This window comes from Streptomyces sp. NPDC058653, assembly GCF_042716895.1.
Taxonomy (GTDB): domain Bacteria; phylum Actinomycetota; class Actinomycetes; order Streptomycetales; family Streptomycetaceae; genus Streptomyces.
This window is the reverse complement of record NZ_JBHXRM010000050.1, coordinates 1-57671: the sequence shown is the minus strand read 5'-3', so window position 1 is coordinate 57671 and position 57671 is coordinate 1. Positions and strand designations below refer to the sequence as shown.

Genomic DNA, 57671 nt, shown 5'->3' with positions numbered 1-57671 from the left:
TGGAGACGCGCGCGGCCCACAGGACGTCGGAGTCGCCCGCGCTGTGCTTCACCAGGTCGACAGTCATGTCGCTCCGGAAGCTGGGCTTGGTCTCGGCGGGAATCTCGCTCACCGGCGGGGTCCTTCCTGTCGCGTCGCTGGGGCGGCGCCCACTCTACGAGCAGGGCTTTATCCCCCACGGGGCGGGCTCCGGGTGGGCGCGCCACCGTTCGAGTGGTCCTCGGCGACGGGCGTGCGCACGTCGTGCTGTTGTTCGCCGATCTGACGGAAACGGGCACCGAACGGTCACCTCGCGCGACCGGCCCAGTGGTCCGGGATGTCCCGGGGGCGATGCCCCGTCCGGCCCCCCTGAGTGGTCCTTCGGGGGTACTCCTCGATAACCTCAGCCAGCACCGCCGTTCGAGCGTGCTTGTGAGTGAGGATCAGTCGTGCCCCTGCCCTTCCTGACGGCCGACCGTGCGTTTGACGCGACAGGCGACGATGTCGCCCTCCCGTTCGACGACCACGACAGCTGGCGTCGCCCCTACCGCCCGGGACCGTGGCGGGTGGGCGCTTCGGCACTGCTTCTGCTGCTCGCCTCGTTCGTGCTCCTCGCGACCATGATCATCGCGTTCGCCGGGGCGGCGTCCGGCGCCGTCGTGTGTCTGGGTATCTCGCTGGTGATGATCGCCGTCGCCCTGCGGCTGCTGCGGATGGGCGCGTGGGTCAGCCGGCACGGCGTACGGTGCGTGGGAATGCTCATGACCCGCACCGTGCCGTGGACGCAGGCCGTGGAGGTCCGCACCGTGCAGCAGCCGGTGCGCTGGCTGGGGCTGCCGCGGACGGTGCAGGGGCAGGCGCTTCTTCTCGTCCTGCGAGACGGTGAGAAGCGGCAGTTGCTCACCGATCACAACGCGGACTTCCTGTCGCGCTCGGACGCATTCGACCGGGCCGCGGACTCGGTCGAGGCGTGGGGCGACGAGTACCGCCAGGCGTGAACTCGGGCACCGTAGTCCCGAGTTGAGCGGTCGGGACGGCTGAGAGGTCGGACGGCCGAGCCGCCGGACGGCTGGGCGCGGCGTGGGTGAGCGCGTGCCGCAGCGGCGGGGCGCGGCCTCGGCGGCGGGGCGCCGGTGAGTGGCGCGGGGCGTCAGTGGGCGGCCGGTGCCGGGTTCGCCTCGTGGAGCGTGATGGCGTGCTGCATCGCCTTGCGGGCCCTCGGAGTGTCGCCCGCGTCGCGGTAGGCCACCGCCAGGCGGAACCAGCAGCGCCAGTCCCCCGGGGTGTCCTCGGTCTCCGCGCGGCGGGCGGCGAAGACTGCGTCCGCCGACGCCCGGTCGACACGGCCGCCGGCGGTGCGTACCAGCTCGTCGACCGGCAGCCCGCCCTCGGCGTCCAGTTCGGCGGCGAGCCGGTTGGCCCGCCGGACGAACCGGGTGTTCTGCCAGAGGAACCAGGCCCCGATGCAGGGAAGCACCAGCACCGCTGTCCCGAAGGTGATCGTCAGCGGCGTACCGATCCCGATGAGCGCGACGCCGCGCCCGCCCGCCAGGACGAAGTATCCGACGAGCAGGGCGGCCATCACGAAATACATGATCCTGGCGCGCACGGGGGTCAGCCCGGCAGGTTCAGATCGAGGAAGTGCTCCAGACCGTAGGTGAGACCCGGCGTACCCACCACGCGGCGGACGCCGAGGAGGATCCCCGGCATGAAGCTGCTGTGGTGCAGTGAGTCGTGGCGGATGGTGAGGGTCTCCCCCTCGGCGCCGAGCAGGACCTCCTGGTGCGCGAGCAGTCCTCGGAGCCGTACGGAGTGCACACGCACCCCTTCGACGTCCGCGCCGCGCGCCCCGTCCAGCTCGGTGGTCGTGGCGTCGGGCTGCGGCGCGCAACCCGCCTCGGCTCGGGCTGCGGCGATCAGCTGCGCGGTGCGGGTGGCGGTGCCCGACGGGGCGTCGACCTTGTTCGGATGGTGCAGCTCGACGACCTCGGCGGACTCGAAGTAGCGGGCCGCGGCCTGGGAGAACTTCATCGTGAGGACCGCCCCGATGGAGAAGTTGGGCGCGACGAGCACGCCCGTCTCCGGGTGGTCCGCCAGCAGCGCCCTCAGCTGCGCCAAGCGCTCGTCGGTCCAGCCGGTGGTGCCGACGACGGCGTGGATGCCGTTCCGTACGCAGAAGTCCAGGTTGCCCATCACCGCGGAGGGGGCGGTCAGTTCGACGACGACCTGGGCCCCCGAGTCGGCGAGGGCGCGCAGGTCGTCGTCCCGGTCCAGGGCCGCGACCAGGTCCATGTCGTCGGCGGCGTCGACCGCCCGGGCGGCCTCGGAGCCGATCCGGCCCTTGGCGCCGAGAACGGCCACGCGCAGTTTGGTGCTCATCGCTTGCTTCCTTCTGCTTCCTTAGGAGGCTGGTGAGGACGCCGGTCAGGCGACCGCTTCGTCGAGACGGTCGGCCTGCTTGTCCTTGAGGGGGCCGATGACCGCGAGGGAGGGGCGCTGCCCCAGTACGTCGCGGGCGACGGCGCGCACGTCGTCGGGGGTGACGGCCGCTATCCGCGCCAGCATGTCGTCCACGGACATCTGGGTGCCCCAGCACAGCTCGCTCTTGCCGATACGGTTCATCAGCGCGCCGGTGTCCTCCAGGCCGAGGACGGTGGAGCCGGAGAGCTGGCCGACGGCGCGGCCGATCTCCTCGTCGCCGAGTCCTTCGGACGCGACCTGGTCGAGCCCGTCGCGGCAGATCTTCAGGACGTCGTGGACCTGGCTGGGGCGGCAGCCCGCGTAGACGCCGAAGAGTCCGCAGTCGGCGAAGCCCGAGGTGTACGAGTACACGCTGTAGGCGAGGCCGCGCTTCTCCCGGACCTCCTGGAAGAGCCGGGAGCTCATACCGCCGCCGAGCGCCGTGCTGAGCACCCCGAGCGCCCAGCGGCGCTCGTCGGTGCGGGAGAGGCCCGGCATGCCGAGGACGATGTGTGCCTGCTCCGTCTTGCGGTTGAGCAGGCCGACGCGTCCCGCCGTACGCAGATCGCGGCGGCCCTCGCGCGGGGTGACGGGAACGGCGTCCGTACGGGAGAGGGCGCCGGCCTTCTCGAAGGCGCGGCGGACCTGCCGTACGACGGTGGCGTGGTCGACGTTGCCCGCCGCGGCGACGATCAGATGCGTCGGGTCGTAGTGCTTCTTGTAGAAGCGGGCGATCCGGTCCCGGTCGAGGGCGTTGACGGTGTCGACGGTGCCGAGGACGGGGCGGCCGAGGGGGGTGTCGCCGAGCATCGTGTGCGAGAAGAGGTCGTGCACACAGTCGCCCGGGTCGTCCTCCGTCATCGCGATCTCTTCGAGGATGACGCCCCGTTCCGCGTCGACGTCCTCGGCCTCGATCAGCGAGCCCGTGAGCATGTCGCACACGACGTCGATGGCGAGGGGGAGGTCGGTGTCGAGCACGCGCGCGTAATAGCAGGTGTACTCCTTCGCCGTGAAGGCGTTCATCTCGCCGCCGACCGCGTCTATGGCGGAGGAGATGTCCAGGGCGCTGCGCTTCTTGGTGCCCTTGAAGAGGAGGTGTTCCAGGTAGTGCGTGGCGCCGTTGAGCGTGGGTGTCTCGTCGCGCGAGCCGACCTGTACCCAGATGCCGAAGGTCGCGGACCGTACCGACGGCAGGGTCTCGGTGACGACGCGCAGGCCGCCGGGGAGGGTGGTGCGCCGGACGGTGCCGATGCCGTTCTGCCCCGCCAGCAGGGTTTGGGTACGGGCGACGGCCCGTACCTCCGAGGAGGTGCGGGCCGTCGTCGTGGAACTACGAAACGTCACTGGGAGGCTTCGTCCTTCTGGTCGTCCTGCTTGTCGTCGTTCTTCTCTTCGTCCTCGCCCTCGATCACGGGGATCAGGGAGAGCTTGCCGCGCTGGTCGATCTCGGCGATCTCGACCTGGACCTTCTGGCCGACGCCGAGGACGTCCTCGACGTTCTCCACGCGCTTGCCGCCGGCGAGCTTGCGGATCTGCGAGATGTGCAGCAGACCGTCCTTGCCCGGGAGCAGCGACACGAACGCGCCGAAGGTGGTGGTCTTGACGACCGTACCCAGGTAGCGCTCGCCGACCTCCGGCATGGTCGGGTTGGCGATGCCGTTGATCGTGGCGCGGGCGGCCTCGGCGGCCGGTCCGTCGGCGGCACCGATGTAGATGGTGCCGTCGTCCTCGATCGTGATGTCGGCGCCGGTGTCCTCCTGGATCTGGTTGATCATCTTGCCCTTGGGGCCGATGACCTCACCGATCTTGTCCACCGGGATCTTGACGGTGATGATCCGCGGGGCGTTCGGGGACATCTCGTCCGGGACGTCGATGGCCTCGTTCATCACATCGAGGATGTGGAGGCGGGCGTCACGGGCCTGCTTCAGCGCGGCGGCCAGGACCGAGGCGGGGATGCCGTCGAGCTTGGTGTCGAGCTGGAGCGCGGTGACGAACGTCTTCGTACCGGCGACCTTGAAGTCCATGTCGCCGAAGGCGTCCTCCGCACCGAGGATGTCGGTGAGCGCGACGTAGTGCGTCTTGCCGTCGATCTCCTGGGAGATCAGGCCCATGGCGATACCGGCGACGGGGGCCTTGAGGGGCACACCGGCGTTCAGCAGCGACATGGTGGAGGCGCAGACCGAGCCCATGGACGTCGAGCCGTTGGAGCCCAGCGCCTCGGAGACCTGGCGGATCGCGTAGGGGAACTCCTCGCGCGTCGGCAGCACCGGCATGATGGCGCGCTCGGCGAGCGCCCCGTGGCCGATCTCGCGGCGCTTCGGCGAACCGACGCGGCCGGTCTCGCCGACGGAGTACGGCGGGAAGTTGTAGTTGTGCATGTAGCGCTTGCGGGTCACCGGCGACAGGGTGTCCAACTGCTGCTCCATGCGCAGCATGTTGAGGGTGGTGACGCCCAGGATCTGGGTCTCGCCACGCTCGAACAGCGCGGAGCCGTGCACCCGCGGGATGGCCTCGACCTCGGCGGCGAGCGTACGGATGTCCGTGACGCCGCGGCCGTCGATGCGGACCTTGTCCTTGATGACGCGCTCGCGGACCAGGGACTTCGTCAGCGCGCGGTACGCGCCGGAGATCTCCTTCTCGCGGCCCTCGAACTGCGGGAGCAGCTTCTCGGCGGCGAGCTCCTTGACGCGGTCCAGCTCGGCCTCGCGGTCCTGCTTGCCCGCGATGGTGAGCGCCTGCGACAGCTCGCTCTTCACGGCGGCCGTGAGGGCCTCCAGGACGTCGTCCTGGTAGTCGAGGAAGACCGGGAACTCACCGGTGGGCTTGGCGGCCTTGGCGGCGAGGTCGGCCTGCGCCTTGCAGAGCGCCTTGATGAAGGGCTTCGCGGCTTCCAGACCGGCGGCGACGATCTCCTCGGTGGGAGCCTCCGCGCCGTCGGCGACGAGCTGGATGGTCTTCGTGGTGGCCTCGGCCTCGACCATCATGATCGCGACGTCGCCGTCCTCCAGGACGCGGCCGGCGACCACCATGTCGAAGACGGCGTCCTCGAGCTCGGTGTGCGTCGGGAACGCGACCCACTGGCCCTTGATCAGGGCGACACGGGTGCCGCCGATCGGGCCGGAGAAGGGCAGGCCGGCCAGCTGCGTGGAGCAGGAGGCGGCGTTGATCGCGACCACGTCGTACAGGTGGTCGGGGTTGAGAGCCATGATCGTCTCGACGATCTGGATCTCGTTGCGCAGGCCCTTCTTGAAGGAGGGGCGCAGCGGGCGGTCGATCAGGCGGCAGGTGAGGATCGCGTCCTCGGAGGGGCGGCCCTCGCGGCGGAAGAAGGAGCCGGGGATCTTGCCGGCCGCGTACTGCCGCTCCTCGACGTCCACCGTGAGGGGGAAGAAGTCGAGGTTGTCCTTGGGCTTCTTGGAGGCTGTGGTGGCCGACAGCACCATGGTGTCGTCGTCCAGGTACGCGACGGCGGAGCCGGCGGCCTGCTTGGCCAGGCGGCCCGTCTCGAAGCGGATGGTGCGGGTGCCGAACGTGCCGTTGTCGATAACGGCCTCGGCGTAGTGGGTCTCGTTCTCCACCAGTGGTTCTCCGATACTTGTCGTCTTTCGTCCCGCGCCCGTGTGGCGGGGGACAGTCGGAGAAGCGCTCCTTGGTGCTGGCCGGTCTTCGATCGAAGCTCCCGGGGCGGCGGCGTGGGCCGCAGGCGGCGTTCGCCGCGCCGTTCCGGGGGCCACTACCGAGGACCGGCGGCGGCGGAGGGGCGCTTCCCCTCGTCAGTGGGTGATGCCTTCTGTACTACGGCTGTGCTACGGGGTGGTGCTGGTCGTGCGGGGTGGTGCTGGTCGTACGAGGTGGTACTCAGTCGTACGGGGTTGGTACTGGGTCGTACGGGTCAGGCCGGTCGTGCCGGTCTTCGGTCGTGCCGCTCGGCCGTGCCGGGGAGCTGTGCTCCTGCGAACAGGTTACTGAGCTTCACGCGCATACGGCGAAGGGAGCGGTTCCCGGTGTGTGGGAACCGCTCCCTTTCACGGCGTACTACTTGGCGCCGCCGGCCGCACCGCGGCGGATGCCCAGGCGGTCGACCAGCGCACGGAAGCGCTGGATGTCCTTCTTCGCCAGGTACTGCAGCAGGCGCCGGCGCTGGCCGACCAGGATGAGCAGACCGCGACGCGAGTGGTGGTCGTGCTTGTGCGTCTTCAGGTGCTCGGTCAGGTCCGAGATACGGCGCGAGAGCATCGCGACCTGGACCTCGGGGGAGCCGGTGTCGCCTTCCTTGGTGGCGAACTCCGACATGATCTGCTTCTTCGTAGCGGCGGCAAGCGGCACGCGTACTCCTCGTAGGTCTTCTTGCCATCGAGTGCCCCAGGTCGAATTCGCTGGGGATCTTCGGTTACTCGAGTGGCGGGGTGATCGGCCGGTGTTGTCGGTCGCTGGTCCCGGACAGACCGGAACGCGTACACAAACGGCCGTCACACAGCGTACCAGCCAGTCAAGACGTCATCGCACGGATGGAGTGGTAGACGTCGAACACCGCCAGACAGAGCGGGACGACCGTCAGTAGTACGAAGGACTCGGCGATCTCCAGGAAACGGCCCCAGAAGGGGGTGACGCCCATGCGCGGCACGATCAGCCCCAGGGTGATGATCAGTGCGGCGGTCCCGGCGACGGCGGCCGTCAGCCAGACCGTACGGACGTCGAGGCCCGTGCTGTCTCCGCGCAGCGCGTCGCGGATCAGCCCCTCCGGGGGGTTGAGGCAAAGGCCGAGTCCCAGCAGGACGAGTGCGCCGAGGCCGGCGGCGAGGGTGCAGCCGACCTGCGCCGTGTAGCTGAAGAGATGGGCGCGCATCAGCATGGCGACGCCGGTGGCGAGGGCGAGGAGCTGGCCCCACAGCCCGTCTGAGAAGCCGAGCACACCCGCTGAGCCGACGGCCAGCAGCGCGCAGCCGCCGACCATGCCGACGAGGAGCTCGTGGCCGCGCCGGGCCTGGGCGGCGATGCGTTCGGGGTCGACGGGGGCGGGCGGCGCAGGGTCGCTTCCGTAGGAGGCGACGCCGGTACGAGGCGGCTCGAACCCGATGGGGAGGCGGGCGAAGCGGGTGGAGAGACCGGGCAGGAAGGCCAGTGCTCCTACGGAGAGCGCCGCGCAGACGGCGGCCGTCTCGGCGGGTGCCATGCCGGTGGTGACGGCGATGAACGTCACCAGGAGGCCGACGGCGGAGGCGAGGACGAACGCGACGAAGGGGCTGTCGCCGCCGGGCGCGACGATCACCAGGATCACGGAGGCGATCAGGACGGCGGCGCACGCGAGGAGGAACTGGAGCCGGCCGATGCCCTGTCCGTCCGCGAAGGGCAGCAGGCCGGAGCCGGCGACGGCGGCGTTGGCCATCGAGCCGAGACCGAGCGCGACGGACGAGCCGCGGTCGTCGTAGACCCTCGCCCTCACACCTGCGAGGGAGACCAGCATCACGGCGGTGACGCCGGCCAGGATGCCCGGCAGGCCGTGTGTGTCGTGCCGGGGGTCCGCGGTCCAGAGCACGAACGCGAGCAGCGTCAGCAGGACGGAGCCGCCGACGAGGCCGGCGCCGCGCATCGCGCCGTCGGTCCACAGGGTGCGGTCGCGGGCGACCGCGGAGGCGACGGCGTCGGAGACGTCGTCGAAGACCGCGGGCGGCAGGGATTCGGCGAAGGGGCGCAGCGACAGCAGTTCGCCGTCGAGGATGCGCTGGGTGGCCAGGGAGCGGGCGCTGTCGAGGACGGTGCCGTCGCGGCGTACCAGGTGATATCCGACCGGGGCGCCGGCCTCGGGGCTCTGGCCGGAGAGCCGCAGGATCTCCGGGTGGAGGTCGGCGAGGGGGAGGTCCTCCGGCAGCGCCACGTCGATCCGGCCGTCCGGGGCGACAACGGTGATCCGGCAGAAGCCGGTGCCGCTGCCCGACGGGGCCGGAGCGCTCGGCTGACGGGTTCCGGTGGGCGGCGCTTGGGCCGTCGTACTCACGTGCCGCATCTCCTCTCTCCTCGTGGTTTTCCCTGTGCCCGACGGCCACTGTTGCGCTGCGGCGCGTCGCGTGGCGTCTTGGTGCGGCGCGGCGCGTCTTGGTGCGTGGGAGCTGCGGCGTGCCGCGGCGTGTCGTGGTACACCGTGGTGCGTTCGCGCTCCGTCGCGTGGCGTGGCGCTGGGGTTCGTGCTGCGTCGCGTCCCGTGGCGCTGCTTCGAGCTGCGTGGCGTGGCGCTGCGTCGCCCTCCGGATGCCCCTGATTTTTGCGGAAGTTCATCCGTGCGCAAAGGTGCCCGGTCACCTTACCGCCGTGGCGGTGGGCGCCCGCGCAAGTAGGATCCTTGCCCGCGAACGGAGGCCCGTCGCCACGGGGCGCCCCCGAGAACTCCTCCGTCCGGCAAGGGAATCGGTGAGCCGTGAGTCAGATCGTCGTCAAGCGCCCGCCGCGGGCACTGCCCGCCGACGTGCCAGGCGAACAGGTACAGGTGCGACCCCCTCCGCCGCTGCCCAGAGGGCAGCAGGAGGGGGCCCTCATGCAGCTGCTTCCCATGCTGGGCATGGGCGGTTCGGTCGTCTTCTTCTTCATGACCCCGAACCCGATCATGCGCATCATGGGCATGGTGATGATCGCCTCGACGATCGCCATGGCCATCGCGATGCTGGTGCGCCACCGGCGCGGAACGCAGGGCGAACTCGCCGACATGCGGCGCGACTACCTCAAGTACCTGACGCAGACGCGGCGTACGGTGCTGAGAACTGCGCATCTGCAACGGGACGCGCAGTACTACCTGCACCCGTCGCCCGAGCAGCTGTGGGCGCTGGTCGCCGAGGGCAGCCGGCTGTGGGAGCGCCGGGTCGCCGACGAGGATTTCGGGCAGGTACGGATCGGTCTGGGGAGCCAGCGGCTCGCGACGGCCCTCATCGAGCCCGAGACTGCGCCCGTGGACGAACTGGAGCCGCTCACCGCCGGGGCGATGCGGCAGTTCCTCGGCGCGCACAGTGTGGTGGACGGTCTGCCGATGGCCGTGTCGCTGCGGGCCTTCTACCACCTGACGATCACCGGTGAGGCGGAGTCGGTACGCTCGACGGCGCGCGCGATGGTCGCCTCGCTGGCCTCGCTGCACTCCCCCGAGGACATGGTCGTCGCCGTCGTCGCAGGACGGGGCGCGGTGCCGGGATGGGAGTGGGCGAAGTGGTTGCCGCACGTGCAGGCGCAGGGCCCCGGGGACGGGGCGGGCAGCCGCCGGCTCATCACGTCCGACGTAGGGGAGCTGGAGGAGATCCTCGCGGGGCGGCTGGAGGGCCGTCCGCGCTTCCAGCCCGGCGGGCAGCCGCTGCTGGACCGGCCGCACCTCGTCGTCGTCCTGGACGGCATGTCGCTGCCCCCCGTGTCGGCGCTCGCGTCGGCCGAGGGCCTGCAGGGCGTGACGGTCGTCGAGGTCGTACCGGGCGAGGTCACCGCCGCGCGGGGCGGCCTGGCCGTGGTGGTGCGGCCCGACTCGCTGCGCCTGGAGTCGGGGCAGGGCATGGTGTACGACGGTGAGCCCGACCGGCTGAGCATGGAGGCCGCGGAGGCGCTGGCCCGTCAGCTCGCGCCGCTGCGGGTCGCGACGGGTGGCGACGACGACGAACCGCTGCTCGCCAACCTCGACTTCACCGATCTGCTGAATCTCGGGGACGCGGCGTCCGTCGACGTCACCCGTACGTGGCGGCCCCGTTCGCAGGCGGAACGGCTGCGCGTGCCCATCGGAGTCGGCGAGGACGGGGCGCCCGTCATGCTGGATCTGAAGGAGGCCGCGCAGGAGGGTATGGGGCCGCACGGCCTGTGCGTCGGCGCGACCGGCTCCGGCAAGTCGGAGCTGCTGCGTACGCTCGTGCTGGGCCTCGCCGTCACCCACTCCTCGGAAACGCTGAACTTCGTCCTCGCGGACTTCAAGGGCGGCGCGACGTTCGCCGGGATGTCCCAGATGCCGCACGTCGCGGCGGTGATCACGAACCTCGCGGACAACCTCACGCTGGTCGACCGTATGGGTGACTCGATCCGCGGTGAGCTCAACCGCCGCCAGGAGATGCTGCGCGACGCGGGCAACTACGCGAACATCCACGACTACGAGAAGGCTCGCGCCGCCGGCTCACCGTTGCAGCCGATTCCCTCACTCGTCCTGGTCATCGACGAATTCAGTGAACTCCTGACAGCAATGCCGGACTTCATCGAGATGTTCGTCCAGATCGGGCGCATCGGTCGCTCGCTGGGCGTCCATCTGCTGCTGGCGTCGCAGCGGTTGGAGGAGGGCCGACTGCGCGGGCTGGAGACGTACCTCTCGTACCGGGTGGGGCTGCGTACCTTCTCCGCCGCGGAGTCGCGTGCGGCGCTGGGGGTGCCGGACGCGTACCAGCTGCCCAACGTGCCCGGTTCCGGGTATCTGAAATACGGCACCGGCGAGATGGTGCGGTTCAAGGCCGCGTACGTCTCCGGGGTGTACCGCGCGAACGCGGGGCCCGTCGCGGGCACCGGGGGGCCGCTGCCGGTCGACCGCCGGCCGGTGGCGTTCACCGCGGCGCCGGTGCCGGTGCACTACGTGCGGCCGACCGCCCGGCCCGGCGTACCGGACGCGCGCACGACGCCCGAGGACGGGGCGCTGGCGGACACCGTGCTCGATGTGATCGTGCGGCGGCTCGAAGGGCGGGGCGCGGAGGCTCACCAGGTGTGGCTGCCGCCTCTGGACAACCCACCGTCGCTGGACGAGCTGCTGCCGGGGCTGTCGAACGTGGAGGGCCGCGGGCTCACCCAGCCCGGCTTCGAGGGCGCGGGCCGCCTCGTCGTACCGCTGGGCGTGGTCGACAAGCCGTACGAGCAGCGCCGCGACACCCTGTACCGGGACTTCTCCGGGGCGGCGGGCCATATGCAGATCGTGGGCGGCCCGCAGTCCGGCAAGTCCACGCTGCTGCGCACGCTGATCGCGGGGTTCGCGCTGACGCACACACCGCAGGAGGTTCAGTTCTACGGGCTGGACTTCGGCGGTGGCGGCATGTCGTCGGTTGCCGGGCTGCCGCACGTCGGCGGGATCGCGTCGCGGCTCGATCCGGAGAAGGTGCGGCGGACGACGGCCGAGGTGTACGGCATCCTGACGCGGCGCGAGGAGTACTTCCGTACGGCGGGGATCGACTCCGTCAACACCTACCGCAGGATGCGGGAACGGGGCGTGATCTCGGCGGCGGAGCAGCCGTGGGGCGATGTCTTCCTGGTCGTCGACGGCTGGGGCAACTTCCGCACCGACTATGAGGAGTTGGAGCCTGCCGTGCTCGACATCGCGGCACGCGGGCTCGGTTACGGCATCCATGTGGTGCTGACGGCGTCGCGCTCGATGGAGGTGCGCGCCAACCTCAAGGACCACCTGATGAACCGGCTGGAGCTACGCCTCGGCGACACGATGGACTCCGACCTGGACCGCAAGGCCGCCGTCAACGTGCCCACGGGGGTGCCGGGACGGGGCCTGACGCCGGAGGGGCTGCACTTCATGGCGGCGGTGCCGCGGATCGACTCCATCAACTCCGACAGCGATCTGTCGGAGGCGACGGCCGCGATGACACGGGAGGTCGGGCGGCACTGGACGGGGCCGGCCGCCCCGGCCGTACGGCTGCTGCCGCGCGAGCTGGACGCGGCGACGCTGCCGACGGGTGCGGAGCAGCCGAAGCGCGGCGTGGCCTTCGGGATCGACGAAAACCTGCTGGAGCCGGTCTTCGTCGACTTCGACCGCGACCCGTTCTTCCTGGTGTTCGGCGAGAGCGAGTCCGGCAAGTCGAACCTGCTGCGGCTGCTGATCAAGCAGCTGTCGGCGCGGTACGACGGGAACTCGGCCAAGTTCCTCGTCATCGACAACCGGCGCGCCCTGCTGGACGTGACGCCGGCGTCGCACCTGGCGGAGTACGTGCCGATGTCCAACAACATGGAACATCACGTGGACGCGCTGTCCGACCTGATGCGGCGCCGTACACCGGCGGCGGACGTGACGGCGCGGCAGTTGCGCGAGCGCAGTTGGTGGCGCGGGCCGACGGTGTTCGTGGTCGTCGACGACTACGACCTGGTGTCCACAGCCAGCGGCAACCCGCTCAACAAGCTGACGGAGCAGCTGCCGTTCGCGCGCGACGTGGGTGTCCGCTTCATCATCGCGCGCAGCGCGGCGGGGGCGAGCAGGGCCTCGTACGAGCCATTCATGCAGCGGATGATGGAGCTCGGCGCGCAGGGCGTGCTGCTCTCGGGCGACCCACAGGAGGGCGACATCCTGGGCGGCGTACGGGCCCGTCCGATGCCGGCGGGGCGGGGAATCCTCGTCTCCCGGCAGCGGGGGAATCCGCTGGTGCAGACGGGGCTGATGACTTTGAGGGACGAGGGATGAGGGGGGCGGGGGCGCAGGTACGGGGCGGGGCGCCGGGTACGGGGCCAGGGCGCTGTAGTCGGGCGTGAGGTAGCCCTCCTGACGGTCCGTGGTCCGGAAACTCCGGTCAAGTCGCCGCGTACGGCGGGGGGGGAGCGAGGGGGGCACCTCCCGCGCGTGCCCCCTTCGCCATGACCCTCGGTCGCTCCTAGAAGTAGCCGGCCGACTTCTTGTCGCCCGCCTGATAGGCGGGGCCCGCCTCCCGGACCTTGCGGGCGATGTCCTTGAGCGCGTTGTGAATCAGGCGCGTCTCGTTGTCCCACTTCTTGTGGGCCGCGTCCGCGGCGGTCTTGGCCTCGCCCTCGAAGGTCGCGGAGACGCCGCGGATCTTCGTCTGGATGGCCTCAAGGCTCTCGTCGAGCCGGGCGGCTTGCTTCTCGATGACCGAGGCGGCCTGCTCCAGCGAGCCGTAAGTCACGACCATGGTGCCGTCGTTGTACTGAGCCACGAGTCCTCCTGCTTCCTGTGCGTGGGTGTGGGGGGGCGGGGGTGCGGGCGTCTGTCGGCGGACGGTCAGTAGCCGCTGATGTTCGACGTCGCCTTCGCCGTCGCGGCGGAGTCGCCGGAGAAGCCGGCCGTCACGTCGACGCCCTTGAGGGCCGCGTAGACCTCGTTCTCGGTGTTGCCTGCGGTGGTGCGGGTCACCTGGATCGCCTCCTGGAAGTTGAGCAGCATCTTCGCGATGCGCACCATGCCGGCGTTGATCTCGGCCTGCTTCGCGTCGAAGGCACTGGCGCCGACGCCCTTCCAGGCACCTTCCAGGCTGTCGATGACGCCCTGGAGGTTCTTCAACTGCCCCTTGACGTCCTCGAATTTGATCGTGATCTCGTCCTGGAAGTCCTTGAGACTCTGATCGCCGACCTTCTGGACTGCCATATGTCAGTCTCCTTTCGTCTGTGCTCGTTGCTGCGTGGGTGCTTCGGTGAATGGTCCGGGGGGCGTTACGCGGTGCGGCGTTTCCGTACGACGTCGAAGGCGCCCCCGGCGAGAGGGCGACGACCACGGCGGCTCCGCCGGGGATCAGACCCAACTGGCTGTCACTGCCGCTGTTTTCGGCGACGTCCGTGGTGAGCGGACGGTGCCGGGCTTCCAGCCGTCGCCACGTCCGGCGGAGTCGAACATGACCCGGAGGACCTGGTTGCCCTTCTGGGCACGTTTGCCTACTGCGGAGGAGAACAACTTCCCCGGCGTATGTGCGTAGTTGACCGCTTCTTCTTCCTTGGCAGCGGAATGATCTTTACGCCGGGCGCCAGACCTAGCAGGCCCTCGCTCCGTCCTGTTCCTGCGGTCAACTCCTCCATGGTTGTTCCGTGACCGGTGTAGTCGTCTGTCTCGTCTCCATCCGACCCTGTCGCGTCGAGTCCCTTGAGCACTTGGCCCTTCAGAGCGCCACCCACCATGCCGATCATCGACGCTCCGATCACGGCTGCCGCACACAGCGGGCCCCGTCGGCAGCCGTACAACCCGGATCGCTTCCGGGCCTGGCTCACTACTGCCGTCATCCCGACTTCCGAACCTTCCGCTGCGCCTATTCGATAACGGGCGGTACGGCACCACGGCGCCGTACCGTCCGCGTCTCTCCGTCCTCCGCCCGGATCTCCGGACGTCGCTGTTCGGGACGCTCCTGCTCCTCGTCGTTCGGCTGCCGACCGCGTCGCTCACCCGACAGCCCCGAGCCACCGGTTGTGAACCCGCCGATGCCCGGTCGCGGAGGCGTACCGCCGCTCCGAGGCGTGCCTACGACACCGCTGGAAGTGGGAAGGCCCCGCCCCGTTTGGCCCGCAGCTGACGGCGAGCGGCCGGGCGTCGGACCTTGGCCGCCGATGACGTTCCCCTGGGGAATGCGCGCCCCGGAGGCGCCTGTGCCGTTGCCCGCGGCGGGCTGCGGTGTCCCGCCTACAACGCCGTTGCCACGGACCCCACGAGGTCCGGTGGAGGTGCCCGAACCGGAACGCCCGGTCATGGGCCCTCCCGAGCTCGGCCGGCCGACCATGGGATTCCGCGTACCAATCGCCCCGCCAGTGCGCCCTGCGCCGGGCCCCACCCCTGTCGGCCTCCCGACCAGAGGCTTGTTCGCCCCCGTCCCTGAGTTGGTACCGCCGCCGCCCATGACGGGTGGGCGCCCGACGGGGCCTGGACGGCCACCGCCTCCCGTTCTCGCATTACCGCCCGGCCCCGGGCCTCCAGCGCTCGGCATGGCCGAGGGGCCCTGTCGGGGGGATCCGCCGGGCGTCGTGGGGCCTGAATCGGGCCCCGGCAGGGGGACATACCCGTCGCTGGCAGGGGGCCCGCCGTTCACAGGCAAAGGCTGCACAGGACCAGGATTCGTCGGACTCAGCGGCAGAGTCGCCAGGCTGTCGATCTCCATCGACGTGCTCGGCATGGGAGTCTTCGTGACCAGTTCATTGGCCGAGTGATTGACCAAGTGATCGGCTGCCGCGCGGGGCGCACTCTCCGCGAAGCCGGGCGACCCCTGTCGTAGAGCCGTCTGCCCACCAGCCCCACCGAGGCGATCACCGTCTGTCGCCGTGAGCTCTCGCGTAGTGAACTGTTCACCACCCCGAGGCTGCGGCACCCCCGTCGCCAGCATCTTCGGCAGTTCTGGCTCCCTCGCCCCCGCCAGCGACTCCTCCGACATCGCGTAGAACGACGCCAGGCGGTTCATCTGGTTGATGGCCTCCTGGCGGTTCTCCTCCACCTGCACCGCCCGCTTGTACTCCGGGTTGTCCTCCCGCTGTTCCGAGACCGGGAAGTCCTTGGGGCGTCTGTGGTCGGCCCTTGTGTCGCGGGGTGGCTTGGCGCTTTGGACCGAGGTCAGGCCGCCGCCCGCCACCTTCATCTGCGTGCCGACCACGTTCGCGAACGCGCCCAGATCCCAGGTGTACCTGACCAGTTCGGTGCCGTAGCGCTGGAACTCGGTCGCCGCCGCGCCGTGCCAGTCCGTGCCCCTGACGAAGTCGCTGAGCTCCTGCGCTGCCTTGTTGAGGCTCGCCTTGGCCTTTTCGAGGTTCTCGCCGGCCCTCACCAGGTCCGAGGGGTTCGCACCGTCCAGCAGGTCCAGCATGTCGTTGAGCCCGCGTTCTTCGAAGCTCGTCCTGGAGTGGATCCCGCCGGGGTTGCCGAAGCCTGCGCGGTCCATGGTCGAGGCCACACGCTCCATGGCGTCGGTCACGCCGAACCGCGTCTCGATCTGCGCGGCGTCTTCGTTCTGCCGCCGCTCCTGTGGAGAGAGCGGCGGCTTCTTGTCGTCACTCATGGCTCGTCACCCCAAGTCCTTAGTAGCGCCGGTGGAGTTCTGGCGCGGCGCCCCGTGTGCCCCGCCGTCCTCGCGCGCCTTCTGCTCCCCGTGGCCCTGACACCCCTCGTACTCCTTGCGCTGCTCGTGCAGTTGCGTCCGGATCGTGTGGAAGCGGTAACGCAGGTCGTCCTCGACGTTGTTGTAGCCGACGTCCGCGGCGTGCACTCCGATGCTCAGCAGCTCCAACTGGTCCGCGAGGGACTTGGACAGCGAGATGAGCGACGTGTGCACGCGGTCGTACTGCTTCGAGAACCCCTCGGCCTCGCCGAACCTCCCCGGGCCGCTGAACGACGCCCTCGGCACACCCTGCGCCGCGATCTCGCCCTTGTCGGCCGCGCCGCCCTCGAACTCCGAGAGCAGGATGTTGATCTGGCTCTGGAACTTCCTCAACGCCCCGACGCCGCGCTCGAGATCACTCGCCATCGGAGCTCCCGCTCATGCCGCCCACAGACTCAGGCACGATGCCCGTTCCTCTCCCCGTTTGATTCAGCTGTCCTTCCTCGCGATCACGGCCGACTGGTCACTTTGCGCCGACGGATGATCGCTCACAGTCACTGTAACTACTCAGGCGTAGGCCTCTAAGTGCGTGAGATGTCAGGTGAGTTGACTTCCGCGAGGGAACCTCACCCGGTCCCCCGAACCCGCCGCGCCCGGCGTCGTGAGTCGCGCAGGGCCACCGAAGCGCCCGTGATCGCCGCCACCAGGACGACGCCCCCGACCAGGACGTACGTCGCGAGCCGCGCGTTGCGTTCCTCTGCTGTCTCGCCGAGATACACCCCGGCGGGGGTCGGCGCCTCCGCGCGGGTCACCCCTTCGTGTGCCACCGGTTTCTCGACGGGCTTGCCGTCCTCGGTCAGCGCGCGGACCGGGTCCGCCACTCCCCAGCCGACGAGGCGGTCCCGTCCCGGGATCGAGCGCTCCGCCGTCTGCTGGATCTGGGCGACGATCTTCTCCTGGCTCCATTCGCCGTGCTTGCTCTTCATCAGGGCGGCGATTCCGGCGACGTACGGGGCGGAGAAGCTGGTGCCGTTGTCGGCGCAGTGGCCGCCGCCTGGGACGGTCGTGACCATGTCGACGCCGGGCGCCGCGATGCCGACGAACTCGCCCGACTGGGAGAACGCCGCGCGTTCGTTGTTCCTGTCGGACGCGGCAACGGCCAAGACGCCGTCGTACGAGGCGGGATACGTCTCCTTGACCTTGCCGTCCAGGCCGTCGTTTCCCGCCGACGCCACGATCACGACCTCCGCCGCGAGGGCGACGTCCACCGCTCTCTTCAGGTCGGTCGTCGGTTCGACGGCGTTCCTCGTGTCCTGGGAGATGTTGATGACGTCGGCCCCTTGCGCGACAGCGTGGTCGATCGCGTCGGCGAGGGTCTCGTCGGTGCCGTTGCCGAAGGCGTCGTTCTGCTGGATCGGGATGATCGTGGCGTCGGGCGCGAGACCGACGAAACCGGTCCCCTCGGCGGGGCGCGCGGCGATGATGCCGGCCACCTTCGTGCCGTGACCCACCACGTCGGTGGTGCCGTCGGAGGCGCCGCGTTCGAGCCTGTTGCCCTTGTCGTCGGCGGCGTTCGCAGGGATCAGATTGATGCCGCTCCCGACGTCGACCGCCTCGGTCAGTTGCGGGTTCCTGATGTCGACGCCGGTGTCGATGACGGCGACCTTCACGCCCTTGCCGGTGGACTCTTTCCAGAGCTCGTCCAGCAGGACACGCCCCAGGGCCCAGGGACGGCCCTCGTACTTCTTTCCGGGGAAGGAGCACTGCCCCGTGTCCGCGTTCGCGACGGGCGCCGGCAGTGTCACGACGAGCGTGAGTGCGGTGGTGGCCAGGGCGGTGGTCGTCGCGGTCAACCGGCGGTACGTGGATGGGGAGTTGGGCGTACGGGTGGCAGCGCGGGTGCGGTTCTGCGTGCGGGCGCGCATCGGCATGCGGGGGTCGGTGTACGTCATGGCCGCCCCGCCCTCACGAGCCCTGGGGCTGACCCGCGGCCCCGGTCGACAGCCTCGGCCCCGTCGGCAGGAACAACGACCAGGCCATCGGCACGGGCGCCGCGTCCACGTTCTGGTAACCCAGCCTGTTCTGCGCCTTCCGCACCTCGGCCTGGCGGGCCTGCCTGTCCTTCTCCGAACCCGATTCGCCGATCCCGGAGTCGTCCGTCGCGTTGTCGCCGTTGGACTGCATCGCGTACCGCAGGCCGGTGTCCGTCACCAGGAAGAGGAACCCGGACTTGGTCGTGTCCCCCGTGAACTGACGGAACAGCTGGCCTGATCCCGGCGTCACGTACGCGCTCGTGGACCCGGTCGCCAACGTCGCGGGAAAGCCGGTGCCCGCCCATGTGCTGAGCGTCGTCTCGCCGCTGTCCCCGTCCACCTCGCGCAGCACGTTGCACACGGTGTTACGGCTTCCCTGCGACGTACTCGCGGAGTTGACGGCGTCGGGGCTGCTCTGCGGCCAGTCCTTGTCCTGCCCGAACGGCGCGCCGGGACGGAACGCTGCAGCGCTCACCGACGTGGCCTCGCCGTCCTGGCCCACCTCGATCAGGTCGCGGCTGTTGAGCAGCAGCTTCGCCGTGAAGTCGGAGATCGGGGCGACCCGTTCCTCCATGACGACGTACTTCTGGTTCTCGGTCCCGTCCGTGGCCGTGAGGATGGTGCCGATCTTGTCCAGCGCGGGATCCAGGCCGCCCCCGACGCCCGCGTCGACGCCTGCCTGGCCGTCGATCTCGGGGAAGTCGACCCGGTCGCCCCGGTGCAGCGTGTCCAGCCACGCGGCGGAGACGCGCTGGGGCTCCTGGTCGTCGCCGACCAGTTGACGGAGCAGCAGTTCGTCGTCGGCCATCTCGTACGCCTTGCCGGCCGCGTCCACGATGTAGCGGGTCTCGTCGGGGCCCTCCACGAAGATCAGCTCACCGCCGGTCAGCCGGTTCGGGCCCTCGGTCTTCTGCCGCTCGCGCTCCGCGAACACGAATGCCGCCTTCTCGATGGCCCGGCCGCCCTCCCCGGGGCGCTCGCAGACCGCCCAGCGCTTGGCGGCCCCCGCCTCCTCGGCGTCGGGCAGCCGGTCGGGGGCGTAGGGAATGCCGAGGGTGGCGCCGTGCGGGATCTTGCCGTTGTCCAGCACGGATTCGTCGACGTTGATGACCTTGCCCTTGTCAGGGTTCAGGAGGAGCTTGGCCGACGACATGTTCAGGACCGGGTGGAGCTGGATCTTGTCGCCGGTCTTCAACACCACATAACGGGTGGTGGACTTGCTGGCGATGATGACGTTCTCGCCCGGCGTGTCCCACTCCCTGGGCGCCACGGGCTTGAACATCCCCCACGCGCCGAAGATCGCGAGGATGACCACGGCGACGATCATCCCGGGGACCACGCCGCGCAGCGGGCGGGGCGCGCCTTCCTCGGAGCCGGTCGAGTTGGGCTGCACGAACTGCGCGACCAGCCTTCGCTTCGCAAAGGTGTAGGCGTTGAGCTCGTCCCGTCGTGATGCCATCTGTCCACTGTCCCTCTCCCCCGTCGCATGGCCGCCTCCCCGAGGTCGCGGGGCCGCGCCGTCGTTCCGGCCTCCACTATGCACGCTGACGATCACCCCAAAATCGCTCAGGTAGGGTGATTCCCCCGGTCAACTGCCCACAGCGGAGCGGCCATTACGGACAGAGGAGCGACGCGGGGATGCGTACGGCGACAGGCGAGCGCAACGGGCGGACATCCGGACAAGCTCCCGGCGCCGCCCCGTCTTCCCGGCGGCAACGGCGCAACGGCCCCGGCGACGGGGCCCCGTTACCGCTTCCCGCCGCCCCGCCTCGCCCCGTCCCGGCGACAACCACTCTGCGCCCCCTCTCCCGCACCAGCCACGTCGGGCCCTTCCAGTTGCGGCAGTTGGTACTTGTCGAGTGCGCCCTCGCACTGGCCGCCGTGGGTGTCGCGGTCGGTGGACTGTGGCTCGCCCCCACCGTGGCCGCCGGCTGCGTGCTGCTCCTCTTCGCCGTCGTACGGCGCCGCGGCCACGCCGTCCAGGACTGGCTCGGCACCGTCCTCTCCCTCCGCGCGCGCGAACGCGCCGCCGGGCCGGCCGCGGCGGACGTCGACCCGTCGCTGGCCCCGGTCGCCGAGAGGGTCCCGGCGCTGCGCCCGTACACCTACGTCGACCGGGACCGCCGCACCGTCGGGATGCTCGGTGACGGGAGCTTCCTCACGGCGGTGGTACGGGTCGAGGCGAGCGGATCCGCGCTGCGCCCCGCCTTCGGGGCCCGGGCACTGCCGCTGTCGCTGCTGGGCGGCGCGCTGGAGGTCGACGACATCCGGCTGGAGTCGGTGCAGTTGGTGCAGCAGGTGCGTTCGGCGCCCGCGCCGCATCTCCCTCAGCGGTCGGTGGCGAGGCTCTCGTACGTCCCTCTTCAGGAGAAGACCAGCGCCCCGGCGCTCCGGCTGACATGGGTGGCCGTGAAGCTCGACCCCGAGCTGTGCCGGAAGGCGGTGGAGGCGCGCGGGGGCGGCGTCGAGGGCGCCCAGCGTTGCCTCGTACGAGTGGCGGACCACGTGGCGAGCCGGATTACCGGAGCGGGCTTCAGGGCCGTCGTACTGGATCAGGAGGAGCTGAACTCCACCGTCGCGACGTCGGCTTGTGCCAGCCCTGTACAGGCCGCCCCGGCCGGGCGTCCCGACGCCGCCCCGACGCGGCGTACGGCCGAGACGCCGCGCGTCTGGCGGTGCGACAACCGGTGGCACACGACGTACGCCGTGGCCCGCTGGCCGGAGTTGGGACGTGGGGCCGCCCCGCTGCCCAAGCTGGTGTCGCTGCTCACCGCCACCCCGGCGTACGCCACGACCTTCAGCCTCACCCTGCGGCGTGGCCCCCGTCGGGGAGCCGTGACGGTGCGGGGCCATGTGCGGATCACCGGGGCCAGCGACACCGAACTGGTCGGTGTCCGGCGGCTGTTGGAGCAGGCCGCGCGGTCGGCGAAGGTGGGACTCGTACGCCTCGACCGGGAGCAGCTGCCCGGGGCCCTGGCCACGCTCCCGCTGGGAGGCGCCCGATGAGGCGGCTGCGTACGCTGCTCGGCCCGCGGCACGCGGGGCACACCCTCCCCGCCGATGAACTCGGCGCGCTCTTCCTGCCTGTCGGGGACGACGGCGTGGTGATCGGCGACGACGCGCAGGGGCATCCCCAGATGGTGGGATTCCATCGCTCCGCGCCGTACGACGTCCTGCTGATCGGTGGCCTCTGGACCGCGCAGGTGTTGGCACTGCGCGCGGCGGGCACCGGAGCGCGTGTGGTGGTCGAGACGGGCCGCGCGCAGGCGTGGACGATGCTGGCGCAGGTCGCCGGCGCGGGCCTGGACTGCATCACCCTGCACGACGTGGGGCGGGTGCCGCCGCAGGGAGCGACGGTGGGCAGCCCCGTGGTGGTCGTACGGGACGCGGGCATGCGGCCGCCCCGTGGACGGGTGGTGTCGGCGCCGTGGCAGTCGGTACTGACGTTGCTGCCGTATGTGAGCCCCGTGGCGCCCCGGTTGATGCGCGAATCGACACTGGTGGGCGTACAGCGCGTGTCGCCGGGCGAGGCCGAACAGATCGGCCGGACTCTCGGTCTGTCGTCCGCGGAGAGTGATGCGCTGCCGACGCTCGCTGACGGCGTCACCCTGTGGTGTGCCGGTCGCGAGCGGAACTGGGTGATGACGAATCCCACGGATGCAGAGACGGGCCTCCTGGGCGCCGCTCGCAGAGTGGACTGAGAAGCAGCTCCGAATCGCTTGGACTGTCGCCGCTCCACGGGGCGGGTGCCCGGCAAGGGTGGACCGAGCGGAATCGGCGGACCTGGCGCACGGGGCCGATCTAGGATCCGTGGAAGGACGCGTCGGTGGGCCTGTCTGTCGCCGCTTGTACGTGTGTACGTGTGTACGTGTGTACGTGGAGAGCGTCCAACTCAGCCGTTGTCGAAGGGAAGGCCTGACCGATGGGGACCAAAGAGGAGAAGGACGAGCTGTACGCCCTCGACATCTCCGGCGTCGAGTGGCTCAGCGCCCCGGGCACGAGCGAGGACGAGGAGCGGGTCGAGATCGCTCATCTGCCGGGCGGCGCCGTGGCGATGCGGTCGTCCGTGGATCCGGACACGGTGCTGCGGTACACCGAAGCGGAATGGCGGGCGTTCGTGCTGGGCGCGCGTGACGGGGAGTTCGACCTCCGATAGACGCCCGGACACCTTCGTCGGGAGACGCCGTCTTAAGAGCCCGTGTCCAAGCGCGACCTCCGTAGGAGGAGGCTCGGCAGAAGCATCGGAAGGGGCGAAAGCCCTCCGGTCCGGACAGTCAGGGGCACACCGGCCCGCACCGGACCACCTTCCGGGTGTCGATACCGGATCGTTGGGTCGCGGCCGGGGACGGGGCGAACGGGCAGGCATTCATGGCCTGTTGTCATGATTCGCCCCACCCTCCTACTGACCGTCTGCCCTGGCCGAATCACCCCGCGGCAAGAGGTGACGTACGGGGCGGCCGCTGACGGGTGGGCGGGCCTGCCGTAGTGGGCTTGTGGACGATTAGGGTGGGTCGGGGCGCACAAGAACCCTCAGGCACGTCGTGCGCGTCCCAAGGGGTAGAGCCGGGCTGATCGAGTGACAGCGGTCGCCCCCACCCGAAAAGGCACCAGGGTGCTCGACCACACCAGGAGGCAAAGTGAACGGCGATCGGGACGAGATCCGTGGGGACTGGAACGCTCCCGTCGATGATCAGTCCGACGCGGAGCCCGCCGAGATGACGGGTGAGTTCACCATCGACTACACCCCGCCGGCCTGGTACACGCAGAATCCCTCCGGGGACACGTCGGGCGACGGCGCGGGCCAGCCGACCTCCACTCCTGGTCCGCCGCCCATGAACGGGGGTCCGGTGCCCGTGCCGGGACTGCCGACGGGCAGTGGCTACGAACCGAACTGGCCGAACCGGCAGCCTCCGCCTTCGATCCCCGCGCAGAGCGCGCCCCTGTCACCGTCCGTCGACCCGGTGCTGCCTGTCGCCCCCTCCGTGGCACCGTCCCTTGCCACGTCTCCTACAGCGGACGCCGCGGCGCCGGAGCCGTTCGCGCAGCCTTTCGGCGCGGGTGATCTGGAGAGCGGGGCGACCATGCGCTTCTCCCCCGCCGCGCTGAAGCGCGAGATGGCGGAGATCGACGCCGCCAAGGAGGCGGCGAAGGCTGCCGACAACGACGACCAGACGGCCGATGCCGCGAAGGCCGATGCCGATGCCGATGCCGGCGGAGGCTCCGACGGGGCGGCTGCCGACAGTGGCCCCGATGCGGGTCTCGACCTGGATCTCGATCTCGGTGACGACGAGAACCGCGACCGCGAAGACGACACGGACGTCACCGACGGGGCGGACAACGAGGCCGTCAAGAAAGACAAGAGCGACGAGGACAGCCCGGACGGGGCGGAGAACCAAGACGCGAGTGGGAGTTACCTCTCTCCCGACGCCGCATCCGTCGACGACGCCCCCTCCGACGCGGACGGCCGCGCGGACTCCCAGGCGGCTGCGGATGGCGACTCCGACCCCCGCGCCGACTCCGGATCAGGCTCGGGCTCGGACTCGGGATCCGAGGTTCCCGCGGACGTAGACGACGCCGTAGACGGTGCGGACATCTCGGACGAGGTCCAGGACCGCCCGGCCGAGCCGAACGACGCGGTCGACGAACCGGCCGATTCGGTGCCCTCGGACGAGCCCTCCGACGCGATTCCCGTGCTCGGCGCACCGGCGGCCCCGCCCGCGCCCGCACTGCCGTGGTCGCCGCCCCCCGTGGGCCCGGACTCCGGACTGCCCCCGCTGCCGCCCGCGTTCCAGCCCGCCGCCCCGGCGCCCGCGCCGCAGTGGCCCGCCGAGCGCTCACCGGCCTCCCAGTCCCAGTCCCAGTCGGTATCGCAGTCCCAGGCACAGCCGCGGCCCCACCACCAGTTGCCCCCGGCCGCCCCCGCGCAGTCCGGCCCTCCGGCCGAATCCCCCTGGGGGAAGCCCGCCGCACCGGCCACGCCCGCCGCTACACCGGCGACTCCCGCCGCGACGGCGCAGGAGAGCGGCTACGGATTCCCGCAGCCGGGACAGCACGGTCACCCGGGCGGGCCCGCACCCGCCAACGCGGGGCCCAACGCCCCGTACGCGCAGAGCGGTTACGGCTTCCCGCACTCCGGCCAGCAGAATCAGCCCGGGCAGCCGGGACAGCCGGGACAGCCGGGGCACCAAGTCCCGCAGCAGGGCTACGGATTCCCTCCGCCGGGACAGCAGGGGCAACCGGGCCACCAGCCCGGGCAGGGCGCCCAGCCCGCCCCGTACGCGCCCGTACAGCAGCCCCCGCAGGCACCCCAGCCCCTGCCCCTGCCCAACACCCCCCAGACGCCGCCCGCGCAGGCACAGCAGCCCCCGACGCCGAACCTGCCGGCTCCCACCTCGCAGACGCCCAACCTGCCCGCCCAGCAGCAACAGCCGTACCAGCAACAGCAGCACGGGCAGGGCGCGGCGCCCGGCGGCGTACCAGGCGGGGCCCCCGGCGCCCCGCCGGAGTCCGCACACGGCGCGCCGCCCATGGACCCGCGCGTCGGCGCGGGCTGGCCGACGGCGATGGCGCACGACCAGCGCGAGCGTTCCATGCCGGGTGCGCCTCTCGGCTACACCGCCGCCGTCGAGCTCTCCTCGGACCGCCTCCTGCGCAACAACAAGCAGAAGGCCAAGAGCAGCCGTAACCCTTCCGCCGCCTCACGCTTCAGGATCGGCGCCAAGAAGGAGGAGGCGGAGCGGCAGCGCAAGCTCGAACTGATCCGTACGCCGGTGCTCTCCTGCTACCGCATCGCGGTCATCAGCCTCAAGGGCGGCGTCGGCAAGACGACGACCACCACCGCCCTCGGCGCGACGCTGGCCACGGAGCGGCAGGACAAGATCCTGGCGATCGACGCCAACCCCGACGCCGGCACGCTCGGCCGCCGGGTGCGCCGTGAGACCGGGGCGACCATCCGGGACCTGGTGCAGGCGATCCCGTACCTCAACTCGTACATGGACATCCGCCGGTTCACCTCGCAGGCGCCGTCCGGGCTGGAGATCATCGCCAACGACGTCGATCCGGCGGTCTCCACGACGTTCAACGACGAGGACTACCGGCGCGCGATCGAGGTGCTCGGGAAGCAGTATCCGATCATCCTCACCGACTCGGGCACCGGCCTCCTCTACAGCGCGATGCGTGGAGTGCTGGACCTGGCGGACCAGTTGATCATCATCTCGACCCCGTCGGTCGACGGTGCGAGCAGCGCGTCGACGACGCTGGACTGGCTGTCGGCCCATGGGTACGCGGAGCTGGTGCAGCGTTCGATCACCGTCATCTCCGGCGTACGCGAGACCGGCAAGATGATCAAGGTCGACGACATCGTGCAGCATTTCCAGACGCGTTGCCGCGGCGTGGTGGTGGTGCCGTTCGACGAGCACCTGTCGGCGGGCGCCGAGGTCGACCTCGACATGATGCGGCCGAAGACGCGTGACGCGTACTTCAACCTGTCCGCGCTGATCGCCGAGGACTTCGTACGCGCTCAGCAGCAGCAAGGGCTGTGGACGGCGGACGGCAACCCGCCGCCGCATCTCGCACCGCCGATGCCCGGCCACCAGGGACAGCCCGCCCCCCAGGGGCACCTGGGGCACCTGGGGCACCCACAGTCCGGGCAGCCTCAACACGGGCAGCCGCAACACGGACACCACCCCCAGCAGGGGCAGCCCGGACAGCAGGCGCCGGGGCAGCCTCCGTACGGACAACCGCCTTACGGGCAGCCGCAGATGCCGGGCCAGTACGGGCACGGCCAGGCTCCCGGACAGGCACCGGGCGGCGCACCGGGGCAGCCGGCGGTTCCGGGCCAGCAGGCCCCCGGCCCCGGCCAGCCGTACTACCCGCAGCAGCCCCATCCGCAGCAGCAGGGCTGGCAGCAGTCGCTGCCCTCGCAGGCGCAGTCGTCCGGCAGCCCGGCCGGGCTGCCGCCGGGCCAGTACCCCGGCCAGCAGTCGGGCCAGCCGGGTCAGCCCGGTCACCCGCATCAGCCGGCGCACCCGGGTCAACCGGCGCACCCGGGCCAGCCGGCGCACGCCGGTCAACCCGGACAGCCCGCCCAGCCGGAATTGCAGGGTCCGGTTCCGCCCGCCGGCTGGCCGCAGCAGGAACCTCCGCAGGCACCGTCAGCGCCTCAGCAGTAGGGCGACAGAGGTTTAGACCAATGAGGGTCCACGCCGTCTCCACGGCGCGGACCCTCATCGCATTCCCGCAGCCCACACGGGGTTTCAACGGCCGTTGACGGGGCCCGACCTGCGCTGATAAACCTTCGCTTCACCAGTTGGTGAGCTGGGGTCAACCCGGCTGCCGCTGCCGGACGACACGAGCAACCGATTCGCGCCACCGCATCGAGCGACCGCTTCCAGCGGACCGCCCAACCCGGAGGCGTTCCCGACTCAACCAGTTCCCGACTTCCGACCGTCCGCTCAACCGGCCCCGTCCCCCACCGTTTCCGCTCTCTCCCGGACCGTTTTCTGCTTCGCCGAGTTCTCCGATTGTCTGCTTCTCTATTGGTCCGCTTCCCTGTTCCTCTGTTCCTCTGTTCCTCCGTTCCTCTGTTCCTCTGCCTGTTCTGTCTGTTCTTCTGTTTCTCCGTGCGAGTGATGACGCGAGGTCACGACCCATGGTCACAAGGATTCCGCCGCGTACGACGCGGCAGCCCACCCGGCAACGCCCCCGATTCCGTCACTTCCTGGCCTCAGGTGCCGCTGCCACTGCGATGGTGGCCGGTTCTGTGATCCCGCTCGGTCCGCTGCTGCCCGCAGCGCCACAGGCCCAGGCGGCGCCGAACGCGGCGCCCGTGGCCGCGCCTCAGGCCGCCCCGGCGGCGGCGGACGGCAAGAAGGTCCTCACGGTCGCCGTGGACCAGAGCATCGACTCGCTGAGCCCGTTCCTGGCGCAGACGCTCGTGGCGACCAGCATCTCCCGGCTGACGAACGAGTACCTGACCAACTACGACCCCAAGGACGCCCACCCCATCCCGGCTTTCGCCACCAAGTGGGCATCGTCGGCGGACAAGTTGACGTGGACCTTCACCATCCGCTCCGACTCCAAGTGGTCCGACGGCAAGCCGGCCACCGCCGAGGACGCGGCGTGGACCTTCAACAAGATGATGACGGATCCGAACGCCGCCACGGCGAACGGAAACTTCACCGCGAACTTCAAGAAGGTCACCGCACCCGACGCCACAAAGCTCGTCATCGAGCTCAAGAAGCCTCAGGCGACCATGACGGCGCTCGACGTGCCGATCGTGCCCAAGCACATCTGGGAAAAGGTCGGCGACTTCTCCAAGTTCAACAACGACAAGAAGTTCCCGATCGTGGGCAACGGCCCCTACATCATTGAGGACTTCAAGGTCGACCAGTACCTCCGGCTGAAGCCGAACAAGGACTTCTGGCGCGGCGCCCCGAAGTTCGACGAGCTGGTCTTCCGGTACTACAAGGACAAGGACGCCGCGGTCGCCGCCCTCCAGAAGGGCGAGGTCTCGTTCGTCTCCGGCCTCACGCCGGCCCAGGCCGCCGCGCTGGGCAACGCCGACAACATCAAGGTCAACAACGCCCCGGGACGGCGCTTCTTCGCTCTCGCCACCAACCCGGGCGCCAAGGCTAAGGACGGCAAGAGCTTCGGCAACGGCCACAAGGCGCTGCTCGACCAGAACGTCCGCAAGGCGCTGTTCCACGCCGTCGACCGCAAGACGATCGTCGAGAAGGTCTTCCAGGGCAACGCGGTGGAGGGTCAGGGCTACATCCCGCCGCGCTTCGACTCGTACTTCTGGGAGCCCTCGGGCAGCCAGACGATCGACTACGACCCCGCCAAGGCGGCAGCCCTCCTCGACAAGGCGGGCTACAAGAAGAACGGCGGCGGCAAGCGCGTCGGCAAGGACGGCAAACCGCTGAACTTCCGCATCCTCTGCCACGCCACCGACCCGAACGACAAGGCCGTCGGCAAGTACCTCCAGGAGTGGTGGGGCGACCTCGGCATCGGTCTGAAGGTCGAGTGCCTGGACAACGTGTCCGACCCGTGGCTCGCGGGCAACTACGACCTCGCCTTCGACGGCTGGTCGGTGAATCCGGACCCGGACTTCGTCCTGTCGATCCACACCTGCGCCGCCCTGCCCGCCACGGCCGAGGACACCGGCGCGACGGACAACTTCATCTGCGACAAGCAGTTCGACGAGCTGTACGCGAAGCAGGCGGTCGAGTACGACACGGCCAAGCGCGTAGACCTGGTCAAGCAGATGCAGTCGCGGCTGTACGACACCGGATACATGAACGTCATGGCCTATCCGAACGCCGTCGAGGCGTACCGTACGGACCAGATCAAGTCCATCACCACCATGCCCGAGGCCGCGGGCAACCTCTACGGCCAGGACGGCTACTGGAGCTGGTGGTCCGCCGTACCGGCCGACGCGAGCGGCGAGGCGAACTCCGACAGCGGCTCGTCGACAGGCACCGTGATCGGTATCGGCGCGGCCGTGGTGATCGTGGTCGCACTGGTCGTCTTCTTCGGGATCCGGCGCCGCTCCACCGCCGAGGACCGTGAGTAGGGCCGTGACCGGGAAGGCAGGAACGACCGTGCCCCGGAACGCGCGCACCGCCCCGTACACGACCGCGAGCAGGGGGTCCGGGAGGCTTCCCCGGAAAGACACCGTATGAGCACCGCAAGCACCCCCGGTGTGGTGCGGGACGCCGTCGACGACCCGGCGAAGACCGGGCCGTCCGACGGCTCCCGCAGCCGCGCGACTGGCTACAGGACCGGCTATCTGCTCTACGTGGCGGGGAAGTTGGGCGGCGCGGCCGTCTCGCTGTTCGCCATCCTCGTCACCAGCTTCTTCCTGTTCCGGATCATCCCCGGCGATCCGGTGAAGGCCATGACCCACGGCAAGCCGACGTCGGTGGAGCAGATGGCGACGCTGCGCAAGCAGTTCGGACTCGATCTGCCGATGTGGCAGCAGTTCACGGAGTACTGCGCGAAGGCGCTGACGGGGGATCTGGGGACGTCGTACCAGTTCCACGCCCCCGTGGGTGAGCTGATCGCCGAGAAGGTGCCCGCGACGCTGCTGCTGACGGGCGTCGCCGTGCTGATCTACTCGACGCTCGGGCTGTGGCTCGGAACGCGCTCCGCCTGGCGCCACGGCGGCCTCGGGGACCGGATCAACACCGGGATCGCGCTGACGCTGTGGTCCGTGCCGGCGTTCTGGCTCGGGCTGCTTCTGATCATCGTGTTCTCGGTGGGCATCGGGCCGATTCCGGGGATGTTCCCAAGCGGCGGGATGGAGTCGGGGAACGAGACCGGCTTCGCGTACGTGCTGGACGTGGCGCACCACATGGTGCTGCCGGTGGTGACGCTGGTGGCGGTCGGTTACGCGCAGACGCTGCTGGTGATGCGGTCCTCACTGCTGGACGAGATGGGCAGCGACTATCTGACGACGGCGCGGGCGAAGGGACTGCGGGACGATCTCGTACGGCGCAGGCATGCCGTGCCGAACGCGATGCTGCCGACAGTCACGATGGTTTTCATCAACTTGGGCCACGTGGCCGCCGGTTCGATCCTCGTGGAGACTGTTTTCTCGTGGCCGGGCCTCGGCGGGCTGTTCTACCAGGCGCTGAGCGTGCCGGATCTGCCCGTCGTGCAGGGGCTGTTCGTGGTCTTCGCCGGAGCGATGATCCTGATGAACCTCCTGGCCGACCTGCTCTATCCGCTGCTCGATCCCCGGGTGGGCCGATGACCATGGACAAGACGCCGCCGAATCCGCCGGAATCCGAGGACCCTGCCGAGGCCTCGGGGCCGTCGGAGGCTTCGGAGCATTCGGAGTCCGCGGCGGAGACGGCGCGGCCGCAGAACGGGACCCGGGCGGCCGGCAAGGCCGGGGCGACGGGCGGCGGCGGGGCCTCGTCCGCGCCGTCCGCCTCGTCGCTCGTACGGGCGCGGCGCCGCGCCTCGGTGTCGCGCTTCTGGCGCCAGTACCGTACTCACCGGGCCGGCCTCTTCGGTCTCGCCGGCCTCGCGGTCATCGCCCTGATCGCACTGACGTCGCCGCTGTTCATCGGCGGCGACGTACAGAGCGTCACCGACGCACCGGGGACGGCCCTGGAGAGCCCGAGCGGTGAATTCCCGCTCGGTACGGACCAGTTCGGCCGGTCACTCCTCGGACTGCTGATCTGGGGCGCGCGGATCTCACTGGTCGTCGGGCTGCTCGCCGCCGCGCTGTCGGTCGCGATCGGCACGCTTGTCGGCATCGTCGCCGGGCACTTCGGGGGCTGGTTCGCGACGGTCGTCATGCGGATCACCGACTGGTTCCTGGTGATGCCGGCGCTCGTGCTCGCGATCGTGCTGGCGACGGTGATGTCGCGCAGCATCTGGACGGTCATCCTGGCGATCGGGGTGACCTCCTGGCCGACGACGGCGCGGCTGGTGCGGGCGCAGACCATCGCCATCGAGTCACGCCCGTACATCGAGCGTGCGAGGGCACTGGGCGGCGGGCACGGCCACGTCATGACGCGGCACGTGCTGCCCAACGTGATGCCGCTGGTCCTCGCCCAGACCACGCTCGGAATCTCCACGGCGATCCTGACCGAGGCCACCCTCGCCTTCCTGGGGCTCGGCGACCCGTCGGTCGTCTCGTGGGGCGGGATGCTCCAGGACGCCCGGGAGGCGGGCGCCGTCTCGTCCGGACACTGGTGGTATCTGGCGCCGCCCGGTATCGCGATCGCGCTCGTCGCGCTCGCCTTCACGCTCTGCGGCCGTGCCATCGAGGCCGTGCTCAACCCGAAGCTTGGGGTGTCACGTTGACCGAAACACCGAAAGCGGAGACCTCGAAGCCTGCGTCGAGCCTGCTGGAGATCAAGGATCTACGGGTCACGTACGGCACGGGGCCCTCCGCCGTCCCTGCCGTACGGGGCGTCGACCTCGTCCTCGAATCGGGCCGCAAGCTCGGCATCGCGGGCGAGTCCGGGTGCGGCAAGTCCACCCTGGCGCTGGCGCTGCTCCGGCTGCTGCCCGCGTCGGCGAAGCTGACGGGGCAGGTACTGCTCGACGGCGAGGACGTGCTCACGATGAAGTGGGGCCGGCTGCGCGCGGTGCGCTGGGCCGGGGCCTCGATCGTCTTCCAGGGCGCCATGCACTCGCTCAATGCCGTGCACCGGATCGGCGACCAGATCGCCGAGCCCGTGCTGCTCCACCGCGGCGCGACGCCCGCCGCCGCCCGCAGGCGCACCGTGGAACTGCTGGAGCACGTCGGTCTGCCCGCCTCCCGCGCCGACGCCTATCCGCACGAGTTGTCCGGCGGGCAGCGGCAGCGCGTGATGATCGCGATGGCGCTGGCGTGCGACCCACGGCTCATCGTCGCGGACGAGCCGACGACCGCGCTCGATGTGATGATCCAGGCCCAAATCCTGCGACTCATCGAGCAGTTGGTCGCCGAGCAGGACATCAGCCTCCTGATGATCAGCCACGACCTGGCGGTGCTCTCCGACACCTGCGACCGGCTGGCCGTGATGTACGCGGGCCGGATCGTGGAGGAAGGGCCGGCGAAGTCGGTGTACGACGCCGCCGAGCACCCGTACAGCCGCGCGCTCTCCGCGGCGTTCCCCCGGATCGGGGACCCCGCCTCGCGGCGCGCGCCGCGGGGTCTGCCGGGCGACCCGCCGGATCCCGCGGCGCTGCCGTCGGGCTGTACGTTCCATCCGCGCTGCCCCGTCGCGCTGGACGAGTGCGCGCGGGAGGACCAGTCGCTGCGGGAGGCGGGGCCGGGGCGGCACGCGGCGTGCGTGCACGTGGGCGCGCCCGTACCGGCGCAGGCGTCGGCGACGCCCACGGAGCCACGCCCATGACGTCCGCACGCCGCGACGGGGCCGCCGGGCAACTCCCCCGTACGGCGCGGCGGTACGACGCCGCGAACGACGCCGACGCAGCCCCGTACGGGGCCACTGACCGGGGCCTCTCGCGGGCCGTTCGCGCCGACCTCCGCGCCGTCGGGACCATGGGTGACGGCGTACGCGTACGCGCCGACCGCACCGTACGGGGCGGCGGCGCACCGTGCCCGCACCGTCTCGCTCGTACGGCCGCAGAACGGCCACCCCTCAGGAGCCAGTCATGACCACCACGCCCACGCCTCTGCTCTCGGCCACGGGGCTGCATGTCACCTTCCCCGGGCGGCGCGGCGCCCCGGCGGCGCGCGCCGTCGACGGTGTCGATCTCGACATCGGCGGCGGCGAGATCGTCGCCCTGGTCGGCGAGTCGGGCTGCGGCAAGACGACGCTCGCCCGGACGCTGCTCGGGCTGGTGCCGCCGACGGCGGGCGCCATCACCTTCGGTGGCGAACCCCTCGGCTACCGGTCCGCCGCCCTCAAGGCCTACCGCAAGCGTGTCCAACTGGTGCTCCAGGATCCCAGCGGCTCGCTGAACCCCCGGCACACCGTGTACGACGCCGTGGCCGAGGGCCTGCGCATCCACCGGTACAGGGGCGACGAACGCGAGGCCGTCGCCGAGGCGCTGTCCCGCGCCGGACTCCGGCCGCCGGAGCGGTTCTTCCTGCGCTACCCGCACGAGCTGTCGGGCGGCCAGCGCCAGCGAGTCGTCATCGCCGGCGCGCTCGTCCTGGAGCCCGAACTGATCGTCGCCGACGAGCCCGTGGCCTCACTGGACGCCTCCGTACGGGGCGAGATCCTGGCGTTGCTGCTGTCGCTCCGCGACGAGCTGGGACTGTCCGCCCTGGTCGTGACCCACGACCTCGGGCTCGCCTGGAACATCGCCGACCGGGTGGCGGTGATGTATCTGGGCCGGATCGTCGAGACGGGACCGGTGGAGCAGGTATTGACGTCCCCTCAGCATCCGTACACGCAGGCGTTGTTGTCGGTGCTGCCGGAGTCGGAGAACGAACCGGTGGTCCTTGCGGGCGAGCCGCCGGACCCGTCGCGTATCCCGGGCGGCTGCCGTTTCCACGCCCGGTGCCAGATCCTCGCCTCCGGCGAGGCGGAGCGCTCCGGAGTCGCCACCAAGTGCCGTACGGAGCCCCTGCCGGTGCTCGCCGGCGGCGATGCCACCCAGGTCGCCTGCCACTGGGCGTCGGCCGCCGCAGCCGCCCCGGAGGGCGAGAAGGTGCGCTAAGGGCCGACGCGGCAGACTGTCACCCGCCGCGGGTCGCCGCCGCCGACCAACTCGGGAACATGGTGCCCGAGTTGGGCCCGCGCCGTCGCGTCAGCGCGCGTCGTACGCGGCGACGAGGTCGCGCGACCGCTTCACGTCGTCGGCGATGGCATCGAGGAGTGACTCGATGGAGTCGAAGGTCCGCTGGGGCCGTACGTACGACAGGAAGTCCACCGCGACGTGGAGCCCGTACAGTTCGAGCCCCACGCGGTCGATGGCGTACGCCTCCACCGTCCGCTCCGTGCCCTTGAACTGCGGGTTCGTACCGACCGAGATCGCGGCCGGCATCCGCTCGCCGTCGGCGGTCAGCCAGCCCGCGTACACGCCGTCCGCCGGGATCGCGGTGTGGGGCAACGTCTCCACGTTGGCCGTCGGATAGCCGAGGTCGCGTCCGCGCTGCGCGCCGCGCACGACCACGCCCTCGACCCGGTGCGGCCGGCCCAGGATCTCCGCCGCCCCGGCGACGTCGCCCTCACCGACCAGCCGCCGGGTCAGGGTCGACGAGAAGGGCTCTCCGCCGCCGGCGGCGCCGGTCACGTACAGGTCGACGACCTCGACCTCGTAGTCGTACGTGGCGCCCAGCTCAGCCAGGAAGGCGACGTTGCCAGCCGCACGGTGCCCGAAGCGGAAGTTCGGCCCCTCGATGACGGCGCTCGCGTGCAACTTGTCGACCAGCACCTTCACGATGAAGTCGGCGGGCGTCAGCTTCGAGAACTCGGCCGTGAACGGCAGGACGAGCACCGCGTCCACACCAAGCTCCGCCATCAGCTCGGCGCGCCGGTGGTGCGGCGCGAGGAGCGGCGGATGAGTACCGGGCCGGACGACCTCGCTCGGGTGCGGGTCGAACGTCACGACCACCGAGGGCACCCCCAGCTCCCGCGCCCGCTCGACGGTGCGGCCGATGATCAGCTGGTGTCCGCGGTGCACGCCGTCGTAGGAGCCGATGGTGACGACGCTGCGTCCCCAGTCCTGGGGGATGTCCTCCAAGCCGCGCCAGCGCTGCACTGTGACCGCTCTCCTCGCCCGAACCCGTGTACGTGATTGCCTCTTACGCAGGTCTAAGACTGCCATGCCCGTGGCTTTTGACCCGCATCGGCATCGTGGTACGGACCGACACGACGGTCTTGGGGACGCTCGGCCCGATCACCGCCGCCCACCGGCCCGTCTCCTCGGCCGGTCACGCACCGCAGAGGCGGGTGATTCCGGTCCTCCCACGGGCGGGACCGACCAGGCGGCGGTCGAAGTGCGTGGCCCCGTCGACGGTGCCGGCGCGCCCCCGTACGGAGGCGTGCCGGTGCGACGAGCGGCGTCCTGTCCGCAGGCGTTCCCTCAGCCGAAGACCGCCAGGCTCTTCGCCTTACCGCCCTGTTCCTCGACCAGTGCCAGCAACCGTCCGTCGGGCCCGAACGCCGCCACGGGGCCCCGCCCCGAGCCTGAACCCGAGCTCGCCCTCACCGCCCCGTCCCGGCGCACGGGCATCTCCAGCCGCACCCCGTTGAGCAGAAGCTTCGCCCGCTTCTCGTCCACGTCCCAGCGCGGAAACGCCGAAGCCGCGGCGTCCGCGACCGGCATGACCGTCAGCCGCTCCTGATGCTGGTCGAGCGTCCTCGCCTCGTCGAGGCCGTACGGACCGACCCGGGTCCTGCGCAGCGCCGTCAGATGCCCCCCGACACCGAGCCCGGCCCCGAGGTCACGGGCGAGGGCGCGGATGTACGTACCGGAGGAGCAGACGACCGACACGACCAGGTCGACCACGGGGGTGCCGTCCGCCGCGACGTCGGGGCGGACGTCGTACACCTGGAACGACGAGACGGTCACCGGCCGGGCCGGGATCTCGAAGTCCTCACCGCCCCGTACGCGGGCGTACGACCGTTTCCCGTCGATCTTGATCGCACTGACCTTGGACGGCACCTGCATGATCGCGCCGGTCAGCGCGGCCACCCCGGCGTCGATGCCCTCGCGGGTCACGCCGGACGCGTCGGTGGACGAGGTGGTCTCGCCCTCGGCGTCGTCGGTGACCGTGTCCTGCCCCAGCCTGATCGTGCCGAGGTACTCCTTCTCGGTCAGGGCGAGATGGCCCAGCAGCTTCGTGGCCCGTTCCACGCCCAGGACGAGGACGCCCGTCGCCATCGGATCGAGCGTGCCGGCGTGACCGACACGACGGGTCTTGGCGATCCCGCGCATCTTGGCCACGACGTCGTGCGAAGTGAAGCCCGACGGCTTGTCCACGATGACAAGGCCGTCGGGCGTGGGGAGTTGCTGTGTCATTGAGCGGCGGCACCGTCCGTGTCGTCGCCGCGGTCCGCTCCTTCGGCGGCACCCGCCGCCCCGTCGGACCCGGCCCCGGTCCCACCCCTGGACTCGACCCCGGAGCCGGTCTCGGCCCCGGACTCCGCCTCAGCGTCGTCCTCCTCGTAGCCCTCGTCGCCGGGCTTGCGGTAAGGGTCGGCCTCGCCCGCGTAGGTCTTACCGGTCGACACCTCGCGCACCTCGGCGTCCTTGGCGCGCGCCTTGTCGAGAAGGTCCTCGATGGTGCGGGCGTTGTCCGGCAGCGCGTCCGGCACGAACGCCAGCGTCGGCGTGAAACGGACGCCGGTCTGACGGCCCACCTCGGAGCGGAGCACGCCCTTGGCGCTCTCCAGGGCGGCGGCGGACGCCGCGCGCTCCTCGTCGTCGCCGTAGACCGTGTAGAAGACCGTGGCCTCCCGCAGGTCGCCGGTGACCCGGGCGTCCGTGATGGTCACGAACCCCAGTCGCGGATCCTTGATACGCCGGTCCAGGGTCTCCGCGACCACGACCTGGATGCGGTCGGCCAGCTTGCGCGCCCGCGCGTTGTCGGTCACCGGTCCGTCACTCTTCCTTCTGGGTTCTTGTCTGCTGCTCTTGCCGCGACGACCGTCGCCCGCCGCCGGAGCGGGCGGGCCTCAGTCGTCGTCTCCGTGCAGCCGCCGCCGTACCGACAGCAGCTCCACCTCCGGACGGCCGGCGACCATGCGCTCGCACCGGTCCAGAACGTCCCTCAGATGCCCCGTGTCCCCGGACACCACCGCCAGGCCGATCTCGGCCCTCCGGTGGAGATCCTGATCGCCGGTCTCCGCCACACTCACCCCGAACTTCCTCTGGAGTTCGGCGACGATCGGCCGGACGATCGAGCGTTTCTCCTTCAACGACCGTACGTCGCCGAGGAGCAGGTCGAAGGACAGTGTCCCCACATACATGTGTATCCGGATGTCCCGCCGGTACGGGGTCGGGCCCGCCAGCGCTTGGCAGGGGCACATAAACCGTACACGGAACGGCCGGGGCCGATCGACGGAATAAGCGCACCGTCGACCGGCCCCGGACCGCCGATGCCGCCCGAGCGGAACCCGGGCGGCATCGGCACCGCGCGACGTACCGGGCACGTCCGTCACGTCACCTCTTGCCGGTCACGTGACGGACCGCACCGTCGGTGTACGTCAGCCGCGCGGCTTCTCGCGCATCTCGTACGTCGCGATGACGTCGTCGATCTTGATGTCGTTGAAGTTCCCGAGGTTGATACCGCCCTCGAAGCCTTCGCGGATCTCGGTGACATCGTCCTTGAAGCGGCGCAGACCCTGGATGTTGAGGTCCTCCGCGATGACCTTGCCGTCGCGGACGAGCCGGGCCTTGGTGTTGCGCTTGACCTCGCCGGACCGGATGAGAACACCCGCGATGTTGCCGAGCTTGGACGAGCGGAAGACCTCGCGGATCTCCGCCGTACCGAGCTCGATCTCCTCGTACTCCGGCTTGAGCATGCCCTTGAGGGCCGCCTCGATCTCCTCGATGGCCTGGTAGATCACCGAGTAGTACCGGACGTCGACACCCTCGCGGTCGGCCATCTGCGACGCGCGCCCAGCGGCGCGCACGTTGAAGCCGATGACGATGGCGTCGGAGCCCATCGCCAGGTCGATGTCGGACTCCGTGACCGCACCGACGCCGCGGTGCAGAACCCGGATGTCGACCTCGTCGCCGACGTCGAGCTGGAGCAGCGAGGACTCGAGGGCCTCCACCGAACCGGACGCGTCGCCCTTGATGATGAGGTTGAGTTCCTGCACCAGGCCGGCCTTGAGGGCCTCGTCCAGGTTCTCCAGGGAGAACCGGACGCCCTTGCGGGCGAACGCCGCGTTCCGCTCACGAGCGGCACGCTTCTCGGCGATCTGCCGCGCGGTGCGGTCCTCGTCGACGACCAGGAAGTTGTCGCCGGCGCCGGGGACGTTGGTGAGTCCCAGGACCAGGACGGGGGTCGCGGGACCCGCTTCCTCGACGTTGTTGCCGTTGTCGTCGAGCATCGCGCGGACACGGCCGTACGCGTCACCGGCGACCATCGTGTCACCGACGCGCAGCGTGCCGCGCTGGACGAGCACGGTGGCGACGGCGCCGCGACCGCGGTCGAGGTGCGCCTCGATGGCGATACCCTGCGCGTCCTGTTCCGGGTTGGCCCGGAGGTCGAGCGAGGCGTCCGCCGTGAGGACCACGGCCTCCAGCAGGCTGTCGATGTGCAGACCCTGCTTGGCGGAGATGTCGACAAACATGGTGTCGCCGCCGTACTCCTCGGCCACGAGGCCGTACTCGGTCAGCTGACCGCGCACCTTGGTCGGGTCCGCGCCCTCGACGTCGATCTTGTTGACCGCGACCACGATCGGCACGTCGGCCGCCTTGGCGTGGTTCAGCGCCTCGATCGTCTGGGGCATCACACCGTCGTTCGCCGCCACCACGAGGATCGCGATGTCGGTGGACTTGGCACCACGGGCACGCATGGCGGTGAACGCCTCGTGACCCGGGGTGTCGATGAAGGTGATCCTGCGCTCTTCGTCGTTGACCTCGGTGGCGACCTGGTACGCGCCGATGTGCTGCGTGATACCGCCGGCCTCGCCCGCGACGACATTCGTCTTACGGATGGCGTCGAGCAGCCGGGTCTTACCGTGGTCGACGTGACCCATGACGGTCACGACCGGCGGACGCGCGACGAGGAACTCCTCGCCGCCCTCGTCCTCGCCGAACTCGATGTCGAAGGACTCGAGAAGCTCGCGGTCCTCCTCCTCCGGGCTGACGATCTCGACGACGTAGTTCATCTCGCCGGCGAGCACGTGCAGGGTGTCGTCGGAGACGGACTGCGTGGCGGTGACCATCTCGCCGAGGTTCATCATCACGGCGACGAGCGACGCCGGGTTGGCGTTGATCTTCTCCGCGAAGTCGGTGAGAGACGCACCGCGCGACAGCCGGACAACCTGGCCCTGGCCGCGCGGCAGCATCACGCCGCCCACCGACGGGGCCTGCATGGCCTCGTACTCCTGGCGCCTCTGCCGCTTCGACTTACGGCCACGACGGGCCGGTCCGCCGGGGCGGCCGAACGCGCCCTGTGTGCCACCGCGGCCGCCGGGACCACCCGGACGTCCGCCGAAACCGGGACGGCCACCGCCGCCACCGAAACCGCCACCACCGGGACGACCCGGGGCGCCACCGCCGCCGCCACCGCCGGGACGACCGGCGAAGCCACCGCCGCCACCGCCGCCGCCACCGGGACGACCGGCGAAGCCGCCGCCGCCACCGGGACGACCGCCGCCACCGCCACCACCGGCGGGCCTGCTGGCACCACCGGGGCCACGGCCTCCGCCGGGGCCACCACCGGGACGCGGGCCCGCGGCGGGACGCTGCGGCATCATGCCCGGGTTCGGACGGTTACCGGCGGGACCGCCACCGGGACGCGGGGACTGCGGACGCGGCATTCCACCGGGGCTCGGGCGACCGCCCTGGCCACCGGCACCGGCCTGCGGACGGGGACCGCCCTGACCGGCGCCCTGCGGACGCGGGCCACCGGGTGCACCGGGGCCGCCGGGACGCGGGGCGCCACCCGGACGGGGCGCCTGCGGGCGCGCCATTCCGGTGGAACCACCCGAGGTGAAGGGGTTGTTGCCCGGACGGGGACCCGCCGGACGGGCACCGGGGCGGGCGCCCTGACCCGCGGGACGCGCGGGGCGCTCGCCGCCGCGGCCACCGTCACGGCCGCCGTCGCGCTGACCGCCGGCCGGAGCCGGACGGGCGGCCTGACCACCGGTGGGGCGGGGCCCCGGGGTGGCCGAACCGGAACGCGGGGCGGCGGGAGACTGCGGGGCCTGGGGCGCCTGCGGCGCCGCCGGGGCCGGAGCCGAGAACTCGGCCGCGGGCACCGGAGCCGGCGCGGGCTTCGACGCCGGGGGCTTCGGACCGGGACGCGGGCCGGAGGCGGGCGTCGCGGCCGGAGCCGGAGAGGAAGGAGTGCTGCTCGGCGGGGCCTCGGCGGCGGCCGGCTTGGGGGCCGGGGCGCCGGGCTTGGGAGCAGCCGGACGTGCCGCCTGCGCCGGGGAGGGCGCGGCGGGCTTGGCGGGGCTCGCCTTACGAGGGGCCCCGGGCTTCGCGGCGGGCTTCGCGGCGTTGCCGCCGGGGCCCTGCAAAGCATCAGTCAATTTGCGTACAACCGGCGCCTCGATCGTCGAGGACGCCGAACGGACGAATTCACCGAGTTCTTGGAGCTTGGCCATGACGACCTTGCTCTCGACGCCGAACTCCTTGGCGAGTTCGTATACCCGGACCTTAGCCACTTCGCTCCTTTTAGGTCCGGGTTACCGCCGGACCGTCGCTACTTCATGGGCGTACTCATCGCGTACTCATCGAGTGCTCATCGCAATCTCGACCTACTTCCAACTCGCGAGGTACCTGAACCGCACGGGGTTCCGTGCCGTACGTCTTCTTCTTGCGTTGCCGCCTGCTCGACATGTCGGCGCACTTCCGCGCTGTCGAGCGGTCCCTTGGCCTTGAAGGCCCGGGGAAACGCCCGGCGGCGAACCGCCTGATCGAGACAGAACGAGACGGGGTGTACATACGCGCCCCGGCCGGGCAGCGTACCGCGTGGATCAGGGAGGCAAGCACCCTCGACCACGACGATGCGCAGCAGATCGTTCTTGGGCGCTCGCTCCCGGCATCCCACGCAGGTTCGCTCAGGGCAGGCGCGAGCGTGCGTCCGGCCAGACATGCTCAAGTCTACCTCCCCGCGCCGCCCTCCTCCCTTTGGGGCGAGGGTCGGACGCTTGCTGGCCAAAAAGACTCGGTTGATCTCCGCACCGTCCGCTGTCTCACGTCGCCGCAGGTCGCGGGCGGCGGGCGGAGTTGATCGGCCGGGACGGGCCAGCGGCGACGGTGGCCGACGGGTGGTCGTCGATGGCCGGATACGGTACGGCCGGTCACCGAAGGTGACGGTCCCGGTGATGGGTCGGCGGCCCGGCGGTGACGGTGCGGCTGCGCCGCCGCGACGGGGCGGTGGCGGGGGCACAGTGGTGATGATCACGGCGCCAGGTCGTGCATCCCGCGTCGCCCGTCTCGCGGCGTACGCCGTCGCGGCGTCGGGTTCGCCCGTACGTCGCCCCAGTACGTCGCGGAATCCCGCCCCGTACGGGGCGCCGTACGCCGCCCCGTGGCGTTGCGGGCCCTCGTCCGGGCGCCCGGTCAGCCCCGGTCGCCGCGAGGCGACCGGCCTCCCGCGGCGGCGCCGTTGTCCCCCGCCCCGTCCGCCCCGTCGGACTGCTCCGTGTCGGGCCGGATGTCGATGCGCCAGCCGGTGAGGCGGGCGGCGAGGCGGGCGTTCTGCCCCTCCTTGCCGATCGCCAGCGACAGCTGGTAGTCCGGCACCGTCACCCGCGCGGAGCGGGCGCCCAGGTCGACGACCTCGACCTTGCTGACGCGGGCCGGCGACAGGGCGTTGGCGACCATCTCGGCCGGGTCGTCCGACCAGTCCACGATGTCGATCTTCTCGCCGTGCAGCTCCGCCATCACATTGCGCACCCGGGCCCCCATGGGGCCGATGCAGGCGCCCTTGGGGTTGAGTCCGGAGCGGGTGGACCGTACGGCGATCTTCGTGCGGTGGCCCGCCTCACGGGCGATCGCGCAGATCTCCACGGAACCGTCCGCGATCTCCGGGACCTCCAGCTCGAAGAGCTTCTTCACGAGGTTGGGGTGGGTGCGCGACAGGGTCACCGAGGGACCCCGTACGCCCTTGGCGACCCGGACCACGAACGTACGCAGCCGCAGACCGTGCGTGTACTCCTCGCCCGGTACCTGCTCCTGCACCGGGAGGATGGCCTCCAGCTTGTCGTCGAGCCGCACCAGTACGTTGCGGGGGTCCTTGCCCTGCTGGACCTGGCCCGCGACGACGTCGCCCTCACGGCGCGCGTACTCACCGAACGTGACGTCGTTCTCGGCGTCCCGCAGCCGCTGCTGGATGACCTGCCGCGCCGTCGTGGCGGCGATACGGCCGAAGTCGGACGGGGTGTCGTCGAACTCCTTCGCCTCCTGGCCCTCCTCCAGCTCCGACGGGTCCTCCTTGGCCCACACCGTTACATGACCGTTGTCGCGGCTGAGGACGACGCGAGCGGTACGGCGGCTTCCCTCGGTGCGGTGGTAGGCGATGAGGAGGGCGGATTCGATCGCCTCGACCAGCAGGTCGAACGGGATCTCCTTCTCTTGTGCCAAGCCCTTCAGGAGCTTCACATCAATGTCCATGGCTACGCCTCCTCTTCCTTCTTGTCCTTGCGGTTGAACTCGAGCTCCACGCGCGCCTTGGCGATCGACGCGAATTCGACCCGGCGGACGGTCGGCTTGCGCCCCTTCACGCCCGGGACTTCGAGGTCGAGCCCCTCCTCGTCCACCGCGAGGACTCGGGCCACGAATTCGTCGCCCTCATGAAGCTGGATCTTCGCCAGACGGCCGACGGCGCGTGCGTAATGACGGCGCTCGGTCAGCGGACGGTCGGCTCCGGGGGAGGTCACTTCGAGCTGGTACTCGTCCTCGCCCATCAGGTCGGTCTCATCGAGAGTCGTGGAGATGGTGCGGCTCAGCTCCGCGCACGCGTCCAGGTCCACGCCGTCGTCGGAGTCGACCACGATCCTCAGCACACGACGCCGACCCGCCCGGGACACCTCGATCTCTTCGAGATCCAGGCCTTTCGCGCTGACGAGCGGTTCCAGCAGTCCGCGCAGCCTCTCGCTGTGGGTGGTGCTCATCCGGGTGACTCCTCGGCCGCGTGTGTGCTGTTGTGGGATCGTCGCGTGTCAGGCAAAGGGTATCCGGTCGCGGGGGGTGTTGCCGTCCACCTGCGGCCCGCCCGCAGGTACGCTCGCCTGCGGTGATCACTGCGAGGCCCGAGGGAGACACGCGTGGGGCGCACGGGGACGACACGGAGAGGTGCGCTCCTGGCGGCGGGCGCCGCGGCCGGTGGCCTGCTGACCGCCTGCTCCGGGGGTGACGACGGTGACGGGGCGGACCGCGCGGCGAGCGCGGTGGCCGCCCGGGCCGCGAAGGCGCTGCGGGTGAAGTCCGCCGTCGCGAGGCGCGAACTCCTGCGGCAGTACGACGCGGTGATCGAGCGCCATCCGGAACAAGCCATGTTGTTGACGCCGCTGCGGGGCGCCGTGGCGCAACATGTGACCGCGCTGTCGCCGCCTCCTGAGGAGGGCGGGTCGGCGAAGCCGTCGCCTTCCGCTTCCCCGTCCGCGTCGGCGCCTCCGTCGTCCGCCCCGTCGTCGGACCCCTCGTCCGCCCCGTCGCTGGAAACGGCCGTCGGGGATTCCGGGGACGGTGGGCCCGCGCCGTCCGTGTCCGCCGATCCCGTGACCGCCGTGAAGGCGCTGGCCGCGGCCGAGCGCCGCGCCGCCGACGCGCACGCCGAGGCACTGGTGCACGCCCCGCCCGAACTCGCCCGGTTGCTGGCCTCCCTGGCGGCGGCCGGTGCCGCCCACGCGTACCTGCTGACGGAAGGATCCCCCTCGTGAGCGACGACGGTGCGCTGGACGCCGCGCAGGCCGCCCTCGCCGCGGAGCACGCCGCGGTGTACGGGTACGGCGTCGTCGGCGGCCGTGTGGGCGACGAACGCCGCACAGAGGCGACTCACGCCTACGACGCGCACCGTGCACGGCGCGACTCCCTCGCGCGTACGGTGCGCGATCTCGGCGGGAAGCCCGTCGCCGCCGCCGCGGCGTACGATCTGCCGTTCAAGGTGCCCGACGCGGCCGCCGCCGTACGCCTGGCGGCCGAGCTGGAGGACCGGATCTCGGGGGTCTACTCCGACCTCGTGCGCGCCGCCGAGGGACCGTTGCGGCAGGACGCCGCGGGGGCGCTGCGCGAGGCGGCGGTCCGGGCGGTGCGCTGGCGGGGCAGCGGCGTAGCCTTTCCTGGGCTCGCCGAGCGGCTGTGAGCCGACTCGCTCCGAAGGGGATCCAGGCACGTATGGCTTTCGAACCGCCGCGGCGACTGGTGCGCGGCCTGAGCGAGACGTACGGGGAGTCCGTCGCCGGAGAGTGGCTGGGACGGTTGCCGGGGATCGCCCAGGAGGCCGTGGAGCGGCGGGAGTTGACGGTCGAGCGGGTGGTGGCCCCCGGGGGCGGGAGCAGCCTCGTGGTGCTCGTACGGCGCCCCGACGGGGCGCCCGCCGCGCTCAAGGTGGCCCCGCCGTTCGCCGGCCCGGGGCCGGAGCGGGCCGCGCTCACGCACTGGAAGGGCTGGGGCTCGGTCGAGCTCATCTCGGGCTCCGACGGTGAGCTGCTGCTGGAACGGCTCCACACCGAGACCTCGCTGCGTTCGCTGCCGGAGGCCAAGGCGCTGCTCGAAGCGGCGGGAACGGTGCGGAAGTTGTGGGTCGAGCCCGTCGCCGGCCACGGCTTCGAAACGGTCGCGGAGCGGACGGCGCGGGAGGTTGTGGCGATGCGGGAGGCGAGCGACCCGCAGGTCGTCCCGCTCGTCAGCGCCGCTCTCGACGCGCGTGAGGAACTGCTCGCGGCCGGGGCGACGGAGCTGGTGCTGCTGCACGGCGCGTTCAGCCAGGGCAAGGTGCTCTCCGGCGACCGGGCCCCGTGGCTCGCGGTCGGCCCCGTGCCCCTGGTGGGTGAGCGCGCGTACGACCTGGCGCGCCTCGTACGTGACCGGGTCGAGGACCTGGTCGCGGCGGCGTCGGGCGCGTCCGCGACGCGGCGCAGGGTGAGCAAGCTGGCCGACGCTCTGGACATCGACCCCGAGCGGCTGCGGGGGTGGACGCTCTTCCGCGCGGTGGAGTCCGGCGCACGCGCGCTGGAGGCCGGACGCCGTCAAGACGCGGAACTGTTGCTGGAGTTCGCCGACTGGCTGTAGCGGGGCGGGGCGGGGTACGCCGCCACAACGGCGCGCTCCGCACCGTACGGGCGCGACCGCACCACCGAGCCCGTCCCGACACCGCCACAGGAACTCCGGTTACGGGGCGGGCCGGCCCCGGGAACCCGGACCGCCCGCCCCGCCCCATACACCGTCGTACACGGCTCGTCCTCGCCCCGCGTCGCGCTCGCCCCGCCGCATCGCACTCGCCCCGACGGGGCAGCGACGCCGGAACAGGCGGGGGCGCTGAGGGCCGCGCGAGCGGAGCGGCTGCCGGCCCGGAACGGGGCAGGAGCGACCGCACTAGCGGCGTACCGAGCGATCGCGCCATGGACGCGCACCGCCGCGCGGGCGGCGCGGACGGCACAAGCGGAGGCACTGACCGCCGGGCAGGCGGGACGGGCGCCAGTCCGAAACGGGGCAGCGACGCCGCCGGGCGAGGGTCGTCAGACGGCGGCCGTCAGACGCGCGACCGCCTCAGCGACCGTGAGTTCCTCGCGCTCGCCGCTGCGGCGGTCCTTCAGCTCCACCACGCCCTCGCCCGCGCGCCGCCCCGCCACCAGGATCTGCGGAACGCCGATCAGCTCCGCGTCCGTGAACTTCACGCCCGGTGAGACGCCGGCCCGCTCGTCGACCAGCACCCGCAGCCCCGCCGCCGCCAGCTGCTCGGCGACGTCGACCGCCAGCTCCGTCTGGAGCGCCTTGCCCGCCGCGACGACGTGCACGTCCGCCGGGGCGATCTCACGGGGCCAGCACAGACCCTGTTCGTCCGCGGTCTGCTCGGCGATCGCGGCGACGGCACGGGAGACGCCGATGCCGTACGACCCCATGGTCACCCGCACCGGCTTGCCCTGCTGCCCGAGCACGTCGAGCTGGAAGGTGTCGGCGTACTTGCGGCCGAGCTGGAAGATGTGGCCGATCTCGATGGCCCGCCCCAGCTTGAGCCCGGCGCCGCACACGGGGCAGGGGTCGCCCTCCTCGACGACCACGACGTCGAGGTAGTCGTCGACCTCGAAGTCGCGCCCGTTGACGACGTTGCGCGCGTGGGTGTCGGCCTTGTTGGCGCCGGTGATCCAGGCCGTGCCGGGCGCGACGCGGGGGTCGGCGATGTAGCGGATCTTCAGCCCCTGGGGGCCGACGTAGCCGCGTACGAGCTCGGGTCGGCCCTCGAAGTCCTCGGCCGTCACCAGTTCCACCACGGCGGGCGCCAGGTGCTCGCCGAGCTTGCCGAGGTCCACCTCACGGTCGCCGGGGACGCCGACGGCGGTGATCTCGCCGTCGACCTTCACCAGCAGGTTCTTCAGCGTCGCGGAGGCCGGTACGTCCAGGTACGCGGCCAGCGACTCGATCGTCGGGGTGTCGGGGGTGTCCAGCTCCTCCAGCGCCCCGTGCACCGACCCGTCGACGGGGGCGGTGGAGAAGGTGACGGCCTCCGTGTTGGCGGCGTAGTCGCCGTTGGGGCAGTCGACGAAGGTGTCCTCACCCGCGGCGGCCGGGGCCAGGAATTCCTCCGACGCCGAGCCGCCCATCGCGCCGGAGACGGCGGAGACGATGCGGTAGTCGAGCCCCAGGCGCGCGAAGATCTTCTGGTACGCCGCGCGGTGGAGCGCGTACGACTCGGCGAGGCCCTCGTCCGTGGTGTCGAAGGAGTACGAGTCCTTCATCTGGAACTCACGCCCGCGCAGCACGCCGGAACGGGGCCGCGCCTCGTCCCTGTACTTCGTCTGGATCTGGTAGAGCATCACCGGCAGGTCCTTGTAGGACGTGCACTGGTCCTTGACGACGAGGGTGAAGATCTCCTCGTGGGTCGGGCCGAGCAGGTAGTCGCCGCCCTTGCGGTCCTTGAGGCGGAAGAGGAGGTCGCCGTACTCGTCCCAGCGGCCGCTCGCCTCGTAGGGCTCCTTGGGAAGCAGCGCCGGCAGCAGTACCTCCTGCGCGCCGATGGCGTCCATCTCCTCGCGCACGACGCGCGAGATGTTGTCGAGGACCTTCTTGCCGAGCGGCAGCCAGCTCCAGAGTCCGGCGGAGGTGCGGCGCACGTACCCGGCGCGGACCAGAAGCTTGTGGCTGAGGGTCTCCGCGTCCGCCGGGTCGTCGCGCAGTGTCTTGGCCATCAAACGGGACATGCGCTGGACCTGGGACATGGGGAGCACTCCTGCGTTTCTTCTCGGGTGTTGGCAGGAGGTTATCCGGGGCACGCCGAGAGGCGGAAATCAGTATCGGTGGCCCACGGGGCCTCAGCGCCGCCGCAGCGGCAGCGGGGCGCCCATCACGGCGTACGGCTTGGGGGCGCTGGGGAAGCGGACCTGGCGCGCGAGGTCCTCGTAGCCGAGGGCGCGGTACAGGCCCCGGGCCGGGCTCTCGGTGTCGATCGCGGAGAGGATCGAGCGGGGCTCCCGGGCACCGTCCGTGATGGTGGTGATCAGGGTGCGCCCGATGCCGTGTCCTTGGAAGGCGGGGTGGACGTGCAGTTCGGTGATGACGAAGGAGTCGTCGAGCCACTCGACGCGGTCGGCGGCGCGCAGATACGGCTCGACGATCGTGGACCACCAGTGGGAGCGGTCGTTCGGCATGCCGTAGACGAACCCGGCCAGCCTGTCCTCCGCCGTGACCGCCCCGTAGGCGCGGGCACCGGGCGCCAGGAGGTGCCGCAGCACGATCTGGCGCCGTACGCCGATCTCGGCCTCGCTCAGGCCGAAGGCGAGCGCCTGAACGGCCAGCGCCTCGTCCACGCGCGCGGCAAGGTCGATCGGCCCGACGCGCACGTCGGGGATCTGGGACTCGCTCCCGGGAGAGCTCGGCACGCTCGGCATGGCCGAACCCTACTTTCAGAAGAGGACGCTCATGAAGGCGCCCACCTCGCGGAAGCCGACCCGTCGGTAGGAGGCGCGGGCGGGGACGTTGTAGTCGTTCACGTACAGGCTGACCACGGGGGCGACGTCGGCGAGCGCGTAGCGTACGACGGCCGCCATGCCGCTCTCGGAGAGACCCCGGCCGCGGAACTCCGGGGCCACCCACACGCCCTGGATCTGGCACGCGTGCGACGTCGCCGCGCCGATCTCCGCCTTGAAGATCACTTTGCCGTCGTCGATACGGGCGAACGACCGCCCCGCTCCTACGAGTTCGGCCACCCGCGCCTGATAGAGCAGTCCGCCGTCGCCGGCCAGCGGTGAGACGCCGACCTCCTCGGTGAACATCGCCACGCACGCCGGCATGATCGTCTCCAGCTCGTCCTTACGGATGCGGCGGACGAGGGGGTCGGGCCGCACCGTTTCGGGAACCTGCTCGGTGACCATGAGCGGCTGATTGGCCCGAACCTCGCGCGCGGGGCCCCAGTTGGGCTCCAGGAGCCGCCAGAGGAGGGCTGTGGGTTCGGCGGGGCCGACGATGGAGGAACAGCGGCGCCCCGTGCGGCGGGCGCGGTCCGCGAAGGCCCGTACGGCCTCGGGGGAGGCGCAGATGGGGACCAGGTTGGCGCCGGAGTAGCACAGCGAGCGCAGCCGCCCGTCGGCGTACCAGCCCCACATCTCGCCGCCCAGGCGCCAGGGGTCGAGCCCCGCGGCCTGGACGCGGGAAGCCACGAAGGCGTTGGCGACGGGCTCACTCTCAAGAATGGCGAGCGCGGCGCCGAGTTCGCCTGGGTCGAGGACCCGAGTGGTGGTCTGCGTCAACACGAGAGGGGCCTCACCATACGTCTGCTGATTCTCCGCACTGTACCCGTCACTTCTGTGACGCGCCGCGTACACCGAAGGGCCCCGCTTCCTCCGAACGCCCTGAGGCGTGGGGTGCGGGGCCCGTACGGAGCCGGAGCCGGTGCCGAAGCCGGAGTCTGGGCCGGTGGCGAAGCCGGAAGGAGAGGGCCCGCGACGGCCGCCGACGGGGTCGACGCGCGGAGGACACCTGGTCGGCCAACGCACCTCGGTCACCCGACGCCTCACCGGAGCCGCCCCGAGTGCCGATCCTCAGCTGATGGAGACCTCTGGCTCGCCCGAGGGGACCCCGTCCCGCTCCATCTCCTCGGCGATCTTCATGGCCTCTTCGATGAGCGTCTCGACGATCTTCGACTCGGGCACCGTCTTGATGACCTCGCCCTTGACGAAGATCTGCCCCTTGCCGTTGCCGGAAGCGACGCCCAGGTCGGCCTCACGGGCCTCACCGGGGCCGTTGACGACGCAGCCCATGACGGCGACGCGCAGCGGCACCTCCATGCCTTCGAGGCCCGCGGTGACCTCGTCCGCCAGCTTGTAAACGTCCACCTGCGCGCGCCCGCAGGACGGGCAGGAGACGATCTCCAGGCGGCGCTGCTTGAGGTTGAGCGCCTCCAGGATCTGCAGGCCGACCTTGACCTCCTCGGCGGGCGGCGCCGACAGGGACACCCGGATCGTGTCCCCGATGCCCTCGCTGAGGAGCGCCCCGAACGCGACCGCCGACTTGATCGTGCCCTGGAACGCCGGCCCCGCCTCCGTGACGCCGAGGTGCAGCGGGTAGTCGCTCTGCGCCGCCAACTGCCGGTAGGCGTTGACCATGACGACCGGGTCGTTGTGCTTCACCGAGATCTTGATGTCGCGGAAGCCGTGCTCCTCGAAGAGCGACGCCTCCCACAGGGCGGACTCGACGAGCGCCTCGGGGGTGGCCTTGCCGTACTTCTTCAGGAGCCTGGCGTCGAGCGATCCGGCGTTCACGCCGATACGGATCGGGGTGCCGGCCGCAGAGGCCGCTTGCGCGATCTCCTTGACCTTGTCGTCGAACTGCTTGATGTTCCCCGGGTTCACCCGCACCGCCGCGCAGCCCGCGTCGATTGCCGCAAAAACATACTTCGGCTGGAAGTGGATGTCCGCGATCACCGGGATCTGGGACTTCCGCGCGATCGTCGCCAGGGCGTCGGCATCGTCCTGCGTCGGGCACGCCACCCGTACGATCTGACAGCCCGACGCCGTCAGCTCAGCGATCTGCTGCAACGTCGCCCCGATGTCCGACGTACGCGTCGTCGTCATCGACTGCACCGAAACCGGCGCGTCACCACCGACAGCCACCGAACCGACCTGGATCTGTCGACTGACCCTCCGGTCGGCGAGCTTCGTCGGAACATCCGGCATTCCGAGAGAAATCGCAGTCATCTGCTGTGCAACCCCAAGGTGTGGATCGTGGTCCCGAGTTCGGCGGGCTCCAACCATCGAGATTACGTCACCCGCCCGCCGTACGAGCACACCGCTGCGAGCAAACCACCCAAAGCCATACGGCCGGGCGCAAAGAGACACCCGGCCGTAAACCCGCGGCCGCTTCGGCGGCACGGACTGTTTCCCGACGTACGGAACGCGGCGGACGACGCGCTCCGCCCCACTACATGATCTTGACCGGATTCACCACGTCGGCGATGAGCACCAACAGCGTGAAGCAGATGAAGATCCCGGCCACGACATAGGCGACGGGCATGAGCTTCGCCACGTCGAAGGGCCCCGGGTCGGGCCTCTTGAAGAGGCGGGCGAGTTTGCTCCGTACCGACTCCCAGAGCGCGCCCGCCATGTGCCCGCCGTCGAGCGGCAGCAGCGGCAGCATGTTGAAGAGGAACAGCGAGAGATTGAATCCGGCCAGCAGGAACAGCATCATCGCCATCTGGTTCTGCGCCGGGACGTCCAGCGTCATCACCTCGCCGCCGATGCGCGCGGCGCCGACGACGCCCACGGGCGAGTCGTCCTTGCGGTCGCCGTCCGAGAAGGCGGCGCTCCAGAGATCGGGGATCTTGGAGGGCAGCGCGACGATCGACTCGACACCCGTCACGATCATGTCGCCCATGCGGTCGACGGAGTCGCCGAAGGAGAGCGGGACGATCTCGGTGGCGGCGGCGAAGCCCAGATACCCGGCGGGCACGTACTTGTCCGGGACGACCTCCCCGTCCGAGTCCTTCTTCGCCACCATGTTCTTCGCGAGCGTCGCCTGGAGGACCTGCTCCTTGCCGTCACGGTCGACGGTGAGGGTGGCGGGGCCGATCGTCTCGCGGATGAGGTTGGACAGCGTCGACCAGTCATCGACCGGCTGTCCGTTGAAGGCGACGATCTTGTCGCCCTCCTTGAGACCGGCGGCGCGGGCCGGCGAGACGGGGTCGCTCGCGGTGCACTTCTCGCGCGCCTCGTTCTGGGAGATGACGCACTTCTGGACGCCGGCGACCTCGGTCGTCTGGGTCTGGAAGCCGAAGCTCATCGCGACGCCCATGAAGATCACGACGGCGAGGACCAGATTCATGAACGGTCCCGCGAACATCACGATCATGCGCTTCCACGGCTTGCGCGTGTAGAAGAGCCGGGTCTCGTCGCCCTCCTTCAGCTCCTCGAAGGCCGCCGAACGGGCGTCCTCGATCATGCCGCGCCAGGGCGACGTGGACCGTGCCTCGATACGTCCGTCGGCACCGGGAGGGAACATCCCGATCATGCGGATGTAGCCACCGAGAGGGATCGCCTTGATCCCGTACTCGGTGTCGCCCTTCGTGCGCGACCAGAGGGTGGGGCCGAAGCCGACCATGTACTGCGGCACGCGGATACCGAAGTACTTGGCCGTCGACAGGTGGCCGAGCTCATGCCACGCGATGGAGAAGAGCAGCCCCACGGCGAAGATCACTATGCCGAGGACTGTCAACAGGATCGTCATGCGCGAGCCTCCGCTGGCCGTTCTTCGCCGAATTTCTCTGCCATTTCGCGGGCCCGGGCGCGTGCCCAGGTCTCCGCTTCGAGGACGTCCGTCACGGTGAGCGAGGTTCCCTTGGCGGGTCGGCCGTGCTCGGCGACGACATCGGTGACGGTATCCATGATGCCGTTGAACGGCAGCCGTCCCGCCAGAAACGCCTCCACGCACTCCTCGTTGGCGGCATTGAACACCGCCGGAGCCGTACCTCCCAGGGACCCTACGTGGCGGGCGAGTCCCACCGACGGGAAGGCCCCGTTGTCGAGCGGGAAGAACTCCCACGTCGACGCCGCGGACCAGTCGAAGGCGGGCGCCGCGTCCGGCACCCGTACCGGCCAGCCGATGCCGATGGCGATCGGGCCGCTCATGTCGGGCGGCGTGGCCTGCGCGAGGGTCGAACCGTCCGTGAACTCCACCATGGAGTGGACGTACGACTGGGGGTGCACGACGACCTCGATACGTTCGAACGGGATGTCGTACAGGAGATGCGCCTCGATGACCTCCAGCCCCTTGTTGACGAGGGTCGCCGAGTTGATCGTGATCACGGGGCCCATGGCCCACGTGGGGTGCGCGAGGGCGTCGTCGGGGGTGACGTCGGCCAGTTCCGCCTTCGTACGGCCCCGGAAGGGGCCACCCGAGGCCGTGACGACCAGCTTGCGCACATCGGCGCGGGTGCCTGCCGCGAGGGCCTGGAAGAGCGCGGCGTGCTCGGAGTCGACCGGGATGATCTGGCCCGGCTTGGCGACGGCCTTGACCAGCGGGCCGCCGACGATCAGCGACTCCTTGTTGGCGAGCGCGAGCGTACGGCCGGCTTCGAGGGCGGCGAGGGTCGGCGCGAGGCCGATGGAGCCGGTGATGCCGTTGAGCACCGTGTGGCACGGGGACGCCGCGAGATCGGTGGCGGCGTCCGGCCCGGCCAGGATCTCGGGGAGCGGCTCGGAGCCGTACTCCGCGCCCAGCGCCTCGCGCAGCGCCGGCACGGCGTCCTCGCGGGCGACGGCGACGGTGCGGACGCGGAGCTGTCGCGCCTGTTCGGCGAGCAGTCCGATCCGGCCGCCTGCGGCGGACAGCGCGGTGACACGGAAGCGGTCGGGGTTGCGCAGGACCAGGTCGATCGCCTGCGTGCCGACGGACCCTGTGGAGCCGAGGACGACGATGTCCCGGCGGCCTTCGGACGCGTCGAAGGCGATATGGGGGTCGGCGAGGGGGGCTGGACTGTCGCTCATGGCCCCATTCTTGCCCCATCGGGCGACGGCGCGGACAGCACGGTGCGAAATGGGGCCCGGGGGGCGATGCACCGGGCGGTTCGCGGGGGGCGCTTCCGGGGCGCTTGCGGCGGCGTCGCGCGGGACGTCTTGCGGGGGATCTCCGGGCGCGTCCGAGGTTCGTGCCGGCGGTCGGTCTCATGGCGGCGTACGGGGCGGGACGGGGGTGCCAGGGGTGGCCCGGGGGTGCCAGGGGTGGCCCGGGGGTGCCAGGGGTGGCCCGGGGGTGCCCCGCCAGGAGAGGCCCTGGCGCGTCTCCCGCGGCGTCTTCGAGGGCGCGCCGGGTTCGTACGGGGCGGGACGGGGCGTCAGCCCTTGGCGCCCGCCGCGAACTTCTTCCACTGCGCCGTGATCACCTCTTCGGGCACCTTGCCGATGTCCTTCGTGTCCGTGATGTCGGCGCGGAAGGAGAGGGTGGTGGTGCCGGAGCGTACGACGGTGAGGTACTCGTACAGCTTCAACGTGCCCTTCACGTCGAGGATCGTGAAGCGGTACGCCTGCGCCTCGTCGCCGTGGTCGGGGGCCTCAACCGGCTCGACCTTCAGGTACTGCCCCTTGGCGACGGCACGGTTCTCGACGAAGCCGCCCGCGCACGCCTTGCCCGCCGCGCCGAGGGCCTTCATCACGGAGGCCGCACCGTCGCCGTTGTAGGAGCGGAGCTGTACGGCGACGGTCGTGCCCAGCATCTCCTCGGCGACGTCGACGTTGCGCTGGACCTCGGACACGGGGTCGAAGGCGGTGGCGCCCTTGGCGAGGCTGACGAGGGGCTGGCAGGTGGCGGGGGTGGCGGTGTAGTCCTCGCCGAGCGGCGCGCCGAGAGTGAACTCACCGGCGGTGTACTTGCCAATCTTCTCGCCGTCGGTGAAGGCGAGTGCGGTGAGATCGCGCTGGCTGAGGGCCCCGGTGCCGCCGGCGCCGGAGGAGCCAGCGGCGTCGCTGCCGTCATCGGCGTCTCCGGCGTCATCGGGGTCTCCGGCGGGGGTGGACGTGGGCGCCTTGCCGTCCGCTCCCGTTTCCTTGCCGGCCTCGCCGCCGTCGCTGCTCTCGCCCGCCCCGTCGCCGCCGCAGGCCGCCGCACCGGTGAGTACCGCGCCGACGAGCACGAGCGCCGCCAGGTGGCGCAGCCGCGCGCGTCGCCCGCCGGGCCGTCCCTGGTTTCCCGCCCCGAACATGCCTGCCCCAATCGTCAGTTGACGGCGTCGTCGGCCCGCGCCCTCTGCGGCGTCCTGTGCCGATCGCGCGGCTCGCGCCCCGTGTGGTCGCGTCGCGGCTCGATTGTGCTGCATGGGGGCACCGTGGTCACGCACGGCGGGCCGGGGCGCAGGCGGCCGAGTCGAGACAACTTCGGTGAGTTGCGGCATCCGCATTGACACGCCTCACGCGTGGGCGCAATTCTGAGAGCGCTCTCAGAAAGGTCTGTACCTGAAGAGTCAGTTCGTTCCGGTTTCCCCGCTCCCGGCCGGCGTTCCGGCTCCCGGCCCTTCAGGTCGTACCCGCCTCACCGGCGGCGTCCGTACGTCAGATTCCGCCCCCCACTGTTCTCACCGGGATTTACCTGACGAGGAGGAAGAGCGAGTGCCTGCGATACGCAAGCTGCTGGCTTCCCTGGCCGCCGCGGTGGTCTTCACCACCGGATTCACGGCCTTGAGCGGCACGGCCCCGGCCGAGGCCGCGGTTCCCAACACCATTCCGTTCACCATCACGAACAACTCCGGCCGCGGTGAACAGCTCTACATCTACAACCTCGGTACGGAGCTGTCGTCCGGCCGACAGGGCTGGGCCGACGCGAACGGCACCTTCCACGCCTGGCCCGGCGGCGCCAACCCGCCGGCCCCGGCGCCCGACGCCTCGATCGCGGGACCGCCCCCGGGGCAGACCAAGACGATCCAGCTGCCGAAGTTCTCGGGCCGGGTCTACTTCTCGTACGGGCAGAAGCTCGTCTTCAAGCTGGCCACCGGCGGGCTGGTGCAGCCGGCGGTGCAGAACCCGAGCGACCCGAACAGCAACATCCTCTTCAACTGGTCCGAGTACACGCTCAACGACGCCGGTCTGTGGATCAACAGCACACAGGTCGACATGTTCTCGGCGCCGTACGCGGTCGGCGTCAAGGGCCCCAGCGGCTCCACCAAGACCACGGGCCATCTGAAGCCGGGCGGCTACAACGGCTTCTTCAACTCTCTCAGGAGCCAGCCGGGCGGCTGGGGCGGTCTGATCCAGACCCGCTCCGACGGCACCGTGCTGCGGGCTCTCGCGCCGGGGCACGGCATCGCGTCCGGTGCGCTGCCGGCCGGAGTGCTGAACGACTACATCGACCGGGTGTGGGCGAAGTACGCCAACTCCCCACTCACGGTGACCCCGTTCGCGAACCAGCCGGCGGTCAAGTACGTCGGCAGGGTCTCCGGCAACGTCATGAACTTCACCAACACCTCGGGCGCGGTGGTCACTTCGTTCCAGAAGCCCGACGCCGACAGCATCTTCGGCTGCTACAAGCTGCTCGACGCGCCCAACGACCAAGTACGGGGCCCGATTTCGCGCACCCTGTGCGCCGGGTTCAACCGCTCGACGCTCCTGACCAACCCCAACCAGCCCGACACCAGCTCGGCGGACTTCTACAAGGACGGCGTCACCAACCACTACGCCCAGAAGATCCACGCGCAGATGGTCGACGGCAAGGCGTACGCGTTCGCCTTCGACGACGTCGGCGCGCACGAGTCGCTCGTGCACGACGGCGACCCGCGGCAGGCGTACCTCACGCTCGACCCGTTCAACTAGGCCGACGCCGACCAGCGCACCGGCGCCGCCGGGCCGCGTCCTCCGTGAGGAGGGCGCGGCCCGGTGGTTCTTCAGCCCCGGGGCACCGCACCCGGAAGATCTCGGCTCCCTACCGGCCCGGGGGGCGCCGGGCCGACCGGATGGTTGCCCCGTCGCTCAGCGGATCGGCCGGTGGACGTTGTTCCGTTGGGACGGACCGGGCGTGGCGTCGGCGATCCAGGGGCCGTCGCCGCTCGGGTCGATGATGCCTTCCTCCAGCCACGTGTACGTTCCGGACAGGACGCCGTTCACGACCTTGCGGTCGATGTCGTCCGTGTTGGTCCACAGCCTCGTGAACAGTTCCTCCACACGGATCCGGGACTGCCTGCAGAAAACATCGGCGAGCTGGTACGCCTCGCGGCCGTGCTCTCCCGTGGTACGGAGCATCTCGGCCCGCACGCACGCCGCGCTCATCGCGAACAGCTCGGCGCCGATGTCCACGACGCGCCCGAGGAAGCCCTGCTTGGTCTCCATCCCGCCCTGCCAGCGCGACATGGCGTAGAAGGTCGAGCGCGCGAGCTTGCGCGACGTCCGCTCGACGTAGCGCAGATGCGCCGAGAGATCCAGATGCCCCTTGGGGTGAAACTCCGCGTAGGAGTTGGGCAGTTGACCGGGGCCGGCGACCAGCTTCGGCAGCCAGCGCGCGTAGAAGGCGCCGGCCTGCGCCCCGGCCCTGGCCTTGTCGGACAGCGTCTTGTCGGGGTCGATGATGTCGCCGGCCACCGCCAGGTGTGCGTCGACCGCCTCGCGGGCGATCAGCAGATGCATGATCTCCGTCGAGCCCTCGAAGATCCGGTTGATCCGCATGTCGCGAAGAATCTGCTCGGCGGGTACGGCGCGCTCGCCGCGGGCCGCCAGCGACTCCGCCGTCTCGAAGCCCCGTCCGCCGCGGATCTGGACGAGTTCATCGGCCATCAGCCAGCCCATCTCGGAGCCGTACAGCTTGGCCAACGCCGCCTCGATACGGATGTCGTTGCGGTCCTCGTCGGCCATCTGGGACGCGAGGTCGACCACGGCCTCCAGCGCGAACGTCGTCGCCGCGATGAACGAGATCTTCTCCCCCACCGCCTCGTGCTGGGCGACCGGCTTGCCCCACTGCTCGCGCGCCGTCGTCCACTCGCGCGCGATCTTCAGGCACCACTTGCCGACGCCGACGCACATCGCGGGCAGCGACAGCCGGCCGGTGTTGAGCGTGGTGAGGGCGATCTTGAGACCGGCTCCCTCGGGGCCGATACGGTTCGCCGCCGGGACCCGTACCTGGTGGAAGCGGGTGACCCCGTTCTCCAGACCACGCAGGCCCATGAAGGCGTTGCGGTTCTCCACCGTGATGCCCGGGGAGTCCGCCTCGACGACGAAGGCGGTGATGCCGCCCTTGTGGCCCTCCGACCTCGGTACGCGCGCCATCACGACGAGCAGGTCGGCGACGACGCCGTTGGTGGTCCAGAGCTTCACGCCGTCCAGGACGTAGTCGTCGCCGTCGCGCACCGCCGAGGTGGCGAGGCGCGCGGGGTCGGACCCGACGTCGGGCTCGGTCAGCAGGAAGGCGGAGATGTCCGTGCGGGCGAGGCGCGGCAGGAACGTGTCCTTCTGCTCCTGGGTGCCGAACATCTTGAGCGGCTGCGGTACGCCGATGGACTGATGTGCGGAGAGCAGCGCGCCGATCGAGGCGTTCGCCATGCCGACCAGGGCGAGGGCCTTGTTGTAGTACACCTGGGTGAGGCCGAGGCCGCCGTACTTCCGGTCGATCTTCATGCCGAAGGCGCCGAGTTCCTTGAGGCCGTTGATCACCTCGTCGGGGATGCGCGCCTCGCGCTCGATCTTGGCGCCGTCGATCCGCGTCTCGCAGAACTCGCGCAGCGTGGCCAGGAAGGCTTCTCCGCGCCGTACGTCCTCGGCCGGGGGCGCGGGGTGGGGATGGATGAGATCGAGCTGGAAACGGCCCAGGAAGAGCTCTTTGGCGAAGCTCGGCTTGCGCCAGCTCTGCTCGCGGGCGGCCTCGGCCACCCGGCGCGCTTCCCGCTCGGAGACTTTGGGCTCCGGGACCTGGGCCGTGTCGAATGAATCGGATGGAGCGGACATCGGGAACTCACCTCGCCGCGAACGTCGGGTCGATGGGCCCGACCGGCCAAGGCGTTCTCGGGTCGCCCTGGTGGGAAAGGTACCGGCCGGTACTACTCGTCCGTATCTACCCGATTACCGAGGGTGTGGCCAGTCCCGCCGCGCGGGATGGACGCGACGGGGCGGGGTCGTTCCCCCATACCGCGCGACCGCCGGGGGCGCCCAACGGCGGCCCCCGCGGGCGTGTACGCCGTACGGGTGTTGGGGGGGCGGGGGGGGGGGGGGTGTCGTATAAACAAAAAACAACCCACCACACCACG

At 70.7% G+C, this 57671-nt stretch carries 45 protein-coding genes and 1 pseudogene (1 of these 46 running past the window's edge); 16 read left to right on the top strand and 30 right to left on the bottom strand.

Annotated elements, in window-relative coordinates; genetic code table 11:
* Positions 1 to 67: the 5' portion of an FAD-dependent thymidylate synthase gene (gene thyX / locus ACFWU9_RS31335; protein ID WP_384324446.1), read on the bottom strand. It extends 626 nt beyond the left edge of the window; the window shows 67 of its 693 coding nt (coding positions 1–67); the start codon lies at positions 65 to 67; its stop codon lies off the left edge, out of view.
* A 361-nt stretch (positions 68 to 428) separates the two neighbouring features.
* Here thyX and ACFWU9_RS31330 point away from each other — a divergent pair, with 361 nt between their 5' ends.
* Entirely contained in the window at positions 429 to 977 is a 549-nt protein-coding gene (locus tag ACFWU9_RS31330; RefSeq protein ID WP_384324442.1) for a hypothetical protein, read from the top strand.
* Between the two features lie 152 nt (positions 978 to 1129).
* On the opposite strand, the gene ACFWU9_RS31325 is transcribed toward ACFWU9_RS31330, so the two are convergent.
* From ACFWU9_RS31325 to eccD, 6 genes are all read right to left on the bottom strand, one after another.
* Positions 1130 to 1588 carry a hypothetical protein gene (locus tag ACFWU9_RS31325; protein WP_384324441.1) on the bottom strand — a complete coding sequence of 153 codons (459 nt, stop codon included), beginning with the start codon at positions 1586 to 1588 and terminating at the stop codon, positions 1130 to 1132.
* A 5-nt stretch (positions 1589 to 1593) separates the two neighbouring features.
* Positions 1594 to 2358 (bottom strand): 4-hydroxy-tetrahydrodipicolinate reductase, encoded by a 765-nt coding sequence (gene dapB, locus ACFWU9_RS31320; RefSeq protein WP_384324440.1) that lies wholly within the window; start codon positions 2356 to 2358, stop codon positions 1594 to 1596.
* Positions 2359 to 2403: 45 nt separating this feature from the next.
* Positions 2404 to 3783: a M16 family metallopeptidase gene (locus ACFWU9_RS31315; protein ID WP_384324439.1), complete on the bottom strand. Its 1380-nt coding sequence runs from the start codon at positions 3781 to 3783 to the stop codon at positions 2404 to 2406.
* Positions 3780 to 6017, bottom strand: coding sequence for a polyribonucleotide nucleotidyltransferase (locus ACFWU9_RS31310; protein WP_384324438.1), 2238 nt, complete (start codon positions 6015 to 6017; stop codon positions 3780 to 3782). Before ACFWU9_RS31310 ends, ACFWU9_RS31315 begins: the two co-directional genes overlap by 4 nt.
* Positions 6018 to 6474: 457 nt before the next feature.
* Positions 6475 to 6765, bottom strand: coding sequence for a 30S ribosomal protein S15 (gene rpsO / locus ACFWU9_RS31305; RefSeq protein ID WP_023538273.1), 291 nt, complete (start codon positions 6763 to 6765; stop codon positions 6475 to 6477).
* A gap of 163 nt (positions 6766 to 6928) precedes the next feature.
* Entirely contained in the window at positions 6929 to 8443 is a 1515-nt protein-coding gene (eccD, locus tag ACFWU9_RS31300; protein ID WP_384324437.1) for a type VII secretion integral membrane protein EccD, read from the bottom strand.
* Between the two features lie 408 nt (positions 8444 to 8851).
* Between eccD and eccCa the strand changes: the two genes are divergently transcribed.
* On the top strand, positions 8852 to 12832 hold the full coding sequence (gene eccCa, locus ACFWU9_RS31295) for a type VII secretion protein EccCa (protein WP_384324436.1): 3981 nt from the start codon (positions 8852 to 8854) through the stop codon (positions 12830 to 12832).
* Between the two features lie 187 nt (positions 12833 to 13019).
* Here the strand turns inward: eccCa and ACFWU9_RS31290 are convergent, their stop codons facing one another.
* The 7 genes and pseudogenes from ACFWU9_RS31290 to eccB form a co-directional block, all read right to left on the bottom strand.
* The gene (locus tag ACFWU9_RS31290; RefSeq protein WP_384324435.1) at positions 13020 to 13319 is read right to left on the bottom strand and encodes a WXG100 family type VII secretion target; all 300 of its coding nucleotides are present in this window, start codon (positions 13317 to 13319) and stop codon (positions 13020 to 13022) included.
* A 65-nt stretch (positions 13320 to 13384) separates the two neighbouring features.
* A complete protein-coding gene (locus tag ACFWU9_RS31285) occupies positions 13385 to 13747 on the bottom strand; it encodes a WXG100 family type VII secretion target (RefSeq protein ID WP_384324434.1) in 363 nt (120 codons plus the stop codon).
* 347 nt (positions 13748 to 14094) lie between these two features.
* A pseudogene (locus tag ACFWU9_RS31280) lies at positions 14095 to 14373 on the bottom strand (sortase-dependent protein); the annotation flags it as partial.
* 26 nt (positions 14374 to 14399) lie between these two features.
* Positions 14400 to 16127: a hypothetical protein gene (locus ACFWU9_RS31275; protein ID WP_384324433.1), complete on the bottom strand. Its 1728-nt coding sequence runs from the start codon at positions 16125 to 16127 to the stop codon at positions 14400 to 14402.
* A gap of 6 nt (positions 16128 to 16133) precedes the next feature.
* Complete coding sequence (locus tag ACFWU9_RS31270) at positions 16134 to 16592, bottom strand: hypothetical protein (protein WP_384324432.1); 459 nt, start codon at positions 16590 to 16592, stop codon at positions 16134 to 16136.
* Positions 16593 to 16792: 200 nt separating this feature from the next.
* Positions 16793 to 18118 (bottom strand): type VII secretion-associated serine protease mycosin, encoded by a 1326-nt coding sequence (gene mycP / locus ACFWU9_RS31265; RefSeq protein ID WP_384324431.1) that lies wholly within the window; start codon positions 18116 to 18118, stop codon positions 16793 to 16795.
* 13 nt (positions 18119 to 18131) lie between these two features.
* Positions 18132 to 19658, bottom strand: a complete 1527-nt coding sequence (eccB, locus tag ACFWU9_RS31260) for a type VII secretion protein EccB (protein WP_384324430.1) — start codon at positions 19656 to 19658, stop codon at positions 18132 to 18134.
* 179 nt (positions 19659 to 19837) lie between these two features.
* Between eccB and eccE the strand changes: the two genes are divergently transcribed.
* The 10 genes from eccE to ACFWU9_RS31210 all read left to right on the top strand — a co-directional run bounded on the left by eccE (position 19838) and on the right by ACFWU9_RS31210 (position 33334).
* Positions 19838 to 21205 carry a type VII secretion protein EccE gene (gene eccE, locus ACFWU9_RS31255; RefSeq protein WP_384324429.1) on the top strand — a complete coding sequence of 456 codons (1368 nt, stop codon included), beginning with the start codon at positions 19838 to 19840 and terminating at the stop codon, positions 21203 to 21205.
* Entirely contained in the window at positions 21202 to 21900 is a 699-nt protein-coding gene (locus ACFWU9_RS31250; RefSeq protein WP_384324428.1) for a hypothetical protein, read from the top strand. Before eccE ends, ACFWU9_RS31250 begins: the two co-directional genes overlap by 4 nt.
* Positions 21901 to 22121: 221 nt before the next feature.
* Positions 22122 to 22355: a DUF397 domain-containing protein gene (locus tag ACFWU9_RS31245; RefSeq protein WP_384324427.1), complete on the top strand. Its 234-nt coding sequence runs from the start codon at positions 22122 to 22124 to the stop codon at positions 22353 to 22355.
* A 481-nt stretch (positions 22356 to 22836) separates the two neighbouring features.
* The gene (locus ACFWU9_RS31240; RefSeq protein ID WP_384324426.1) at positions 22837 to 26370 is read left to right on the top strand and encodes an SCO5717 family growth-regulating ATPase; all 3534 of its coding nucleotides are present in this window, start codon (positions 22837 to 22839) and stop codon (positions 26368 to 26370) included.
* A 479-nt stretch (positions 26371 to 26849) separates the two neighbouring features.
* On the top strand, positions 26850 to 28772 hold the full coding sequence (locus ACFWU9_RS31235) for an ABC transporter substrate-binding protein (protein ID WP_384324425.1): 1923 nt from the start codon (positions 26850 to 26852) through the stop codon (positions 28770 to 28772).
* 105 nt (positions 28773 to 28877) lie between these two features.
* Complete coding sequence (locus ACFWU9_RS31230) at positions 28878 to 29954, top strand: ABC transporter permease (RefSeq protein ID WP_384324424.1); 1077 nt, start codon at positions 28878 to 28880, stop codon at positions 29952 to 29954.
* Positions 29951 to 31018, top strand: a complete 1068-nt coding sequence (locus tag ACFWU9_RS31225) for an ABC transporter permease (RefSeq protein WP_384324423.1) — start codon at positions 29951 to 29953, stop codon at positions 31016 to 31018. The genes ACFWU9_RS31230 and ACFWU9_RS31225 overlap by 4 nt, the downstream gene beginning before the upstream one ends.
* Positions 31015 to 32058 carry an ABC transporter ATP-binding protein gene (locus ACFWU9_RS31220; protein ID WP_384324422.1) on the top strand — a complete coding sequence of 348 codons (1044 nt, stop codon included), beginning with the start codon at positions 31015 to 31017 and terminating at the stop codon, positions 32056 to 32058. The genes ACFWU9_RS31225 and ACFWU9_RS31220 overlap by 4 nt, the downstream gene beginning before the upstream one ends.
* Positions 32055 to 32324, top strand: a complete 270-nt coding sequence (locus tag ACFWU9_RS31215; protein ID WP_384324421.1) for a hypothetical protein — start codon at positions 32055 to 32057, stop codon at positions 32322 to 32324. Before ACFWU9_RS31220 ends, ACFWU9_RS31215 begins: the two co-directional genes overlap by 4 nt.
* Positions 32321 to 33334 carry an oligopeptide/dipeptide ABC transporter ATP-binding protein gene (locus ACFWU9_RS31210; RefSeq protein WP_384324420.1) on the top strand — a complete coding sequence of 338 codons (1014 nt, stop codon included), beginning with the start codon at positions 32321 to 32323 and terminating at the stop codon, positions 33332 to 33334. Before ACFWU9_RS31215 ends, ACFWU9_RS31210 begins: the two co-directional genes overlap by 4 nt.
* 90 nt (positions 33335 to 33424) lie before the next feature.
* Here the strand turns inward: ACFWU9_RS31210 and ACFWU9_RS31205 are convergent, their stop codons facing one another.
* From ACFWU9_RS31205 to rimP, 8 genes are all read right to left on the bottom strand, one after another.
* Positions 33425 to 34378, bottom strand: a complete 954-nt coding sequence (locus tag ACFWU9_RS31205) for a bifunctional riboflavin kinase/FAD synthetase (RefSeq protein ID WP_384324419.1) — start codon at positions 34376 to 34378, stop codon at positions 33425 to 33427.
* A 324-nt stretch (positions 34379 to 34702) separates the two neighbouring features.
* Positions 34703 to 35641, bottom strand: a complete 939-nt coding sequence (gene truB / locus ACFWU9_RS31200) for a tRNA pseudouridine(55) synthase TruB (protein WP_384324417.1) — start codon at positions 35639 to 35641, stop codon at positions 34703 to 34705.
* Positions 35638 to 36216, bottom strand: coding sequence for a 30S ribosome-binding factor RbfA (gene rbfA / locus ACFWU9_RS31195; RefSeq protein ID WP_384324415.1), 579 nt, complete (start codon positions 36214 to 36216; stop codon positions 35638 to 35640). The genes truB and rbfA overlap by 4 nt, the downstream gene beginning before the upstream one ends.
* Positions 36217 to 36297: 81 nt before the next feature.
* A complete protein-coding gene (locus ACFWU9_RS31190; RefSeq protein WP_189105162.1) occupies positions 36298 to 36591 on the bottom strand; it encodes a DUF503 domain-containing protein in 294 nt (97 codons plus the stop codon).
* Positions 36592 to 36828: 237 nt separating this feature from the next.
* Positions 36829 to 39969, bottom strand: coding sequence for a translation initiation factor IF-2 (gene infB, locus ACFWU9_RS31185; RefSeq protein WP_384324413.1), 3141 nt, complete (start codon positions 39967 to 39969; stop codon positions 36829 to 36831).
* 77 nt (positions 39970 to 40046) lie between these two features.
* Positions 40047 to 40400 (bottom strand): YlxR family protein, encoded by a 354-nt coding sequence (locus ACFWU9_RS31180; protein WP_384324445.1) that lies wholly within the window; start codon positions 40398 to 40400, stop codon positions 40047 to 40049.
* 470 nt (positions 40401 to 40870) lie between these two features.
* Positions 40871 to 41923 carry a transcription termination factor NusA gene (nusA, locus tag ACFWU9_RS31175; RefSeq protein WP_384324411.1) on the bottom strand — a complete coding sequence of 351 codons (1053 nt, stop codon included), beginning with the start codon at positions 41921 to 41923 and terminating at the stop codon, positions 40871 to 40873.
* A gap of 2 nt (positions 41924 to 41925) precedes the next feature.
* On the bottom strand, positions 41926 to 42423 hold the full coding sequence (gene rimP, locus ACFWU9_RS31170; protein ID WP_384324409.1) for a ribosome maturation factor RimP: 498 nt from the start codon (positions 42421 to 42423) through the stop codon (positions 41926 to 41928).
* Positions 42424 to 42576: 153 nt separating this feature from the next.
* On the opposite strand from rimP, the gene ACFWU9_RS31165 reads away from it, so the two are divergent.
* From ACFWU9_RS31165 to ACFWU9_RS31155, 3 genes are read left to right on the top strand one after another with little or no spacing between them, the layout of a single operon-like run.
* Entirely contained in the window at positions 42577 to 43191 is a 615-nt protein-coding gene (locus ACFWU9_RS31165) for a hypothetical protein (protein WP_384324407.1), read from the top strand.
* Positions 43188 to 43613, top strand: a complete 426-nt coding sequence (locus tag ACFWU9_RS31160) for a ferritin-like domain-containing protein (protein WP_384324405.1) — start codon at positions 43188 to 43190, stop codon at positions 43611 to 43613. The genes ACFWU9_RS31165 and ACFWU9_RS31160 overlap by 4 nt, the downstream gene beginning before the upstream one ends.
* Positions 43614 to 43645: 32 nt before the next feature.
* Positions 43646 to 44542 carry an aminoglycoside phosphotransferase family protein gene (locus ACFWU9_RS31155; protein WP_384324404.1) on the top strand — a complete coding sequence of 299 codons (897 nt, stop codon included), beginning with the start codon at positions 43646 to 43648 and terminating at the stop codon, positions 44540 to 44542.
* Between the two features lie 446 nt (positions 44543 to 44988).
* Here the strand turns inward: ACFWU9_RS31155 and ACFWU9_RS31150 are convergent, their stop codons facing one another.
* From ACFWU9_RS31150 to ACFWU9_RS31120, 7 genes are all read right to left on the bottom strand, one after another.
* Positions 44989 to 46686, bottom strand: a complete 1698-nt coding sequence (locus tag ACFWU9_RS31150; RefSeq protein WP_384324401.1) for a proline--tRNA ligase — start codon at positions 46684 to 46686, stop codon at positions 44989 to 44991.
* Between the two features lie 93 nt (positions 46687 to 46779).
* A complete protein-coding gene (locus ACFWU9_RS31145; protein WP_384324399.1) occupies positions 46780 to 47355 on the bottom strand; it encodes a GNAT family N-acetyltransferase in 576 nt (191 codons plus the stop codon).
* 15 nt (positions 47356 to 47370) lie between these two features.
* Complete coding sequence (locus ACFWU9_RS31140) at positions 47371 to 48216, bottom strand: GNAT family N-acetyltransferase (RefSeq protein ID WP_384324397.1); 846 nt, start codon at positions 48214 to 48216, stop codon at positions 47371 to 47373.
* A 288-nt stretch (positions 48217 to 48504) separates the two neighbouring features.
* A complete protein-coding gene (ispG, locus tag ACFWU9_RS31135) occupies positions 48505 to 49659 on the bottom strand; it encodes a flavodoxin-dependent (E)-4-hydroxy-3-methylbut-2-enyl-diphosphate synthase (protein ID WP_384324395.1) in 1155 nt (384 codons plus the stop codon).
* 223 nt (positions 49660 to 49882) lie between these two features.
* On the bottom strand, positions 49883 to 51184 hold the full coding sequence (locus ACFWU9_RS31130) for a M50 family metallopeptidase (protein ID WP_384324393.1): 1302 nt from the start codon (positions 51182 to 51184) through the stop codon (positions 49883 to 49885).
* A complete protein-coding gene (dxr, locus tag ACFWU9_RS31125; RefSeq protein ID WP_384324391.1) occupies positions 51181 to 52443 on the bottom strand; it encodes a 1-deoxy-D-xylulose-5-phosphate reductoisomerase in 1263 nt (420 codons plus the stop codon). Before dxr ends, ACFWU9_RS31130 begins: the two co-directional genes overlap by 4 nt.
* A gap of 347 nt (positions 52444 to 52790) precedes the next feature.
* Entirely contained in the window at positions 52791 to 53654 is an 864-nt protein-coding gene (locus ACFWU9_RS31120; RefSeq protein WP_384324389.1) for a hypothetical protein, read from the bottom strand.
* A gap of 403 nt (positions 53655 to 54057) precedes the next feature.
* Between ACFWU9_RS31120 and ACFWU9_RS31115 the strand changes: the two genes are divergently transcribed.
* Positions 54058 to 55254 carry a glycoside hydrolase family 64 protein gene (locus tag ACFWU9_RS31115; protein WP_384324387.1) on the top strand — a complete coding sequence of 399 codons (1197 nt, stop codon included), beginning with the start codon at positions 54058 to 54060 and terminating at the stop codon, positions 55252 to 55254.
* 156 nt (positions 55255 to 55410) lie between these two features.
* On the opposite strand, the gene ACFWU9_RS31110 is transcribed toward ACFWU9_RS31115, so the two are convergent.
* Positions 55411 to 57372 carry an acyl-CoA dehydrogenase family protein gene (locus ACFWU9_RS31110; protein ID WP_384324385.1) on the bottom strand — a complete coding sequence of 654 codons (1962 nt, stop codon included), beginning with the start codon at positions 57370 to 57372 and terminating at the stop codon, positions 55411 to 55413.
* Positions 57373 to 57671 lie beyond the last annotated feature (299 nt).

Coding starts and splice junctions, on each gene's coding strand:
- dapB (WP_384324440.1), bottom strand. CDS start 2,358: ATGAGCACCAAACTGCGCGTGGCCGTTCTCGGCGCCAAGGGCCGGATC.
- eccD (WP_384324437.1), bottom strand. CDS start 8,443: ATGCGGCACGTGAGTACGACGGCCCAAGCGCCGCCCACCGGAACCCGT.
- ACFWU9_RS31285 (WP_384324434.1), bottom strand. CDS start 13,747: ATGGCAGTCCAGAAGGTCGGCGATCAGAGTCTCAAGGACTTCCAGGAC.
- ACFWU9_RS31275 (WP_384324433.1), bottom strand. CDS start 16,127: ATGAGTGACGACAAGAAGCCGCCGCTCTCTCCACAGGAGCGGCGGCAG.
- ACFWU9_RS31270 (WP_384324432.1), bottom strand. CDS start 16,592: ATGGCGAGTGATCTCGAGCGCGGCGTCGGGGCGTTGAGGAAGTTCCAG.
- mycP (WP_384324431.1), bottom strand. CDS start 18,118: ATGACGTACACCGACCCCCGCATGCCGATGCGCGCCCGCACGCAGAAC.
- eccB (WP_384324430.1), bottom strand. CDS start 19,658: ATGGCATCACGACGGGACGAGCTCAACGCCTACACCTTTGCGAAGCGA.
- eccE (WP_384324429.1), top strand. CDS start 19,838: ATGCGTACGGCGACAGGCGAGCGCAACGGGCGGACATCCGGACAAGCT.
- ACFWU9_RS31250 (WP_384324428.1), top strand. CDS start 21,202: ATGAGGCGGCTGCGTACGCTGCTCGGCCCGCGGCACGCGGGGCACACC.
- ACFWU9_RS31245 (WP_384324427.1), top strand. CDS start 22,122: ATGGGGACCAAAGAGGAGAAGGACGAGCTGTACGCCCTCGACATCTCC.
- ACFWU9_RS31235 (WP_384324425.1), top strand. CDS start 26,850: ATGGTCACAAGGATTCCGCCGCGTACGACGCGGCAGCCCACCCGGCAA.
- ACFWU9_RS31230 (WP_384324424.1), top strand. CDS start 28,878: ATGAGCACCGCAAGCACCCCCGGTGTGGTGCGGGACGCCGTCGACGAC.
- ACFWU9_RS31225 (WP_384324423.1), top strand. CDS start 29,951: ATGACCATGGACAAGACGCCGCCGAATCCGCCGGAATCCGAGGACCCT.
- ACFWU9_RS31215 (WP_384324421.1), top strand. CDS start 32,055: ATGACGTCCGCACGCCGCGACGGGGCCGCCGGGCAACTCCCCCGTACG.
- ACFWU9_RS31210 (WP_384324420.1), top strand. CDS start 32,321: ATGACCACCACGCCCACGCCTCTGCTCTCGGCCACGGGGCTGCATGTC.
- truB (WP_384324417.1), bottom strand. CDS start 35,641: ATGACACAGCAACTCCCCACGCCCGACGGCCTTGTCATCGTGGACAAG.
- ACFWU9_RS31190 (WP_189105162.1), bottom strand. CDS start 36,591: ATGTATGTGGGGACACTGTCCTTCGACCTGCTCCTCGGCGACGTACGG.
- ACFWU9_RS31180 (WP_384324445.1), bottom strand. CDS start 40,400: ATGTCTGGCCGGACGCACGCTCGCGCCTGCCCTGAGCGAACCTGCGTG.
- nusA (WP_384324411.1), bottom strand. CDS start 41,923: ATGGACATTGATGTGAAGCTCCTGAAGGGCTTGGCACAAGAGAAGGAG.
- rimP (WP_384324409.1), bottom strand. CDS start 42,423: ATGAGCACCACCCACAGCGAGAGGCTGCGCGGACTGCTGGAACCGCTC.
- ACFWU9_RS31155 (WP_384324404.1), top strand. CDS start 43,646: ATGGCTTTCGAACCGCCGCGGCGACTGGTGCGCGGCCTGAGCGAGACG.
- ACFWU9_RS31150 (WP_384324401.1), bottom strand. CDS start 46,686: ATGTCCCAGGTCCAGCGCATGTCCCGTTTGATGGCCAAGACACTGCGC.
- ACFWU9_RS31145 (WP_384324399.1), bottom strand. CDS start 47,355: ATGCCGAGCGTGCCGAGCTCTCCCGGGAGCGAGTCCCAGATCCCCGAC.
- ispG (WP_384324395.1), bottom strand. CDS start 49,659: ATGACTGCGATTTCTCTCGGAATGCCGGATGTTCCGACGAAGCTCGCC.
- ACFWU9_RS31130 (WP_384324393.1), bottom strand. CDS start 51,184: ATGACGATCCTGTTGACAGTCCTCGGCATAGTGATCTTCGCCGTGGGG.
- dxr (WP_384324391.1), bottom strand. CDS start 52,443: ATGAGCGACAGTCCAGCCCCCCTCGCCGACCCCCATATCGCCTTCGAC.
- ACFWU9_RS31120 (WP_384324389.1), bottom strand. CDS start 53,654: ATGTTCGGGGCGGGAAACCAGGGACGGCCCGGCGGGCGACGCGCGCGG.
- ACFWU9_RS31110 (WP_384324385.1), bottom strand. CDS start 57,372: ATGTCCGCTCCATCCGATTCATTCGACACGGCCCAGGTCCCGGAGCCC.